This is a genomic window from Psychrobacter sp. ER1 (genome assembly GCF_048631835.1).
Taxonomy (GTDB): domain Bacteria; phylum Pseudomonadota; class Gammaproteobacteria; order Pseudomonadales; family Moraxellaceae; genus Psychrobacter.
On the sequence record NZ_CP184640.1, the window covers coordinates 1,441,785 to 1,498,828 of the forward strand.

Sequence of the window (57,044 nt, forward strand, 5' to 3'; positions counted from 1 at the left end):
ATCCTTATGGTCTATCCTAGCTTTCTTGATACACCTATCGAGAACCACGCGCTCGGCCGTGATGGCAGTATCGCAAAGCATCCACGCTCAATGATCGGTAATATGCGTAGTGCTGAGTGGATGGCCGAACGGATCGATCAAGGTTTGCAGCGGCGCAAACGTTGGATATTGCCGGACCCTCTCTCGCGCTTTGGCAGTTTACTGTGGCGTATTGCGCCAGCTTTATACTTGCGTCAGGTGCGTAAACGTTTTGGAAATGAGTTACGATAGACTGCGTTAGGTGAGAACCTAGAAGAGAGGCTAGCAGTTCATGCAAATTGTCGATAGTGCTATGCTAAAAATACTATGCTGGAGAGCGCTATATTAAAAAACACTATGTTAAAAGTCTCTATGTTAAGAGGTGCTTTATTAGAAAATACTATGCTAGAAACAATAATCTAGCATAGTATTTTAACTCATAGCGTTTTAGCTTTACTAACTAGTTCAATATCACCTAATTCAGTATTACCTTACTGAGCATTACCTTTCTCGGTACTAATGATTTCTAATTGGTTTACCAAGCTCTACGGTCTCTTCAGTCTCAATGACGGTAGGATTTTTCGCTTCCTGACGCTTATCCCACCAAGCGAAGATATTGGCCAATATAGAGCCAGAAACAGAGTGCCAAATGCAAGCAACGGCGGCAGCGATGGCGGACTCTGCATTGCCAGGGAAAAACTTAGTGCTTAAGCCCGTGGCCAACCCTGCATTTTGTACGCCAACCTCGATAGATATGGTGCGCTTTTTGGGTTTGCTCATACCAAATAAGGCACCTGAGTAGTAACCCAATATATAGCCGACGATATTGTGTACCGCAATGGCTAAAATAACAACTAGCCCTGACTGCAAGAACTGATCGCCAAATACAGCGGCAACACCACCGACGATAGCGGCAAAGGCTAATACAGCTACGCCTGGCATCACCGCACGTACATCATTAAACCAGTGCTTGTTTTGAAATAGTATGTTTAACATAGAGCCGATAGCGACTGGCAACAATGTCACTAATAGCATAAAGCGGAACATACCCCAGCCATCCATCTCTACAGATTGACCAACCAAATAATTGAGCCAAAGCGGCGTCACTAACGGTGCAATGATGGTCGATACGGTGGTCATACCTACCGAAAATGCCACATCACCTTTTGCAAGGTAGCTCATAATATTTGAAGACACACCACCAGGACAAGTACCAACCAATACTAGACCCAGTGTTAACCCAGGCGATAAATCAAACAATCTGGCCACGCTAATCGCTAAAATCGGCATAATGGTATATTGGATAATTGAACCGATAAAAATATCAAGCGGGCGCTGGGCCAACACCTTATAGTCTTCTTTACCTAGTGTCATACCCATTGCGAGCATAATGACACCCAGAACGATGACTTGGGCATCACCTGTCACCCAAGAAAAAGTCGCAGGCTCTATAAATGTCACTGCGGCCGCTAAAATAATAACCAATGCCGTAAATCGACTCAACTGCTGACTTATCACCCTCAAAAACTGCATTTCTCAAATCCTTCTAAGTCTGGAAAATAGTCAAGTATAAGTTCAAAACCACTGTATTTCCAATGGGTTTAGGCAGTTTTTAGCAAACAATAAGTTGCTATTATGACAACTTTAACTATGATTATATTGCCAAAGTTTTTTGAAATGTTTATTCAATAGTCAAATGAGGTACTAGGTGTTGCAAACTCCATCAAATTTAAATCGATTCAAGCACCTAGGTCTTGCGTTATCGATATTTTATTTGCTCTATAATTTGACGACTGTTTATAGCGTCTCTTTACATACACTCTACCCATCGCAAATTCATAATCTTACCACGCCATTTGACAGTATGATTCCTTTCATTCCCGCTATGATTGTTCCTTATAGCTGGTCGTTGATTTTATTTGTGGCTAGTTTTTTCTTAGTGCGGACGTCTACACAATTATCTTTATTGAGCTATCGCTTGATTCTGACGACCATCTTTGCCTGTTTAATTTTCTATCTCTATCCCGCTCGTTTCTCATTCAATCGATCGATACCTGATGATTGGACGCAGTTTGGTTATCAGTTTTTGCAGTTGGTGGACAAGCCATTTAATCAGTTGCCATCATTGCATGTCAGCTATGCCATCTTGCTTGGCGTATCCTTATGGGATGTTGTAGCGTCTAAAAAGAGATGGATTTCAGCGGCTTATCGATTGTTGCTGACTGGCATATGTACATTGATTGCCCTGTCGACAGTGTTGACGTATCAACATCATTTGCTAGATATGTTCGGCGGGGTAGTATTGGCAGTGTTGGTGCTGATACTCTCAAATCGAATCCGTAATGCACTGGTAATCAAGTATTTGGCAGTGGGTAGTATCGGGTTTTTGTTGATAGCGATTGCAGGGTTTTGCTTTGCTAATATGAGTATGATAGCGTTTGAGTCTATAGAAACCTTAGCTATCATCATTGCTTCATATTGGTTAATCAGCTTTACGATGTTGGCTGGTGTCTATCAACAGGTCAAGCCAATACGAGATATACGCTGGTTTCAAAAGTCGAATAGTGGAAGATTCACCATATATACTTGGATGAAGTTTGGGCCAATCATTATCATTTATAATGGTATGTCGTTTTTGGGACAGTGGTATTTTAAAGTTTTTTCAAAAGGTCAAAGACATCTGCTCACACCATATGCTATTAATGATAGGGTCAAAGTTGTGGCTTCCCCTCGATTGAGGCAGGCTGATTTGCATAGCCACTTAACGTATTGGTTGTTTGGCTCCAGCTCATTAGAATGGTCAAGTCCGTTAGAAAGTAAGCGGCCTGCAGTTCGCTATCAGATAATCGTTGTTGATTTGGCCGCTGAGATATCTAGCCACGCTCATAATCTTAGAATAGCTGCTAATAGCAGCGTGAGTACGACAGTTCATTACTTGTATTTGCCTTTGTTAGATTTGCAGCCATTAAATGATGTATTGCTCCAAGACTATATTGATTTATTTAAACAAATTGACGCTTTAATACGATCAGCAGAGACACAAGCGATAACCGCTAATAATGAGAGTTGGGTAGAGGGTAATCAGGTAGAAGATAATCAGGTAAAAGATAGCCTCATCACACTTATCAATTTCCATTGCGTAATGGGTCTGTCACGTAGCATCGGTGTACAGGTTTTATATTTATTATATTGTGGTACGCTAACCACCTATAACTATCAGTCGTGGATTGAGCAGCATTATCCGAACGCGCACCTAAAAGATGCTTATTTGCCAAAGTCATTAGTAGAAACTATGGCCAATTATAAGTTTGTCACCTATTCAATAGCGCCTTAATAACTATCGATGTCAGTAGGTTTGCGTCTGCTAATTTTTCTTTATTTGCTTTGTACCTCTTGCTTAATTCCTATTCAACTATGGAGGAATCTATGAACACCTCGTTGCCTCGCTTGTACTCTTTTCGTCGCTGTCCTTATGCTATGCGCGCTCGTCTCGGTCTAATATTCGCCGAGCTGTCCGTAGAGCTGCGAGAAATCACGTTAAAAAATAAGCCAGATCAGATGCTAGCGATTAGTCCAAAAGGCACGGTGCCAGTTTTACAGTTAGCGGATGGGACCGTCATTGAAGAGAGTGCAGAAATCATGATGTGGGCGCTTGAGCAAAACGATCCTCAGGGACTGCTCAATGAAAAGATTTCATCTGAAGCTAATGCACTGATAGCAAAAAACGACAATGAGTTTAAGCAGTGGCTCGATCGCTACAAGTATGCTGATCGTCACCCTGAAATGACTCAGACAGAGTACCGGCAACAGGGTGAGATTTTTCTGCAGGATTTAGAAGCGCTATTGACTAAGAATACGTATCTACTAGGTAATAACGTGACGGTTGCTGATATTGGTATCATGCCGTTTGTTCGCCAGTTTGCCCATGTAGATCGTGATGTCTTTTATGAATTGCCTTATCCCAAGCTACAGCTGTGGCTACAACATTGGTTGGAACACCCGTTATTTGTACAAGCCATGACTAAGTTTCAGCCATGGCAGGAGGGAGATGCGGCAGTGGTTTTCCCTATTTAATAGCTGTAGGCGTTACTTAGCTATTTTTTCTGTTCTGTTCAACCTTGCTATCTTTGTATTTTGTTTTACTACCGTGCTGAGCTTTTTGCTTAGCCTTTAATGCTGCTTTCTGCTGAGCTGCTTTTTGTTTAGCCTTTAGTGCTGCTTGTTGTTTTGCTTTGAGTTCGGCGTTATGTTTTGCTTTTTGCTTAGCTTCTATCGTATTTTTTTGTTTTTGCGTTAAATGATGTGTGTCTGGTTGAGGAGCAGCATTCGCTGAACCAATCGCAGCAAAACAAGTAGATAAAGCAATTAGTGAGCTGATGGCGATATTTTTCAAGTTGATGTTTTTCATAATAGGGTCCTTTTAAGCTCATTATAATTATGAGTATTTATTAAGTGATTAAAAATATATAAATAGAACGTCGCTCTATTGCATAAGTAGATAATAGCGGGTTGCAGTGTTACGTACTTTTATGAAAGTTAAAGAAAGGTGACTTTTTCTAGCAGATACTGAACCATTAATACAATCTTAGGAGCTTTTTGCTAAGGGACGGCAGGCTAGCAACACTCTAGAGATAATACTTACTCAACTTCATCTGAAGTCATAGCTATAAAATGAGAGGAATAGGAGTTTTTGCGTGGACTCGAAAGGGTCTAAACGACTAAAAGTGATGAGACATAAAAGGGGCGACTTAAGATAAGTCGCCCCTTTTGAGCCCATCCCAGATTCTGTGTAACTGCCCTTTAGATTAAATGCTTGCTGATACGATCATCAAACATAATCATAAAACGATTCAGAGCAGACGTCCAGTTACGGATCGGCATCGACCACTTTTTGGATGCTTGTTGGGTGGCTAAGTACACCACCTTGAATGCTGCCTGATCAGATGGGAATACCTTGCGCTTATTCACCGCTGTCCGAATCACACTGTTCAGTGATTCTATCGCATTGGTGGTATAGATGGCTTTTCTGATGTCTTTAGGGTAGCCAAAGAACACCGTTAAGCCCTCCCAGTTATTGCGCCAAGACTTGATGACATGCGGATACTCCTTGCCCCAAGTCTCATCAAAGTGCTCAAGATTAGCCTCTGCTATCTCAAGCGTATCAGCGCCGTAGATGGCCTTTAAATCAGCCGCTACGGCCTTTTTGTCCGTCCATGGTACAAACTTCATTGAATAGCGCACCATGTGTACGATACACAGTTGAACCTGTGCCTTTGGATAGACGGTGTTAATGGCATCAGGGAAGCCCTTTAGACCGTCAACACAAGCGATTAAGATGTCTTGTACGCCACGGTTTTGAAGCTCGGTAAGAACACCTAGCCAGAACTTAGCGCCTTCATTCTCTGAGAGCCACATACCAAGCAGCTCTTTTTACCGCTAAGATTGATGCCTAGGGCTAAGTAAATGGCTTTGTTGATGATCTGCTTGTCTTGACGTATCTTCACGACGATGCAGTCCAAATAGACGATAGGATAAACACTGCTTAACGGCCGGTTCTGCCAAGCGGTGATGTCCTCTAATATGTTATCGGTGACTCTAGAAACCAAGCTGCTTGAGATGTCGACGTCATAGAGCTCTTTAATGCTCTCTACAATCTCGGTGGTGGTTTGACCCTTGGCGTAAAGGAATATGATCTTGTCATCGAGACCTGAGATACGGGTTTGATGCTTACTAACGAGTACAGGCTCAAAGCTGCTATCACGGTCTCTTGGGGTAGAGATTTCAAGATCGCCTGTATCACTGCGGACGGTCTTTTTAGTGTGTCCGTTGCGCTTGTTTGGTTTATCTGCTTTCTCATGCTTGGGGTAGCCGAGATGGTCTTCCATCTCAGCCTCTAAGGCAGTATCGATAAAGGATTGCATGAGCTGCTTTTGGAAGTCTTTGATGTTATCAAAGCTTTTCATGCTACCAGCCATTTGCTCGGCCAGTTTTTTAATGTCAGATTGAGTAGTCATTGCTTATTCTCCTGTTAATGGATTATAAGCAGTTACACAGTTTTTAGGAAAGGCTCAACACTTCAGCTGTATGAATATTTACTTCTATTCAGGTTATGCGAAACAGCATAACCTGACGTTTTAACGCCTTCTAAATTAGGAGATGCTCGTTAAGAATTCTATTTGGCTTGCCCAAGATCCTCTAAAATAGCGCAATCTGAATTATCATCGCCTGCACAATGATCAAAAGAATTCTGTAGTGAGTCGACCATCTCCTGCAATTGCGCAATTTTTTGATTCAGTGTCTCGATGTGTTCTTGTGTCAGTTGCTTAACATCTGCACTCTGACGGTTGGCATTTTTGCGCAAATACAGTAACTCTTTCATCTGCTTAGATGAGAATCCTAAGTCACGAGAATGTCTTAAAAAGCATAAGTCGTCTATATCGTCTTTAGAATACAAGCGATAACCTGAATTTGAGCGATTTACGGTTTCTAGCAAGCCAATCTGCTCATAGTAACGAATCATTTTGGTAGAGATACCTGATTGCTTTGATGCTTGACCAATATTCATATTTTTCCTCCTAACCTAGAAAGGGCTTAAGCATTAATGTTTAAACCCTATATGGATATCCTTTACGATTCTATATTCACTCTGTAATGACAGTTGCTTTGAAATACTTTAGGCGTAACGCATTACCCAATACGAAAACAGAAGACAGTGCCATTGCGCCTGCCGCAAAAATGGGTGAGAGCAGGATACCAAAGGCGGGATACAAGACACCTGCAGCAATCGGAATCAAAGCAACATTATAAATAAATGCCCAAGCCAGATTTTGTCTTATATTACTGATAGTTGCTTTACTCAAGGCAATTGCAGTAGGTACGCCTTGCAGACTTCCTGACATTAGCACCACTTCAGCCGCCTCAATCGCCACGTCTGTGCCTGTACCAATGGCCAAGCCAACATCGGATTGAGCCAATGCAGGGGCATCATTGATACCGTCACCAACAAATGCCACTCGGCCATATTGCTCTTGCAACTGGCGTACTGCATCCACTTTGCCTTCGGGTAATACTTCTGCTACTACCTGATCAATATTTAATGTTGCGGCAATCGCTTGGGCTGTATGGCGATTATCGCCTGTAATCATGGCTACTTTTAAGCCCAACTGATGTAGTGCGGCGATGGCGGCATGAGTCGTCTCTTTGATAGGATCTGCAACGGCAATGATAGCGGCCAACTGCTGGTCAATAGAGACATAGAGTGGGGTTTTACCTTCTTGCCCCAAACATAGCGCATCTTGTGCAAAAGGCGCGACATCAAGCCCTAATTGTTGCATATAACGATCCGCGCCAATATGAATCACTTGGCCTGCCACGTTTGCTTGAATACCCAAACCTGTCATCGCCTCAAAGTCAGTGATAGGTAGCAGTTGAATATTCTGTTGTTCTGCGGCTTGTACAATGGCTAAGGCAATGGGATGCTCAGACTTTGCTTCAACCGATGCCATCACACGTAAGACCTGTTCTTTCTCAAACCCTTGTTGGACTTGGAAATCCGTTAGGGTAGGTTTGCCTTCAGTCAATGTGCCTGTTTTATCAACGGCAACCACGCTCACATCCTGAAGCATTTGTAGCGCTTCACCTTTACGGAATAGCACACCCAATTCTGCACCACGACCCGTACCGACCATAATAGAGGTGGGAGTGGCCAATCCCATTGCACAAGGGCAGGCTACAATGAGCACGGCAACCGCATTGATTAAACCAAAGGTTAAAGCAGGGTCAGGGCCAAAAATCAACCAAACTATAAAGGTTAATGCTGATAAAAACATCACCGCTGGTACAAACCACATGGTGACTTTATCCACCAATGCTTGAATCGGTAATTTAGAGCCTTGGGCTTGTTCTACCATACGAATGATTTGCGCTAATACAGAATCTTCACCAATGGCCGTTGCTCGAATATTCACGGTACCGTTTTGATTGATAGTACCGCCGACCACTTGATCGCCGGCTTGTTTTTTCACAGGAACAGGTTCACCAGTAATCATAGATTCGTCAATATAACTATGGCCGTCAACGACTTCGCCATCGATAGGTACACGCTCGCCTGGACGAATCTCAACGATCATTTGTGCAGTGACGTCTTCTACAGGGACTTCACTGACTTTGCCATCTTGCTGTATACGGGCCGTCTTTGCCTGCATGCCTACTAAATGCTGAATGGCCCCAGAAGTACGACCTTTGGCTTTTGCTTCAAAATAACGACCTAATAATATCAAGCTCACAATCATGGCAGCGGCTTCGTAATAGACATGCACCGTGCCTTCAGGTAACGCTTGCGGGATAAAGGTCGCTATGAGGGAAAAGCCATACGCTGCGATAGTACCAATCGCCACTAGCGAATTCATATCTGGCGCAAAACGCAATAAGGCTGGCACGCCTTTTTGATAAAAGCGTCGGCCTGGAAAGAGTAGTACCAATGTGGTCAAAACAAACTGTATTAGCCAACTTTGCTGGGTGCCGAGGTTATTCACCACCCACATATGAAAGGCGGGAATCATATGCGAGCCCATTGCTAGAATGAATACGGGCAGTGACAACAGCGCAGAAAGCCCTAAATCTCGTTTAAGCTGATTTTGCTCTGAGGCTTTTTTATCTTGTCGATCACTTTGATCTTGTTCTACCAGTTTGGCCTCGTAGCCCGCTTTTTTAACGGCCTCAATTAAGTCGCTCGTTTGTATTTGAGCATCGCCTTTAATCCAAGCGCGTTCAGTCGCAAGGTTTACAGTAGCTTGTTGCACGCCAGCGACTTTTGCCAAGGATTTTTCTACTCGTCCAACGCAAGAGGCACAGCTCATGCCTTCTATAGATAGCTCGATAGGCTTGGTTTCAGTCACCTTATAACCTGCGCGCTCTACCGCTTTGTTTAACTGGGCTACATCTAAAGGCTGAGATGAGTAAACAGTCGCCTGTTCAGTGGCAAGGTTTACCTCGGCATTTTCAACATGCTCAATATTTTTTAATTGTTTTTCGATACGCCCAACACAAGACGCGCAACTCATGCCTTCAATGCTCAGTACTTCATGATAAGTAGGGGCTTTAGTATTTTTTGTTTTCATAACAACCTCTGTCGTTTTTAATTCTGTTTTTAATCTTATTTTCAAATCTACAGTGACAGCATATAGGTTGACATCATGGTAAGGTCAAGCGTATTTCTTTGAATATTTTTAAACCCGTTTATAGTAGCGTCTTATATTCGTTGTTAAGCTTAAAATAGCTCGATTATGGTTTATTGTTGAAGGTGTGGCGGCATTAATTCTAAAATAGGGCAGGATAAATGACTAATAATAAGATAAACTGCCCAGCGAGCGCTGATAGGGTTCGATAGCTCTCGATCAATTCACTGTATTTGGCTGCTAGCGAATAAAACACCAATAATAAACACGGCTAGCAATGACAGAGTACGCTGTCAACAGCAGGTGATATCAGCACCGTTAACATAAAACATTTATACAAGACCATTGATATTAAGGCACATCACTATGGAAGAAGTACCAAATACGATAGAGCAAAGACCCGTATTCATGCCCAAAGTCAACAGTGACAATTTGGTAAAAACGGATATGGTTATGTTTGAGCGACATGTGGGATTTGCGAGCAGACAAAAGAAAAAATCCATCAATGACCTACAACAAGTCATTCGTAAAAAGTATGGATTTAAGCACGTACTCGAGCTGTCTAGTAAATCTGGTAATAAGCTAAGTTTTCCGCTAAGCCCTTTCAGCTTACAGATTACGGATGAGCATGATGGCAATCCATATAGTGTCGAAAATGCTTTTCAAGCCAGTATGGTTTTTGAAGATGGTGGTCCTTATACAGATTTGCTAACAGTAGCGCCAAGACAAGCCAGAAAAGATGAGCGATTGATGACCTCGGGCGAGCTCATTGGTTACAACTACTTTGGTATGGAATGGGGCGTAGAGCCGTTAACGACATTTTATGATTGGCTGTACGTGAATGCGCTCAAGCAAAACCCTCAGCTGCATGAGGAAGTGATTCAATATCAAGGGTTTACTGATATTACCTTTAATCCTAAAAAATCTATCCATAGTGCAGCGTATGCGTTGGCGCTGTTTGTGGCACTGCATAAAAGAGAGTTGCTCGATAATGTTGAAGACCCAATGGCATTCTATGACTTATGCAATAATTTTAAAATCAGCAATACTGAGCACCTATTAGAAGAAGGTTGGATCTGATTATTAAATCAGTGCTTGCTTAAGTTTGCTTGAACCGAAAGCCACGATACATAATGTGTCGTGGCTTTTTTATGTCTCTATGTTTAAAGCTATATATTCTCATCCCAATACGGCGGCGTGCCATAGTAGTTGATCATAAAGTCGATAAAGCATCTGACTTTGTGAGGTAGTAGTTTTCTATGGGCATAGACAGCATACAAGCCTAAAGGGCTAGGTTCATATTCTGGCAATACTACGACCAACTTGCCCGTACTCAACGCTTCGCTAGCAATGAAAGTCGGCTGTAGTATCAATCCTCCACCTGCAATAGCTGCTTCAACGAGTACGTCGCCATTATTACTATGAAAAACGCTACGTTCTTTGAGTTGTTTGGTCTTTAGGTATTTGTAGATTTGACCCTTAGTTTCTACATTCATATAGCTATAATGCAAATAGCGATGCGACTCTAAATCCTCAAGTTGCTTGGGGGTGCCATGATTTTTGAGGTACTCGGGCGAGGCGCATAATACCACGCGAATCGGAGCAATCTGCTTGGCGATAAGTGACGAGCTTTGGAGCTGTCCGATACGCAGGGCAATATCAAAGCCTTCTTCAACGATATCCACTTTTCGATCACTCAACTGTAGATCAACGGTAACTGACGGATAGCGCTCCTGAAAATCAGTGATGAGTTTTGCCATATGCTTTAAGGCAAAGGACACGGGCGCACTGATGCGCAAGACGCCTTTGGGATGCTGTTGTAAGCCGCCTAACTGCGATGCCATCTCATCAATACTCAATAAAATCTGCTGTGCATGCGTAAAATATTGACTGCCAGCTTCTGTCAGACTGACTTTGCGTGTAGTGCGGTTGAGCAGGCGAGTATGCAGTTCCTCCTCTAGCTTTGCCACATATTTGCTTACTAGCTGCGGCGAGAGCTGCATCGTAATAGCCGCTTTACTAAAGCTACCTTCTGTCACTACCGCGACAAAAGCGCGCATGGCATCGATTCTATCCATATCTGTCCCTATAATTCTCTCGATATCAAATCCATTATAAACAGTATATTGATAATTATTCAATATAACTGAGCTTACTCTTTTATAGCGTTGATAGTAAAGTGTGCTTATATCATTTTCGACACTATTTATTTTAATCATACGTTATGGAGTGAGCATCAATGAAATCATCACTATTAGATACTATTTTGACATCAAAAGCCGGAGCAGCGGCCTTGGTGCTTCGTGTACCAGTTGGCCTAATTCTGGCAGCCCATGGCGCCCAAAAATTATTTGGCTGGTTTGGTGGTAATGGGCTAGCAGGTACGGCTCAATGGTTAAGCAGTATGGGTATGGAGCCGGGTTACTTGATGGCGATACTAGCAGGCGGTGCTGAGTTCTTTGGTGGTCTGGCTCTGGTATTAGGTTTGCTAACCAGACCAGCTGCTTTAGCCGCAGCCTTTACCATGTTAGTGGCTATTTTTTCTGTCCATATTAGCAATGGGCTATTTGCTGATAATGGCGGTTATGAATACGCGCTAACATTGATGGTGGCTTCGCTTGCTCTAGCCATCCAAGGTGGCGGTTCCTTCAGTATGGATAAGGTATTGTCAGAAAAATTAGGATAGGTTTTATAGTTGTAAATAGCTTTATTCAATTTTACTGAATAAAGCTATTTAATAAGAGCCATTTAAGAAAAGCAACAAGGGGAAAGCCATGATAACACTTCTATCTAATGAGTCAGTTAGCCAGCCTGTATTGTTTATACCGCATGGTGCAGGGCCGTGCTTTTTCATGGATTGGCAACCAGCGGATACGTGGTATGAGATGGCAACGTTTTTAAAGAGCATTTCTGCTCGTTTGCCTGAGCGACCAAAGGCTATCTTAATCATTAGTGCGCATTGGCAGACAGCTGAATTTAGTATCACCGCTAGTAAGCAACCTGATCTCATTTATGATTATTATGGCTTTCCTGAACATACTTACAGTTTGACTTATCCAGCCTCAGGCGCACCAGCATTGGCGGAGCAAGTCAGTAGTCTATTGACAGAGGCAGGAGTAGGTAATAAACAAGATGCGGAGCGTGGGTTTGATCATGGCGTATTTATACCGCTTAAGCTAATGTTCCCTGAGGCGGATATTCCAGTGGTACAGCTATCCTTGCGTCATGATTTAGACCCACAAGCGCATATAGCTGCTGGTCAAGCACTGGCGTCACTGCGTACAGAAGGGGTACTAATCGTCGGTAGCGGCATGAGCTTTCATAATATGCGCGGTTATGGCGATACCAGCTTTACTGAACCATCAGAGCGTTTTGATGAATGGCTAACGAATACTGTGGAATTAGCAGATTCGGATAAACGACTTGCGGCATTGGTCAATTGGAAAAATGCTCCTCACGCGCTTGACTCACATCCTTTAGGGGCAGAGGAGCATTTGTTACCGCTTATGATAGCGGTGGGTGCAGCAGGATGTGACAAAGGGCACAAGATTTACTCCCAGCAAGTGCTAAAAACACAGTTGTCAGCTTTTCAGTTTGGTTAGGTGTGTTGAAAAATTTAATGCATGGTGTTTCAGCGTGGTTGTCAAAAATAAAATATCCTTTGAATCTCAGACTCAAAGGATGTTTTAGATTAATACAGCAATTATTAATGGCATATCAAAATAAGAGATAATGTCTCTTATTATTCATACTTTGCCACTACATTATTTCCGTCAAGTTCAAGTTTAAAAATGTTCGATGTCGTTTCAAAGTTGGCTATAGCTAAGTTAATTATTATAGATTTCTCAACTGCTCAATCAACCAACGATGTATGCCGCTGTCGTTGGTACGTGGATGCCATGCCGCGATGACTTTAAAAGTGGGGGCAACGCTTCAACCTTAAGCTCTTTGACCTTGCTGCTCGGCAACAATCGCGAAGGATAAAACGCAATCATGTCAGTGGTGTGCAAAATATCTGGTACAGCCGAAAAGCTAGGAACCGACATCACAATATTTCGTTTTAGACCTTTTTCTGCAAACCATTGATCATGAGAGCCACGTAAATTGGCACGCGAGGGTGACACGACTAGCTGCGCGTGTGCAGCCACTTGCGCCAGCGTTAATGGCTCTGTGGCAAAGGTATTTTCACAACCTGTCACGCATAAATGCTGCTCTTCAAATAAAGTCACATACGATAAGTTATCTGGGATAAATTCAGGAAAGGTAATCAACAAATCAAGCTCACCTGCTGCTATCAGCTGATTGATATTGTCCGAGGCAAAGTCGCGCACGATTAACTTCAAATCTGGTGCGTTGCGTCGCGTTATGTTAAACAACTGCGGTAATAAGGCTTGCGTCGCATAGTCAGTCGCACTAATCGTAAATATGCCTTTGTATGTGTGCGGCATAAAAATCTCTGGCTCTAACAAATCTTCCAACTGCTTTAATATATGGTCAATAGGTTGCTGCATCGATAGCGCTTTTGGTGTTGCCACCATGCTATTGCCTTGACGAATAAACAAACGATCATCAAACACCTCACGCAACTTACGCAGCTGCTCACTGATGGCTTGTTGGGTCAGCCCCATTTTACGTGCAACTTGTGAGAGGTTTTTCAGATCAAGCAGCGCCTGCAATACTCTAAGTTGCTTGATATCGAGCCGATTCATACCATTCATAATTTCATACCATTAATAATTGTATCTTAAACAAGAAACGGTTGTTTCTAATTGTACCTGCAAAACGCTATGCTGACCAACATTGCTTAAGTAGCCACTAAATGAGCTATTAAGCATTAAAACAGGCTCAATACATTCAATAATAAGCCATCAGCTGCTTTAAAAGAGACACTTATGACACAAACTATTCCAGATACAAAGACATTATTTTCCTCTGTAGCACTTGGGCCTTATACGCTCAAAAACCGCATCGTCATGCCGCCATTGACACGCTCTCGTAGCACGCAACCTGACAATATCCCTAATGACTTAATGGCCAGCTATTATGCACAGCGTGCGACAGCAGGCTTTATGGTGACGGAAGGTACGCAGATTGAGCCAAGAGGTCAAGGTTATGCTTGGACGCCAGGTATTCATTCACCAGCCCAAGTTGAAGGTTGGAAAAAAGTCACGCAAGCAGTACATGACAAAGGCGGTATTATTTTTGCTCAGCTTTGGCACGTAGGCCGTGTGTCGCACACCAGCTTGCAGCCTAATGGTGCTCAGCCGGTAGGGCCGTCTGATATTACTGCTGATAACGTCAAAGTATTTATTGAAACAGGTCCGGGTGAAGGTGCATTGGCCGATCCAGGCGCGCCGCGTGCCCTAAGTACCGATGAAGTTGGTGAACTGGTAAGTATGTATGCGGCCGCTGCGCGCAATGCATTGGAGGCGGGTTTTGATGGGGTAGAGCTGCATTGTGCTAACGGTTATTTGGTCAATCAGTTTATCTCTGAGCACACCAATCACCGTGATGATCAATATGGTGGGTCGTTGACCAATCGTTTGCGCTTCTTAAAAGAAATCGTCGCTGCTGTCAGTGATGTGGTGGGTGCTGATCGTTTAGGCGTACGCTTTGCGCCATTATTTGCGAGTACGGATGAGACGCGCGTGTATTTAGGCTTGGTAGAGTCAGATCCCCATCATACGTATATTGAAGCGATTAAAGTCCTTGAGCAAGCGGGCATCGCTTATTTGTCCATTGCAGAAGCTGATTGGGACAATGCGCCTGATTTACCAGACACTTTTTATCAAGCAGTCAGAGAAGAATTTTCAGGCCGTATTATTTATGCTGGCAAGTACACGGTACAAAAAGCTGTGAACATTTTAGAAAAAGGCTACGGTGATTTATTCGCGTTTGGTCGTCCTTTTATCGCCAATCCTGATCTGCCAGAGCGTATTGCCAATCATTGGCCACTCAATGAAGTAGATCCTACCACGATGTATGGTGGTACCGATGTTGGCTATAGTGATTATCCTTACTATCAAGAATAGCAAAGTACATAAACAGTGACTGAGATAAGGCCATTAATACTAATGGCCTTATTTTCATTTATAAATTTGTGACTTGTTGGATATTCACAGACAGTCAATCTTTAAGCGACAATTATTGTTTTTGTCGCTTAAAGGTTTTTCTTTTATCGTTTTATCAATAGGTAGTAGGCAATGAATCAGAATTCCAAAGACAGACTTATACGCATATTGATAGGATATGTCGGACTTTATCCAACGCTCCTAATCGTATTGACGTTATTGAAGCCTGTGACCCAAGGATTAAGCCTGCCAGTGGTGGTATTAATTGAAACGATAATACTTGTTCCACTGACACAGTTGGTGTCTTTCCCACTAGCAGGCTGGGTCATTGAGCGTCTGAGCAGAAAAAAGTGATCGCTTTTCGCAGCGTTCACTGGTACACCATTCTCTTATTCAAGCTCATCAATCAACTGCTTCATCTCAGCGATTTCACGCTTTTGTGCTTTTATAATATCATCAGCAAGCTTTTGTACACGCGGATCTTCAATATCAGCGCGGCTACTGGTGAGAATGGCAATCGAGTGATGCGGTATCATCGCCTGCATCCAATCGACTTGGTCGACCGTTGCTTGAGATCTAACGCCCCAGATACCAACTGCAAACATCAATACACTTAGACCATAGATCATTAAATTGACCTTGGTCTTTTTATACATATTGGTCATAAATGCCAACATGACGACTGCCATACCGGCACCCATGTATAGCGCCATATAAGCTCGGGTTTCACTAAAGTAAATGTGATCCCACTGGTAGGTATTGAAGTACATCATGATATACATGATGACAGTCGATGTCAGAATCATTAAGGTAAATTTTACATAAGGGTTCATATTTTTTTGCTTAGCAGCTTCCATGATATGACCTCCATTGTTTTGTTAAATTAAAATGGGTAGACAGTTAAAACCAGAATTTAACCCCGCAGTCAAACTATTGCTATCAACTGATTCATTTTCTTGACGTCGTTGGCCACGAGCCTTGCCAAGCGCTGTCTCATAACTAACCCCCACATAAGGGGCTAGCTGGCGATTGAACGTTTCGTAAGTCAGCCTGACCTCAGTTTCCATCTCATTAAAGCCCTTGGTAATACCATTATCATGGTCATCTTTACTAAAGGCTGTCAGTCCAACCTCCGGTATGACAACCCAATGTTGATCCAAACGCCATTCGTACTCTGCGCCCAAATCAAGACGAAGTTGACCATCGGTATATAAGTAGGCTCTCGCATCCGTTTCGATAAAATAAGGCGCGGTACCGACAATACCTGCCATTATGGCAGCGTTATCGTTTTCAGTATCGTAAGCGACACCAGCTTCACCATTCCAGAAAATGCTTAGTGGTTTCCAATAAGCAAGCGAGCTCAAGCTATCGATTTCTTTATCATCTTTAGTCTGAGCACTACCTTCGGTACGTAGTCTTAAGCGATTGCTATCAGTACCGTACCAACCCGTCGACTCGAAGTTGATTTGGTCTTCATCAAACTGATAACCCAAATCGTCTACTGAGACTCCCCATAATGGCATGCTGCCCATCATCATGGGCTTACCATACTGCCCGTAAGGAACCCCATTTGAATAGTCTGGACTGCGAGCATCGGCTGGTGGCTGCCCACCTTGCATGCCCGACATATCCATGCCGCTATGGTCCATATCAGACATATCACCTGACATGTCCATGCCGCTATGATCCATACCAGACATATCGCCTGACATGTCCATGCCGCTGTGGTCCATATCAGACATATCGCCCGACATATCCATGCCACTGTGGTCCATATCAGACATATCCATGCCACTATGATCCATACTCGACATCTCAGCAGCTGTTGCAAAAGAGGATGTGAGTAAGACTAGCGATGACAAACCAATGAATGACAGATTTTTCTTAGATATTTTCATAATAAGCCTCATATTCGAAGGTTTGTTAAACGACGGCAACTTCTCTGAACATACCGGCTTCCATGTGATACAGCAGATGACAGTGCCATGCCCATCGTCCAACTTCTCCCGTCACATCGAAGCTAATCTTTTGCGCTGGCTGCACTACAATCGTATGTTTACGTACTTGAAAGTCTCCAGATGGCGTGCGCAAGTCGCTCCACATACCATGCAGGTGCATCGGATGGTTCATCATCGTGTCATTGACTAAGGTAATACGCACACGCTCGTTTGGCTTAATATTGACAGGCGTTGCATCCTTAAACATGACACCATCCAACGCCCAAATATAGCGTTCCATGTTACCCGTTAAATGTAGCTCGATCTCTCGGGTAGGCTTACGCTGCTCTGCAAATATGGCCTCATCGACAGAGTGCAGCTGACTATAATTCAGCACCTCTCGATTGATATTGCGCAGATTAATACCGGGATCATCGAGGTTCATACGTGGACTATCGACACGCATATCAGATTTGAAGTCATACTCGGTCTTAGCATGCTTTGCTTTATAGCCTTTATCACCCATCGCACCCATCATATCGGCCATGGTCAACCATTCGATCTTATCCATAGCAGGTATTGCAGCACGAGCGCCTTTTTTGGTTGCAAGCGTGGTCGCGACATAGCCTGAACGATCAATGTTTTGGGCAAATATGGTATGTGCATCTTGAGTAGGCGTGACAATGACGTCATAAGTCTCAGCCACGCCAATGCGGAAATCATCAATCGCAACGGGTGCGACGTCAATACCATCTGTTGCTACCACAGTCATCTTGAGACCCGGTATACGCACATCAAATATCGTCTGTGCTGAGGCGTTGATAAAGCGTAGTTTGACGGGCTGTCCCGCTTTCACTAGCTGTGTCCAATTGGCGGCTGTGGTCTTACCGTTCATCAGATACGTAAAAGTCTTCTCACCAGATAGATCGGTGAAATCCGTCGGCATCATGCGCATCTGATTCCACATTTTGCGCTTATCAAACGCAGTTTTCATATCTGTTGCGGCAATATCAGACAATAGTTTTTTGAAATCCGGCAAATGATAGTTATCAAAATCAGCGCGCTGTTTGAGCAACTTCAAGAGATTGTGCGGATCGCGGTGCGTCCAATCACTCAGCACGATTACATGGTCTTCCTCGATTGGATGACGCTCACGGCCTTTGGGTTCAATGACGATAGCACCAAGCATACCGGTTTGCTCTTGGAAACCACTGTGTGAGTGATACCAATAGGTGCCTGATTGTTTAAGTTTGAATTTATAGGTAAAGGTGCTATTTGCAGGAATACCATCGAAACTGATACCTGGTACGCCATCCATCTCAAAAGGTACGAGCAAGCCATGCCAATGGATAGAGGTTGACTCATTCATCTGGTTATGAACACGAATGGTTACTGTATCGCCTTCACGCATCTTTAGCGTTGGCGCTGGCAGCGAGTCATTAATCAGCGTCGCCATACTCGACTTGCCATTAACAGTAACGAGCTTCTTGCTGACATACAGCTCAAACTCATTACCGGTTAGGATAGGTACGATATGGTCAGATTTATCACTGTTGACGGCTACATTCTGCTGGCCTTTACCGAGCGCACTATTGGCAATAGACGGTAGGGTGGACAGCATGGATGCCCCTAACAAGGTAGAAGATCCTGTCAAAAAACGCCTGCGGTTAAGCATAGTTTTGTTCATAATAATTCACCTGATTTATATCCATAAAGTGAGAGTTGAGTCTGTATTTATCAGCTAAGTCTATGACTTTGGTCACTTATTAATAGAGCTGGATAAGCGATTTAAACGACAACCAAGCTAGATTTGCTGCTGCGGTGTGTCAATAGTTGCATAAATAGCTGTTGAGCCATCTTTATTAAGCTGCATCACTTTATATGGCATAAATTTATCTTGGTATTCCATACCTGGGCTACCGACTGGCATGCTCGGTACGGCAAGACCGATCGCATCACTTGGCGGGTTTTTAGGAACTGCGCCATATACTTAGCAGGGACATGACCTTCAAATACGTAGCCATCAGTAGTGACGGTGGTATGGCAAGAGCGCATTTGCTGCGGTACGCTGTATCGCTCTTTAAACAAGGACACGTCTTCGACATTCTGTGCGGTTGCGTTTAGGCCATGACCTTCGGCATAACCGACCCATTCTTTACAGCAGCCACAATTGGCATCTTTATAGACGGTGGCTGAGATGTTTTTTAGGATAGTTGATTGGGTATCTGAAGGAGCGCTGACTGGCATTATTTCAGCTGTTGGTTGCTCCGTGTGCGTAGCAACAGTTGGCTCAGTCGCTGGTGTTGAGTCAGCAGCAGCGGAGTTAGGTTGACTACAAGCGGCAATCGTTAACGATAACGGCAATACCACGATCGCCGAGAGCACACGGCCAGATATCAGATTATGTTCATTAATAAATCTATTCATAAAACCACTCCCGAGCGTCTGTCTGACGATTAAATATTATAAAAATTAGAGCCACATCACTGGATAAAATAGCACTGGACAAAATAGTGCTAGCAAAGCTTAAAATTCAAATCGCAAAAAGCAGCACTATTGAGCACTGCATTTTGTACAAAAAATCAATGTTGCATGCCGGATCCATCACCTGACATATCCATCTCACCATCAAATGACATATCCAACATACTATCGTCTAACCGAGTCGTTAGCATGGTGTACTGGTTTTCATTTAAGTCAGGTAACGATCTAATAAAAGCAACCATCGCCCATATTCTGTCATCATCGTGAGTAGCGCCCCAAGCGGGCATGCCAGACGCCATAATGCCATGTTTAATCGCCCAAAAGCTTTGTCTGGCACCAGCCTCGTTTTGATAGCGCTTAACGATATCCGCCTCAGTAAAGTTAGGAGGCTTTGGGTACATACCGCTATTTAAATCTGTGCTGTTGACGCCAGGAGACAAATGACAGCCAGCACACATATCTTTGTAATCTGCACCGCCCGAGCTGATCATTTCTGCCTTCTTTAAATTGGGAACCAAAATATTCTTACTGGCATGTTCAATTGAGCGTGTGCGGGCAGTTTCTAAAAAATCGTAAACCAGCGGACTATGAGCTCGATCAGCACCGATATTTATCATGCCGCTAGTCACCGTAATAAAAATGCCCACAATAGCGACAAAGACAGTAAAAAGTATTCCTAACAAAAACTTCATAGGTTTGTCCTAAAAATCCATTTTATTTAATATCCCATTACTGCTTGATCAGCTTCTCTGACAATATAGTCAAGTCTATATAAATCCGCTACAGCGTCATCCTCGCTAAGCATACTAATGTATAACTTGCACTCGGTTTCCTTGTATCGAAATTATATTGAACTGACTATAGTATTGAACTTATAAATTGATATTTAAGAATCGCTATCGCTGCTCACACAGTGCTTTTGGTACATCGCTTTCATTTTGCTCATGTTAGCCATCATGGCTTTCATAGCAGGATCATTCATATCCATTTTGCTATGATCCATTTTTTGCATCATCTGCATATGCTTTTGCATTTCCTCACAGTTCATTTGGTCTTTTTCAGCGTGCATTTTGGGATCGTGTGCCAACGCAGAGGTTGAAACAACTAAGGCTATAGCAGTTGCTACGATTGATTTAGAAAGTGGCATTGATTTGAGCAGTGGCATTGGTTTGAATAATGACATGGTAAATCCTTATTTAAATTGGTATGTAGTCGAAAAGACTTTAAGATATTAAGTTACTTTAAAGCATACTTTAGTGATTCTGACAGAGAGATGACGGTAAGATTACAATTCTGTCATCTTGAGATTTTTTGATGTTCAAAGTGGGGTTATGCTTTACTATGCTAGGTAAGCGTGAAAGGTATATGGGAAGCTATTATGAAAGTGCTGCTGGTAGAAGATGAATTGAAGCTTGGCGAGTACATAAAAAAGGCTTAACGGAAGCTGGGTTTATTGTGGATCATCACATAACAGGTTTAGATGGCTATCATGCATTGATGACGGAAGAATTTAGCGTGATACTGATGGATGTCATGCTACCTGATGTTAGTGGCTTTGAGCTAGTGCGCAATTACCGAGCGGCAGGCAAGCATACGCCTGTGCTCTTTCTAACGGCAAAAGATGACTTAAGTGACAAAATAAAAGGGATTGAAATTGGAGGCGATGATTATTTAACCAAGCCTTTTGCGTTTGCAGAATTGATCGTCAGAATCAAAAGCTTATTACGACGTGCCAATCAAGCCGATTATCAAAGTACGATTATGCAAATAGCAGATCTTAAAATGGACATTGCTAAGCGCACTGTGCATAGAAAAGACAAGGCTATTAAGCTCACGGCAAAAGAGTTCTCATTATTACAGTTTCTATTAGAGCGCCGAGGTGAGGTGCTACCTCGCTCAGTCATCGCCTCTCAAGTATGGGATATGAATTTTGAAAATGATACCAATGTGATTGATGTGGCGATAAGGCGTCTTCGTATAAAAATAGACGATGATCATGACGCAAAGCTGATTCATACAGTGCGCGGGATGGGCTATCGGTTAGAAGCTGTCGATACGGCGCTTGATAGTAAACCATCTCACGAAGATGGTAATGTCTAATATGAAATATAAGTTTGATAATCGGCGTTTGCCACTATTATGGCGTACTGTGCTATTGCTCACGATATTTGTTGTTATATCACAGGTTATCATTTATATATGGATACAGCGTTCTGTTAAAGGCCATTTCGAGCAAATGGACGCTGAAATTATGACTCATGCGGCTTTTAATCTACGTAAACGAGTGATAGAACCTAGTAGCCCTATAACTTCCCAAACCCTACCAAGCTCTCAATATCCATTGAATAGTCAACAGCCGCTAAGAGCGGCACCTGACGTAATGCCTGATGGAGATACTTCTACCGCAGCGATATCAGATGAAACTGATCATCAGCATTCTTCTTGGCTAGATTACGATCTAAAAACCATTATCGCTAATAAAGAAGGGCAGATACTGTCTAGTACCCCCAATAACTTTGCTCAAGAGCTAGGAGAGGGGTTTAATCTGTCATCACTGAAACAAGATAATGATAAGCAACAGTTTGTGATGAATATCAATAGCCGATACTATCGAGCAATGGTCATTGAAGACGACAAAATGCTCGCGCTTATCGCATTGCCTATAGATGTGCATCATCAGTATTTATTACAGTTCAATCGTCAGCTTAGTATGATTTTGTTCGCGATTACCTTGTTGCTCGTATCAGTAGCGGCGCTGGGTGTGTATTGGGGTTTTGCCCCTTTGGCGACCATCGTCCAAAAAATGAAAACAATGAATCCTGACAGATTGGATGACAGAGTCACGGTCAGTGATATGCCGTTAGAGCTGCGACCATTAGCAGAATCTTACAACTCAATGATGGCCAAGCTTGAAAGTAACTTTGAATCATTGTCACGGTTTTCAGACAATATCGCCCATGAGCTGCGCACTCCAATAGCGACACTCAGCACGCAAACGCAAGTCATGTTAAATAAACCGAGAGCTGGTGATGAATACATTGAGCAGCTACATCATCAGCATGACACGTTAGAGCAGCTGTCGGCCATGATAAATAATATGTTGCTGCTGGCAAAAACCCAAAAAGGATTGAGTGACTCGCAAATCAGTCACGTGGATACGGACAATTTAATCACCAAGCTCATTGATTACTACGAAATGATTGCAGAAGACAGAGGTATCGCTATTGAGACCAAAGGTGAGTTTAGCGCTGTCTTAGGAGACAAAAGTTTATTACAAAGGCTCTTTGCTAATCTGATATCGAATGCGATTTATTATGCTGCTCAAGATAGCGTTATAACCATTAGGGCAGATAGAATAAACTCAGATGAGATAGTGGACACAACGATAACCAGTTTTCAACAATCCAAACAAGCTGTTTTACGAATGACCATCACCAACCAATTAGATGAGCCATTAGCACAAAGTGAGGCAGATAAGTTGTTTGAGCGCTTCTATCGACATCACAAAACAATAGATCGCCATACAGGAACAGGTTTGGGTCTATCCATCGTACAGTCTATCGTTGGGGCGCATAACGGTAACGTCAGTATTACTATAAAGGACGATGATTACTTTCAAGTGAGTGTCGAGTTATTGGCGGACGTTTAATCTTTTAGCAGTCAAATATAGATATTCAATCCGAATAGATATATTTGATAGATGATTGCCTTGAAAACGAGCTGGTAATGACCAAGTAAATGTATGTCGAATGCCCCATACAAAGCTAGAGATTATTAAAAGGCAATAGGTAAAATAGTAAGTCGATAACGAACATAATACTTAAAACACAATCATAAAAATCAATTAGGGAATGACTATGCATATCACAGCTAATTTTGATGCAGGCAACATTGACATTATTAATGCAGACAACAAAAAAGACATTCAATTAGCGATTCGTCCAGATGTTGGCGGCGAGTTTTTTCAGTGGTTTAACTTTCGTTTGTCAGGTCAAATAGGGGAGCAGTATGTTCTCAATATTCTGAATGCAGGAGAGGCGTCTTATCTAGAAGGGTGGGAGAACTACCAAGCGGTGGCTTCTTATGATCGTCAGCATTGGTTCCGTTTGCCAACGTCTTACAAAGATGGCAAATTGACCATCGTGGCAGAGTTAGAATGCGAAACCATTCAGATTGCGTATTTTGCGCCTTATAGCTATGAGCGTCATCAAGATTTATTGTCCGCCGTGCAAGTGCATCCGCTAGTGACGTTAGAGCATCTAGGCGAAACGCTTGATAAACGTGACTTGACCCTAGTCAAAATAGGTGACGGTGCTGCCCACAAGCGCAATATATGGATTACTGCACGTCAGCATCCAGGTGAAACGATGGCTGAATGGCTGATCGAGGGCTTGTTGTATAGCTTGTTAGATAGCGATAATGCGACTGGCAAACAGTTATTAGACAAGGCAAACTTTTATATTGTCCCTAATATGAACCCTGATGGCAGTGTACGTGGTCACTTGCGTACTAACGCTGCCGGAACCAACTTAAATCGTGAATGGCAAAGTCCAAGCTTAGACAAAAGCCCTGAAGTATTTCATGTGATTAATAAAATGGAAGCGACAGGCGTGGATCTATTTTATGATGTGCATGGTGATGAAGCATTGCCGTACGTATTCCTCGCTGGTTCACAAGGGACGCCAAGCTACAGTGACCGTCTTGCTGGACTACGTGATAAGTTTTCAGACGTATTAAAGTTAGCCAGTGCTGATTTTCAGTCTGAGATTGGCTATGAGATCGATGCACCAGGTGCTGCCAATATGACCGTTGCTACCAATTGGGTAGCAGAGCGTTTTGATTGTCTTGCTAATACGTTAGAGATGCCATTTAAAGACAATGATAATCTGCCCGATGAAGAGATGGGTTGGTCACCCGAGCGTTCTATCAAGTTAGGGGAAGCATCACTGGTAGCAATGCTAGCTGTGGTGGATGACTTACGATAACTATAGAAAAAAGCTGCAGAAAATAGAAAGCTGCTAATGATGGCTGAGTGTTTTAGTGGTCATCGTTAGCAGCTTTTTTTAATTTTTATTTTCACATTCGCCAATAACAGTCCTGACAAAATCAACATCATGGCCAGCATCTTCCACCACGTCACTACTTCTCCTGTGAGTAGTACTGAGGTCACCATACCGAATACGGGTACCAATAGTGCAAACGGCATAACCTTGGAGGCGGTATTTTGACTGAGTAAGTGTGCCCATAGACCAAAGCCAATTAAGGTTGAGATATAGACGATAAATCCAAGTGAGAGCCAAGACTTGAGTGATGCTTCAGTAAACGTCGCCATCTGCCATGCATCAGTCTCAAATGTAAGAGAAGATATCGTCAACATCACGCAAGCAATGAGACCGCCCCAGACTACCAGCGCTAGCGCAGACAGAGCAGAGGCTTTATTCTTTCCAGTGCTAGATGTGGCAACAGATCCCCTTGTTCCTTGCTGCATCGCCTTTAGAGCCATTTGCTCTGATGCTTTTTCTAACACTTTTTCTGAAGCCTGTTTTGATGCTTGCTTGGATGCAATATTACCAAAGCTCCAACCGATGGCCGCAATCAAAATACAGATGAACCCTGCCAAAGGCATATCACCGCCAAGGTTTAACGCAATCACGCTGAGTCCTAGTACACCAACCAACATACCGACGATTTGCATACGGCTGACTGCTTCGCCCAATATAAAGTACGCTAGCAAAACCGTGATAAAAATCTGAATTTGTAGCAGTAGTGCCGTCAGCCCCGGGGATGAACCCAGATGCATCGCTGTAAATACAAAGGCGTACTGCATGACAAATGTACCGATGGCATAGATAAACAAGGTACGGTTGAATTTAGGTGGCTTTAGAAATAAAACCAGAGGCACAGCAGTAAAGAAAAAACGCAGAGCAGTAAGCATCAATGGCGGAAAGCTCTCAAGACCCCACGCAATAAAAGTAAAATTCACGCCCCAGATAAAAGTAACCAGTACAGCCAATGCAATATATATAGGGGACATATGAGCTATCCTAGAGAGTTATTATCCGTTGTCGGGAGTGGTTAGATTTGCTTGTGTTCGGCTTGTGTTCGGCTGATATTTAGGCTTAGAATTATAGTCGAAAGGTCACTATATAATAGGACGGTACTAGCACTATAGTCGATTCAATTTAAAAGTAGTACAAGGCAACCGAGTGTAGATGTACATGTGATACTTCAAGCGAGGTTAACGCTGTCATACTTTTATAGTGGAATGACTATATAAGTCTCTGATTGGTTAGTCTAACGATTGAGCCAATACCTCGAAAACTTTTGAATGACTCATCTGCGCCACATTGAACCGCATAAAGTTCTCAGCATTGTCTGATTGGCTAAAAACGTTGCCCGGCGCCAATACCACACCTTTGGATAAACAGCGATTGGCCAATTCGGTCGCATTATTATTCTCAGGTAATCGGCACCATAGGAACATACCTGCTTGTGGGAGCAGCCACGGTACGATGCCTAATTTAGCCAATCGTGGTAGCGTATGAGTACGTGCGCTTGCCAGCCGAGTATGGATATCATTCATATGCTTACGGTAGCCGCTATCAGTCAAGGCGGAGAACACAACAGCTGCTGCTAACTGACTGCCACCAAAGCCAGTGGCTATCTTTAAATCTACCAAACTCTCGATCCATTCCATAGGCGCGGCAATATAACCACAGCGTAGGGATGCGGATAACGTTTTAGAAAAGCTGCCGATATAGAATACTCGTGATAAACCATCTAAAGCCGCCAATCTCGCTGCAGGCTTAACTTCAAAGTCTGCAAAAATATCGTCTTCGATAATGTACAAACCAGCCGCTTGAGCCAATTGTAATACACGGTATGCCGTAGCAGGTGATAACGTTGCGCCCGTAGGATTGTGAATGGCAGCATTGGTGATGTACAGGCGCGGCTTATGCTCATATAAAATCGCTGCAAAGGCCTCTACATCTGGCCCGTTTGGCGTATAAGGGACACCAACCACTTTGACTCGATGGGCTAGCAGCTGTGCTCGAAAGTTAAAATAACAAGGGTCATCGACGACGACCGTATCACCTGGTGTCAGCAAAAATCGAAAAATTAAATCTATCGCTTGAGTGCCCGAATCCGTCAGTATTATCTGTGACGGTTCTGCATTGATACTCAATCCTGCCATACGCCACGTGAGTAATTGGCGCAATGCTAACAGTCCTAGCGGCGTTGCATACTCACTGATAATAGACGCGTCAGCTTTTGCTACATTTCGCAGACCACGGCGTATACCTGCCTCAAATAGCCAGTCCGCTGGTAACCAGCCGCAGCCTGGCTTTAGCGCACCATCGGGTGGCTCCAGCGACTGCCGCGATACCCACAATGGATCTACCACTCGATCAATTTTTGGTGCTATATCTGTCAATGATAGCGGCGCTGTCGTCTCTGCTACATAGAACCCTGCACCCGGACGTGAGTAGATGATTCCCTCAGTTTGTAGGCGTTCATAGGCTTCAACCACGGTCGATGGTGAGAACCCATAATCTTTGGCAGCGGCACGGACAGAGGGTAGTCGCGACTCTGGCATGTAGATAACGGTCGCTATTTTCTCTTTTACGTCAGCCATGACAACTTCGATGCGTGTTAGCTTCTGATTCATATTTTTTACAATTTTTGGTAGGGCGGATTTTGTGAAGGTTTTATCTTAAGGGTACAGCTAGGACAATATATTGATTTGATATCCGAACTGTATGGGTTCTATAGTCCAAACAGTTCTGTCTAATTGTACTGGATTGTATATAGATAACCTACTGCGCTTTTGTTTTAATCATTGAACGTAAACGATGTAGAGGTAGGTGTCATTCTATTGTGAATCGCACTAACCCTAGCTAATTCAATGATCATTCTTCAAAAAGCAGCGATATATGACCACTAAAAAATATAACAAATATCTAGCCTTTGCCTTATGCGTGATAACGACAAGTGTCAATATCCAAGGCCCACTTTATGCCGTCTATGCACACAATGATGGCTATGGTGTACTAGCAACTACGATAGCGTTTTCCTTTTATGTATTAGGCGTCATACCTGTATTATTAGCTTTCGGTGGGTTGTCGGATCGGATCGGACGACGTAAGGTGATTTTAATCTCTTTGGCACTATCGGTAGCAGCAACGGCTCTTATGTTGTTTTATCCGTACACGCGAGCGCTAGCAGTAGCGCGATTCATACTGGGTGTGGGAACAGCTCTAATGGCTGCGACGGCGACTGCCTATATGATTGAGCTGCTTGGTTCATCTATGATTGAGCTGCTTGGTTCATCAGATACGATGCGTGCGACAGCGTGGGTGACGGCCAGTACAACGATAGGTTTTGGTCTTGGCCCTGTATTGACGACAGTTTCTTTGATGTTTTATGAAACCGATCAGCCAGCCAGTTTTTTCTTACTGCTAGCGAGTGGGCTGTTCGCTATGTTTTTGTTATATCAATTACCAGAGACAGCACCTAAACGCACTAATTTGCCCACCTCTATGCTACAGCTACCTTATTTTAACCGTGAGGTCATTTGGTATGGCAGCGGTATTTTGATTTGTTGGGCGACGACAGGATTGGTATTATCAGTTATTCCCTCAGTGCTGGCCACGCATGGACTGGCTAAGTATGCAGGGGTATCCTCTATGTTAGCCATCAGTTGTGGGTTGATCGTTCAGCCAATCGCCCGAAAACTTGACCCTCAAGTTTCAAGCAAGCTCGGTCTTCTGATCTTACTACCAGCTTATGCTTTATTGGCTTGGGGACGTTGAATGCCAATCTACCAGTCATTCTTTTGGCGGCATTTTTGGCCAGTACGAGTTGCTATGGCTTTGTCTACTTGGGCGGTATGCTAGGAGTCGCAAAATCTGCTGGAAATGAGCAGGCACGTGCAAGTGCAGGCTATTTTCTGATGGCATATATAGGGCTTAGTGTACCCGTCATCTTTACTGGTTTGATTGTGGATAGGTATGGTGCTGCTACTGCGTTCTACGCCTTTGGTGTGTTTTCATTAGTTAGTGTGATTGTCTTATTTGCTAGCCAGCCTATATTGAGAACTGGACGTCATTCGAACGCCAATTTGCATAGCGTGTCTTAAAATAATATTGATAATGCAGTTTTCTATCCATTATCGTTTCATTTAATATTTTTTAATTCAATACCTTTTAATTTAATACCTCTGCATGCAATGTCTATGCTCTAAAATAATGCTCTTTTTTGCTGGGGCACCACGATAAAGCAAACAATTGTATCAATATAGTGCTTTGATCCCTAACTTTAGTAGAAAACACCGTTTTGCACATGGCATAGAACTTGCCCTTTATACAGGTATGACAGTATTGTCATGCTTTAACTAAAGAGGGTATGTTCTATGTTTAAAAAACCATTCTTTCACTGTTTATTCTAAGCGCGTTTGGTATATCAGTATCCCAAGCAGAAGACTTTACGGTTCTTAAGCAAATAGCAGATAAACCTACTCAGTTGAGTAGTGGTGAATACAAAGGCAATTACTATGTACCTTCTACTTTAGACACCATAACATGGGGATATTTGCCCAACAGAGACGCCAGCCCCGTTATGTCTGTTACCTCTGGTAGTGTGGTGACTTTTGATACCGTCTCACACGAAGGTTTGCTCGAAGATCAGGGCCGTGATGCAGCAAAATACTTTAAGTCAAAAGGGGTCAAAGACGACTTTATTTTAGATGAAGCAAAAACAATAACAAAATCAAAATTAAAACATGACTTTGATAAAGATGGTCCACATATCGTGACAGGCCCTATCGAAATCAAAGGGGCGCAACCAGGCGATATCCTAAAAGTAGAAGTCATCAACGTTGAGCCGCGCGTGCCGTATGGTGTCATCTCTAACCGCCATGGCAAAGGCGCATTGGCAGGCGAGTTTCCCAAAAAGCAAAACAAGACAACGCGTCTGCCGCTCACCCTGAGCGCTACGGCAATGTCTCCGTATTTACGCCTATCGAAAAAATGCCAAAGGTGAATACGAAGGTATCCTAAAAACAGATTCTGGTAAGTCTATACGTTTTCCACTCAGGCCCTTTATGGGTCTAATGGGTGTCGCAGCAAACACCTCAGAGCGAGTACATTCAGTTCCACCTGCTATGTATGGTGGCAATATTGATATCAATGAGTTGGGTGCAGGGGCGACGGTTTATTATCCGGTACAAGTGGCAGGTGCACTGTTTTATACAGGTGACAGCCACTTTGCCCAAGGCGATGGCGAGGTTGCATTGACTGCCCTTGAAGCATCTGCTCGCGCCACTTTTAAATTTACATTGCTAAAAGCAGGTAAGGATAAGATTCCGGGTAAAGAAATTGTGCAACCTTTGGCAGAGAATGCTGAATTTTGGATCACGCCAGGGCTAGATGAAGATTTGGATGAGGCGATGAAGAAGTCTACTCGTGAAGCGATTCGTTTCTTAAATCAAGAGTATGGTATTGATGAGGCAATCGCTTATGCTTACCTAAGTGCAGCAACAGATTTTGAAGTATCGCAAGTCGTGGATAAGACCAAAGGTATTCATGCCAAAATTCGTAAAGCAGATTTTAAAGAGTTTGAAAAATAGTATAAATTAACACTCTCAATTTTAGAAAAAAGTCCTTTATATTGATATAAAGGACTTTTTACATTCATTATATTGGTTTAAAAAGGTGGATATCACTAGAGACACAGCAACGTTCTATTTTCTTCTACTTCAATTAGCCATCGCACTTTGCAGGATGGTGTAAGCCGCTTTGACCCTCTCTGCGTTGGGGTAGTTCTTATTTGCCAAAATGACAATGCCAGATTTTTTGCGGGAATATAAGCGATATATCCACCGAACCCATTGGTAGCGCCTGTCTTGTTCACCCATACATCGTTTAAAACAGGTGTCGGCTGATTGTTTGCTGTAATGGGCTGTGGCTTGAGTACCACATCCGTTGAATTACCTTCAAGCAGTGTGTCTAGGTGAGTGGGGAATGGATACATCTCCCAGGCCAATCCCTGTGTAAAAGTGCTTGCTTGATAGTATCCCTTTCTAGTGTTTTGCAATGACTGTTGAATATCTTTATCCAAAGGGATTAACCCCATGTTAACCGCCATATAATGGGTCATATCCGCGCTGGTTGATTTAATACCATAGGCTTCGGCGTCCAAAATCCCAGGGTTAACTCTTATTGGCTCTCCAGCAGCGTTATAACCAAACGCATAATCGTCCATCTTGTCATTAGGAACATTGACAAAGGTACTAGGCATATTGAGTAAGGGCAGTATTTTATCTTCCATCACCTGTGTGTAATCAGCGCCCATACTCAAGGCTGATATACGGCCGAACAGTCCTATACTGGCGTTAGAGTATAGACGTTTTGAGTTAATAGGGAAGGCAGGTTGCCACGACTTATAGTAGCGGAGCAATTCCTTATTGTTTTTGACATCGTTAGGTACTTGAAGTGGTAGACCACCAGCCGAATAGGTGGCTAGGTTGATAAGCTTGGTATTACCAATGGCGCTGTCTTGTAGATAAGGAATGTATTTATGAGCGGTATCCTCCAAGTCGAGTGTGCCATTGAGTTCGGAGTAACTGGCCAAAGTCGCGGCAAAGGTCTTACTGATAGAGCCCAACTCAAAGATAGTGTTTTCTGAAACAGCCTTGCCAGATTGTTTGTCAGCCAAACCGTAGTTATAAAAAGACGACTTTCCATCGATAGTAATGCCAAACGCCATACCTGGAATATCATGTGCTTTCATTAGCGACTTGGCTTGTGCATCGACTGTGCTTTTCAGATGACTGTCGCTGTCTGCTGCTTGCACTTGTCCAGATATCAATGAGGCAGCAATGACAGCAGTCAGACCAACTCGGCTAAAAAGTGTTTACACTGATTTTTTCATGATTATATTACTTGTCCTTTTTGTTATATGAATTTTTTAGTTCATTTATTATATCTGAAAGGCATGAGTGGTTCTTTGATGTCATTCATAAAGCTCATGTATCTGAATATCTACTACTGCCCAATCCATTCCTTCAAAATCTGGATTATCTTTATGTCTAGTACTATCGGTAGGTAGAGGAATGGCTTCGCCATCTTCTATCAATCCTTTTAGATGGAGCATAATCGCTTCTTTAGCATTATTAAAGATATCTACACGTTCATCGCTGGCTGAATAGCAACCCACTATGTCTGGGATAAATATGCCATAAGCTGTTGTTTTATTACTTGGTGTAATTGCTATGGGATACTGCATTTAACATTCCTCATGAAGTTTGAACCTAAGTATAACTGCAAATTGCTTAGATAAGGCTCTACATAACCCCTTAAATAAAACTCACTTTCAAAATTATATTGAAAGTATTTTAGGTGATGGCTACTGTTTGACCCACAACACTTTCATTACAATGGGCGCTATCACGATGGATAAAATAGGACAGGTATCCAAAACTGAAACAATAATTCAAACAATAAGGGCGGTTTATGACTCTGAATATCACTAAAACAATTTTAATTACTGGCAGCACAGATGGCATTGGCAAATTGGCAGCGCTAAAACTGGCAGAAGCTGGGCACCAAGTGTACTTGCATGGCCGCGATGCTGACAAACTTGCTAGCGTCATTGCAGAAGTTCGAGCAGTCGCGACAGGTGCAGCAGTAGATAATATTAATGGGTTTGTGGCTGATTTTTCTGATCTAACGGATGTGCTAAAGATGGCAGCAGACGTCAATGAAAAACTGCCAAAGCTTGATGTGCTCATAAATAACGCAGGGATTTATACCACGGCATCAGCAATGACGAAAGACGGTTTGGATGTACGTTTCGTAGTCAATTACCTAGCACCTTATGAGCTGACCAATGCTTTATTACCTTTGCTAAAGCAGTCTGATAAAGCGCGTATCGTGAACTTAAGCTCAGCTGCGCAAGCGTCAATATCTTATCAAGCACTTGCAGGCCAGACTCGCCTTGATGATAAGGATGCTTATGCCCAAAGTAAGTTGGCACTCACGATGTGGAGTATGGCATTAGCTGACACCGTCGCTACCAACGATATCAATGTCATCGCCGTCAATCCAGGCTCGCTACTGAACACAAAAATGGTCGATGAGGCGTATGGTCAATATTGGTCATCAGCAGACAAGGGCGCAAATATCCTAACGGAGTTGGCCATCTCGGATGAGTTCGCTAACGATACTGGTAAATACTTTGATAACGATATAAAAGACGGCGCACATGGTGATGCAAGAGGGGCGTTTGGTCGACCACATGCTGATGCTCTAAACCAAGCAGCCATTGCAGAGCTTGAGCAGCAGACTCAGACAGTATTGCAGTCAATTTTTGCATAAGATGCATAAGATTTATATTTTGCAGCATCAATGAATTTCAAACAATTAAACCATTACTAGGGCGTATCTTCATTTCAAAAATGGTGATAAAAATGAGGTAAATTGCCGTCAAACGAGGAAAATAGTGCAGATAATATCGGGATATTAACCAGCGATTTGACGCTGTTTTGCAAGGTTTAGCCATTTTTAACCCATTTAGATGACTATTGATTGAATTGAGGACGCGCCCTAACTATATTTTCAAATTTTATTATTAAAAAATTTTTCATTAAAAACAGGATACAATATTATGCAAACTATCAAAGCCATTGGTTATCAAAACAATCTACCTATCGATAACGAACAATCGCTACAAGACATTACCCTTGATAAGCCAGTTGCTTCAGGCCGCGATATTCTCGTAGAAGTGAAAGCCATATCAGTCAATCCAGTAGATTACAAAATCCGTGAAGGGCGTCCTGCCGCAGAGGGTGAGTATGCTGTTATTGGTTGGGATGCTGCTGGTACTGTGACGGCTGTCGGTGAAGACGTCAGTTTATTCTCAGTAGGCGACAACGTCTATTATGCTGGAGATTTGACCCGTTCAGGCAGCAATGCTGAATATCAGTTGGTCGACGAGCGTATCGTTGGACACATGCCAGCCTCTTTGTCTTTCGCTGAGGCAGCGGCATTACCACTGACGACGATTACGGCTTGGGAGATGTTATTTGACCGTTTACAAGTGCCTGTCTCTGATAGCGCAGCGAATGACAGCGGTAGTAGCGAGAATGCTAATAACGTCTCAGTATTGGTCATTGGCGCAGCGGGCGGCGTTGGATCTATCTTAACTCAGTTATTAAAAACAAGAACATCTGCCACGATTATCGGTACGGCTTCGAGAGATGAGAGCGTGCAGTGGCTCAAAGATTTGGGTGCTGATCATGTTATCAATCATCGTAACCCATTGTCTGATGAACTACAAAAAACAGGTATTGCTGAAGTAGACTACGTGGTGAGTCTCAATAACACTGAAGATCATTATGAAGAAATCATTAAATGCTTAAAGCCGCAGGGTAAGCTTGGACTGATTGATGATCCAAAATCATTAGATGCCAACCCTCTTAAAACCAAAAGCTTAAGTCTGCATTGGGAATTTATGTTTGCACGTTCAATGTTCAATACGCCAGACATGATTGAACAGCATCATTTATTAAATGCGGTGGCAAAATTGATTGATGCAGGCGAGATCAAAACCACGGTCGCTCACAATCTTGGGGCTATCACCGCTGAACATCTACGTAGTGCGCACCAAATGCTAGAAAAACAGCAAGCGCATGGCAAGATTGTATTAGAAGGCTGGTCTGCATAACGCATAACCCCATTTAGATTAATAGGTCCAATGTGACGCTTTTAGCAGACACGTTGGACCTATTTAAATCAATGATAATAATAAACATAGGATAAATAGATGAGCACGCAAGCAAACAAACCACTTACCATCGTCGCCACTATCAAAGCCAAACCTGAGCACGTTGAACAAGTCAAAACTGAGCTGCTTAAACTGACAGCAGCATCACAAGATGATCAAGGTTGTATCCAATATGACTTACATCAAAAAATGCAAATAGTAACGGTTTCGTGGTTTATGAGATTTGGGAAAACAACGAGTGTCTTCAGCAACATGTACAAAGCCCGCATTTCCAAAACTATGTACAAGTAACAGATGGGATGGTCGATGAATTTGTCGTCACTGAAATGACAGTTATCTCATAGGTTTGATCTATACTCTTCTACTATATTAAATACTCACTTCATCATTACCGATCCATTTGGGTCCTATCTCAACCTCAATATCACGTGCGGTAACGGCTTCAGCGCACTCGGAGCACACTGTCACAGGATGCATAATGTGACCACATGCCTTGTGTCTATGCAACAGCGGTGCCCCGCGTTCATCAGCCATGTATTTATCACCCCAACTGACCAATGCCAGTACGACAGAGTGCAAATCTAATCCGCACTCTGTCAGTCTATATTCCTCACGTAGCGGCCGCTGCTGATAGGCGACTTTTTTAAGATATCGTATTCAACCAATTTACGAAGACGGTCAGATAGGACATGACGTGTAATGCCTAAGCGTTGCTCAAATACGTCGAATCGTCTAACTCCCAAAAAACAATCACGTAAAATAATGAGCGTCCAACGATCACCAATGACTGCTAAAGTGCGAGCTACCGAGCAAGACTGTTGGTCCAGTTCATCCCAGCGCATAGGTTATCTCCTTTATCTTTAAGCTATAGGTTAGCTTGACAGGGTCCAAAAATAAAGCTATATTTTTGTTAGTTCTAAAAAGGAACCTATAAGGAAATAGACATGAACAGAGCACCCGTAGCAGTTGTAATCGGCGCAGGCGATGCCACTGGCAGCGCTGTTGCCAGACGTTTTGCGCGAGAAGGTTTTACTTTGTGCGTGACCAGAAGGACTGTTGAGAAGCTAGAGACATTAGTCAGTGATATCGAAGCGGCTGGAGGGGTGGTCAAGCCATTTGGTTGTGATGCGCGTATCGAGCAAGAGATGGTTGAGCTGTTTGCTCATATTGAAAAAGACATTGGGCCGATTGAAGTCGTGGTGTTTAACATCGGGGCAAACGTTCATTTCTCCATCTTAGATACGACAGAGAGGGTCTATCGAAAAGTGTGGGAGATGGGTGCCTTGGCTGGATTTTTGACAGGTAGAGAAGCGGCAAAAGTCATGATTCCACGTGAGAGGGGGACAATTATTTTTACGGGTGCAACAGCGTCTTTACGCGGTAGTAAAGGTTTTTCGGCTTTTGCTAGCGCTAAGTTTGCTCTTCGGGCACTGGCACAAAGCATGGCGCGAGAGTTGGGGCCAAAGGGCATCCATGTCGCACACCCTATCATTGACGGCGCCATTGACACTGATTTTATTCGTGACAACTTTCCCGAGCGTTATGAGCTAAAAGACCAAGACGGTATTTTAAATCCAGAACATATCGCTGAGCAGTATTGGCAGTTGCACTGTCAGCCAAGAGATAGCTGGACACATGAGCTGGATTTACGCCCATGGATGGAAACTTTTTAATCCTATCTGGTTAGTAATCGTCAAATTTTAATGGATTTTTAATATATTGCAAGGAAGGCAAAGATGAGTAAACAAGTAGAGTTTTTCTTTGATGTGGGTAGCCCAGCCAGTTACTTGGCATGGACTCAATTAGCAAGTATCGCGCAGCGCCACAATGCCGAGATCGTTTGGCGACCTATGTTACTTGGCGCAGTGTTTCAAGCCGTTGGTAATACCTCACCAGCTGCCGTACCTGCTAAAGGCGCTTATATGCTCAAAGACCTTAAGCGTTTTTCAGCCATCTATGACGTGCCTTTCCGCTTCAATCCATTTTTCCCAGTCAATACGATGCAGCTTATGCGCGGTGTTATCGCTTATTTGGGGACACCCAAATTTGAGAGTTATTTATCCGCTGTCTTTAATGGGCTATGGGCTGAAAAGTTAAATATGGAATCACCAGAAGTCGTGGCTGAAGTTCTGTCGAAAGTAGGCATTGAGGCGACTGATTTTATGGCGCGTATTAGTGAGCCTGAGGTCAAGGCGCGTTTAAAATCTAGTACCGAAGAAGCAGTAGCACGAGGCGTATTTGGGGCACCAAGTTTCTTCGTAAATGGTGAGATGTTTTTTGGTCAAGACCGGTTGAGCTTTGTTGAAGATGCTTTGAGAGACTGAGAATAGTAAGTCATAGGATATATAGATTGCGCTGTACTAGCTCAACGATAGTCCATTGGCTTTCAATCCACCAGACATCAGCCGCGATAAGTAACCGTGATTTTTCTTCACTGTGGTTTCTCCAGAAAATAACCTTGCCACTCAGTTTAATGATTAAGCTCTATGGTTACATTAAGACAAGTTTATATATTGATAGTTTTGTTTAGACTGCTCTAGTTCCTCTAAATCTATATCTACTGTTACTATATCTGGCGACGAACCAAGTTTTTTGATAATTCGTCCTGTAGGAGAGACGATTAGGCTCTCTCCTACAAACTGACCGCCATGACCGACGCCGACACCATTGCAGGTAATCACAAAACATTGGTTCTCTATAGCCCGAGCTTGAGTCAATACATAGTGGGTATTTGCATAGGGAACCATGTTGCCATTTGGCATAAATATGATCTGTGCGCCTTTTTTGCCAGTGCTCTTGAGCCTTCTGGAAACTCTAGCTCAAAACAAATCTGAGCACCGCAAACCACATCATTAATGCTAACCACTGACAGGTCTTCTCCGCTGGTAAATACCCCAACATCATCAAGCCAAAGCTTTGACTTTCGGTGTTTATGAATGATTTTGCCGTTTTTTATAAAAGAACATGCGTTATAGAAAAGTTGATCCTGTTTGTCAATATGTCCAATAATGATGGTTGAATCTGTATTTTTGCTTGCTTCCAATATGCTGTGAAAGTGCTCTGTTGATTGATGATACAACGCTTCAATATTGTCTAGCGTCGGAAACCCAGTCAAAGCAAGTTCTGGAAAAATCATAAAGCCATCGCAGGCTTGATGATTATGGATTGATTTTAATATCGCAGCAGCATTTACTGATACTTGATAATCGGTAATATCCATTTGATTGAGGATTATTTGCATAGGTCTTGCTCTTTATCGTAGGGGGGTGATACTTTCACAGTGCTTATTGGTCGCAATGATAGGTAATATTCGTTAATGACGGTCTTTAGAAACACTTATTTAAAATGCTATTTAAAACACTTTTAAAGACATTGTGACTCTAACCAACGACTCAATTTAATGATGTCTGGTTGATTTGACTTTAAGTCATTATAAAAGAAATAGAAACTGTCGCCAGTGAGTAATTCATGCATTGGGATTTTGACAAGATTTTGCTGATGTGTTTGTTCTAGCATCATATAGTTGTCGGTAAGCGTAATACCTAAGTTATAACGTGCAGCCTGTGCGGCAAGCAGTACATGGCTAAATTGATTAATCTTTACCTCGCTTGGCAGCTCAAACCCGCCTGCTTTACACCATTTTAGCCAATCATTAGCCGTACCTTCACTTTTGTCAGAATATTTTACGGACAGTATAGGGTGTTGCCATAACGCCTCAGGCAATGGCTGATCCTTTATTTCCGCCCAAAGCTTTTGGCCACAGACAGGAAATAGCTTCTCAGCGAATAAAAGCTTGCTGACTACATTGCGTTTCGGTGGATTGACGGTAATAAAGCAATCCGAACATTGCTCATTATAGTTGTCTTGGTCTGTCACCATATTTAAGGTCAGCTCAATCTCTGGGTGCTGTTCGCGGAAGTTTTCTAACCGAGGAATCAACCAATTGACAGCCACTGAACTATACAGCGCTAGGCGAATATGGCCAGGCTTATCATGGCGAATGGCCTGACTGGTATTGGATAGAGTAGTCAGCGATTGATTTACTTCTGTGAAATAGCGAGCACCTATATCTGTTAAAGAAAGGGTTCGGCCCTGCCTATAAAATAGCGCTTCACCAAGATACTCTTCAAGCATTCGAACCTGATGACTCACGGCACTTTGCGTCACGTTGAGGCTTTCTGCTGCCTTAGAAAAACTATTAAGCCTTGCTACAGATTCAAAGCATTGTATGGCACGTAATGGAGGAAGTTTCATTATGAGTTCAACTAATACTAAACGTTTTTATATCATTATACGTCATGAGTATACGTGAATATACTATTTATCTGACCATTAGATTAAATGGCTTAATTTAAAATTTTATGTATTTTGAGATAGGTATAAGCATGATAATGCCGAAGATGAGTGTTGGATTTGCAATGATACTGTTGGTTGCAGGAAACATGATTGCAGTCCTTTCAGATGCGCTGATAAAAGAGTTGCCAGATGGCGCAGCGGTCTATCAGTTTGTGCTATTGCGTCAGCTAACAGCTATCTTGATGCTGCTACCGTTTTGTTTATTTAACCAAAAAGCCAAGCTACTTAGTAACGTAAAATGGCATTTTGTACGTGGGCATATTTGGTTGTTTGGCGCGGTATTCATGGTGTTGTCTATCCAAGCGTTACCGCTGGCAACGGTGAATGCGATTTTTTATACTGCACCTTTACTGATGTTGCCGTTAGGATTCCTGTTTTATAAAGACAGACTTACAGCACCAAGCATCATTGTGGCAATACTAGGCTTTATAGGTATTCTTGTCGTGGTAAAACCGACACAAATTAATATGGGTGCTATATTTGCGTTGATCGTGGCCTTAACCATGGCGACAAACAATCTATTGGTTCGTAAATTGCCTTCGAATCATACCGTTGCTCAGACCTTGTTTTTGACCAATTTAGTCGGAATACCGTTGGGGCTTGGTTTGGCTATTTGGGAAAATGCCCCTTTGAGTTGGTACGCGCTATGGATAGCAGCAGGCTCAAATTTGTTTATTTTGATCTATGCGGGTATCTGCGTACTGGTCTACCGAGCGGTTGAAGCACATAAAATATCTAGTGCAGAATATACCGGTCTGTTAGGAGCAGTGGTTATCGGCATCGTATGGTTTGATGAAATACCAGATATCAGTCTTTTGATAGGTTCGGCTCTGATTGTCTTACCTTTGATTTGGCTCGCCACGCTTGAGTCCATTAAATATAAAAGAACAGCCTTATAGCGTTTTGAAACATAGAGAGCGGATAAAAAAAGCGTCATAATATTAGCATGACTTTATGTCATGAATTCGTGTGTTTAAATCGTTTTTTCATACTCATTTTTGTGGCAAATTACTATAGACACAACCATTCAGGCAAGGCTCTAGTCTTCAAGGGCGCTCTTGTTTGTTGAAGTTATTACTATGAGGTAGGCCAAATAATGAGCAATATAACCACATTCTCAGTCACATCTTCAAATCGAAAAATCGACCCTTCACGGCGTCGAGGTGGCGCGTTTAAAGCTGATGGCTCTCTTAACGACAATGACCGTGTCGAGATAGGTCCAACAGATCTTGCATTCAATGAGTGGGCTGAGCTAGGGCTGACACCTCATAACCTTACACGAATGCGCGAATACCGCATCCAAAGAATCGTAAAAGAACTACAGAAAAGAGATCTTGGAGGCATCTTATTGTTTGATCCTCTTAACATTCGCTATGCGACTGACTCCACAAATATGCAGGTATGGGTGACCCACAATCACTCTAGAGCCTGTTTTGTATCTGCATCAGGACATCTTATTTTATGGGATTTTCACAATTGTGAGCATTTATCAGCACACCTTCCTTTGATCAAAGAAGTCAGAGGAGGCGCTTCTTTCTTCTACTTTGAAACCGGTGATAGAACTGACGAACATGCCTCTAGGTTTGCTTCAGAAATTCAATCTATTTTACAGGAGCATGCTGGAGACAATAAAAGATTGGCTATCGATAAAATTGAAATTGCTGGTTTCAATAAGATAAAACAGTTAGGAATCGATGTTTTTGATGGTCAGGAAGTGATGGAGTTTGCTCGATCTATTAAGAACGAAGATGAAATTAATGCCATGCGATGTTCAATTGCCTCAACAGAGGTTGCGATGAAGTGCATGCAAGAAGCAACAGTACCCGGTATCACTGAGAATGACATATGGTCTATTCTTCATGCGGAAAATATTCGTCGAGGTGGTGAGTGGATAGAATGTCGAATTCTTTCTTCAGGGCCGAGAACCAATCCTTGGTTTCAAGAAAGTGGCCTTCGAATTATGAAGGAGGGTGAGTTACTTGCATTCGATACAGATCTGATCGGCCCTTATGGAATGTGTGCAGATTTGTCTCGAACTTGGATGATTGGGGAGTGCCTGCCAAGTGCAGAGCAAAAGCATCTCTATCAAGTAGCTTATGAACACATCCAACACAACATGACTATATTAAAATCAGGAATGACATTTGAAGAGGTGACAAAATCTGGTTTATTGCTGCCTGAAGAATATAGAGCGCAAAGATATGGTGTGATGATGCATGGCGTTGGTCTTTGTGATGAATACCCGTCTATTCGTTACCCCGAAGACCTTGAATGCCATGGCTATAGTGGTGTACTGGAGCCGGGTATGGCACTCTGCGTTGAAGCGTATGTAGGTCGAGTTGGTGGTAAAAATGGTGTCAAACTTGAAGATCAAATCATTATTACAGACACTGGGTTTGAAAACCTTACTAACTATCCATTCGAAGCTGCTTTATTGGCTAATTAAAGATAGTCTATACAAGCTTGTTAAGATAAAGATTTGACATAGGTATAGTGCATTATCTGCGGGTTTAGATGGTTGGGATACTCATCAACATGCTGATAGCCATTATTATCATAGTACTGATAAGTGCACAGGGTGTCTGTATGTAGTGCATACGTGTCTGCACCCTGTGCCACGAGATAAGTCTCAAATGCTTGAATCAACATCGCTCCAATACGGTGGCGACGATAGTTTGGATCTACACAGAAAAACTGTAGCTCGCTATCAAAATTGACTGTCTTTCGTTTTGCACCAGCCATTTCTTTTTCTGTAAATCAATTAATACCTGTCGACCTTGATCAGATAGACGCAGCTTGTTTTCTATCTTATCATCGAATGACAAAGCTTTATGTGGATCTTGTCTAGTGATCCCTATCACCACACCACAAATGATGTCATCATATTCTGCAACTTGTATAAAAGTAGCATGATGACAGTCTTTAGCTAGAAATAGGGTAGCCAGTTGCTTTAGAACCTGCTTATCTGTTGCAGTAGTAAATACACTCAAATTCATATTGACGATAAAAAGCTCAACAATGGCTGCAAAGTCTTCAGGCGTAGCACGACGATACTGTATTGTCATAAGTTGCTCTCTTTTATCATTAAAAGTACTGGCGTACGCTGATTGACCAAGCATTAATACGCCAGCATTTTGCTACTAATATCTGGTTAGTGGGTTTAGTAAAGTATTAGTGTTTTTTACTTAATAGTTGCCCTGTATTTACCACTCTATCTCACCTGTATTGACTTGACTGCTCAACTCTAAATCACTTCCTCCGGGCAACGCTGGATAAGCCGATTTCATAATTGAAATTACTTTTTCTGATTGCTTAGAATCTTGTTTTTTTGCCTCGCCCAGTGCTTGCTCAAAAGTTTTTAGATAACTGAGAGTGAAATCATGAACCGCCCGACTATATCGGAGGCTAATCTACTTGAGTCAGGCAGCTTTATCTGACTCACTAAGACTATCATGGTATCGTCTCTCAAACTAAAAAGGCGACACATAACCAATTTTACTATGCAAACGGGTTTTGTTGAACCAATCGACCCATTCAAGGGTTGCCAGTTCAACATCGTTAACGCCAGTCCAGTTTTGCTTTAAATAATGAATCACCTCGGTTTTATACAGCCCGTTAACCGTTTCAGCCAACGCATTGTCGTATGAATCACCTTTGGTACCAACAGAGGCAATGACGCCAGAATCCGTCATCCTAGAAGTATAGCGAATGGATAAGTACTGAACGCCGCGATCACTATGATGAATGACATCTTTGGGATTGTTTCTATCTGTTATGGCTTGATTTAATGCCGCCATCACCATATCGGTGTTCATACGATTAGATACCTTCCAACCAACGATAGCACGGGCAAACACATCAATAATAAAAGCGGTATATACCCAGCCACTCAATGTTTTAACGTAAGTAAAGTCAGCAACCCACAGCTGGTTAGGACGATGCGCATTAAAGTTACGATTGACTAAGTCATCAGCGCGCTTTTGGTCGTCACGGCTGTTGGTGGTAATCTTGCCTTTGCCACGCCAGATGCCTTGTAGGCCATACTGCTTCATTAATCGCTCTACGGTACACCGAGCAACCTTTAACTCGTCAGCTTTCATCTGCTGCCAGACTTTACGCACACCATAACGGAATTTACTGTCCTGCCAAATACGTTTAATCTCGCTGAGATAATAGTCGTCATGTTGACTGCGTAGTGAGCGCTTCTCAGGGCAATACTCTAGGTTTTTAGCACGGTAGTAGGTTGATGGGGCAATCGGTAGTACTCGGCAGATTGGCTCGATCCCATAATTTTTTTATGATCATCAATAAAGTCGACCATTACTTGGGTGGACGGCCCTTCTCCGCCTGGACTTCAAGACCAGCAGCTTTCTTGATGATCTCATTGGCTTGCTTGAGCTCTTTATTCTCGCGTTCAAGCTCTTTAATACGTTGCTCTTGGCTTTGGGCTTGCACATTTGCAGGAATGGTTTGATCGATGTGCTTCTTATGCCACGAGCGTAGGGTCTCAGGCGTGCAACCTATCTTTGGCGCTATGGCTTTGATGGCTGACCAGATGGAGGGATAGTCGTTTGCTGCTTCGATCAGCATACGGACGGCGCGTTCTTTAATCTCAGGAGTGTAGTTTCGTGTTTTCATTGTCGTATTCTCTTGGAGCGTTGAGCCTTCGACAATACCGGGGCGGTTCATCAACAGCATAGTCTTTTTTGAGTAGGTTGCCTGAATAGTGACCTGGTATCACAAGGTTTGGCTTTAATTGCTTCATGTGTTCCAATGATTGCATCCACTCGCTACGAGCTTCTTTAGTTTGGGTATCAGCAGTCCACACATGCATACCTGATGTTACCGACACACCGCCGAAAACGGTTTTTGACTCTGGTACCCACATATATGCTTGATGGGTTCCCATCTCTTTGATTTCGATTTTGTGACCTTCTAGGGTCAGTGTAGACTGATCAAGTGTTTGCGGTACTGTGATCTTGGTAGGCGCATGTTTACCAAGGATTGGGCCCCAATGCTTTAATTTTGCATCTTTAGTGGCCTCAATGTGTTTAATAATAGAAGGGCTAGACATAACCTTTACATCAGGGAAGGCTTTGACTAAAGGCTGAAGACCGAAATAGTAATCTGGATCGCCTGCCGTGATATAAATCATTTTTAGGTCTTTATTGCTCTTTTTGATCATATCAACCAATGCCTCACCGTCTTTGACACTAAACTGTGCATCGAACAAGATAGCATCTTTCTCGCCACTTGCCAGCACAGAGGTCACTGGGAAAATAGCATTTTGATCAGGTTTATATGCTTGCAGTTTTAGATCGGCTGCGTTTACTTGGGTTGCGAGCAGTAGCACACTGGCCGCCATAGAAGCTGTCATTAATTTTTTCATAATCTACCTGTATTTTCATTTGAGTAAATAGACCGCGTTAATGGCGGTATTCGTTATTAGCGGCTATTCTATTCGATTGTATTTCGTTTAAATACGCTATAATTCGGTATTTACTGTTTCATTTTTCGCGCAAATAAGGATGGAGAGATGGATAGGCTGACCGCGTTGCAGGTGTTTGTTACGATCGTTGAACAAGGTAGCTTAAGCCGTGCCGCGGACAATTTAGACATGTCTAGAGCTAAGGTAACGCGCTATCTGACAGAGCTTGAGAGCTGGATGGATATGCGCTTATTACATCGCACAACTCGAAGTCTGAGCCTCACTGCACCTGGTGAGCAGACTCTTGAGGTGGCGTACCAGTTGCTTGGATTGACTGACTCGTTGGATCAGATACGCAATCAAAATACTTTGGAGCTAAAAGGTCAGCTGCGAATCACTGCCAGCTTTTCGCTGATTGATAGCCTTTTGATGGATGTGGTTGGTCGCTTTGTTTCTCACTGGCCCCGAACAGCAATTGATATTCTTACCACTGATGATTCGGTCAATTTAGTTGATGCCCGTATTGACTTGGCGATTCGTATCACCAATGACTTGGAGCCAAATGTCGTTGCCAGACGTATCGGTGAGTGCCACTCTATCGTATGCGCTGCACCTGAGTATTTACAAAGGCGTGGCAGACCTACAGATGTACAGTCGCTTGTACATCACAACTGTCTATCATTTGCGTATTTTGGACGGTCGGCATGGGTGTTTGACGGGCCAAATGGTCCAGAGTCTGTTCCTATCTCTGGCAATATTAGCGCCAATATCTCTGAAGTCTTGCTCTCTGCCACGTTGCGTGGACATGGGATTAGTTTACAGCCATCTGGCGCAGTCAAATCTTTGATTGCATCTGGACAACTTATTGAGTTATTGCCTGAATGGAAACCCAAAACCTTGGGTGTTTATGTGGTTTATGCCAATCGAAAGCAGGTGACACCACTACAAAGAAAGTTTATTGATTTTCTTGCTACCAATAAAGCGTTCGCCTTATTGGTAGCAAGAAACTCATAAACTAGGATATTAATAGATAGGAAATATCTTACGACGGCTCTAATGTTAACATTAGCCAATAGGTATTTATTACTACTATGATTAAGGATTAAAGGCGTAGATTATGCACAGTCTGATTACGCATAAAAGGGGTTGTCACCTCTCTATATATGAACTAATACATGGTTTGATGATTAGCAGAATCTTTAGGTATTTGTTGGATAGAATCCCAATGCTCGACAATTTTCCCACTATCATCAAATCGAAAGAAATCCATCGTCACGAATTCATCGATGGTTTTATCTTCGTTATGCCAGACTTGATGGGTATGCAATGAGACTAAGTCATCTTCAGCGATACAACGTACAAACTCAATTGACTTATTTGGATACTGTGCTTGCATCCGTTCAAAGTATTCAATAAATCCTGATTTACCATTGGCTACAGCGGGATTGTGTTGAATATAATCATCACCTACATAATCAGCGACGGCCTTTTGTGGATTACCCTCGTAAGCGGTCTTATAGAACGCGATAGCATTTTTTTATTGTTTGCCAAATTCATCGTCGGCTCCAGTTATTATTTATGTTTACTTTGAAAACAACATAGTAGATTAATAAGAAATATTATTAAAAAACGTCAGAAAATTTATAGCAGAAACTCAAACGGCCAATAGCAACGCTAAAATTATGCTTATTGACCATTTGATAATGTTTAGACCCTAATGATTGCTTAAGCCTTAATAAAAATAGTCTCTTCACTCAAGCGTGATTTAGGTATTTTGGCATTAAAGTCATCATCGCTGCGGTAGCCAAACGATACCACTGCCACAGCAGAATATCCTTTGCTACGTAAGTCGAACTCCGTATCAAGCGCCTGTAAATCAACGCCTTCCATAGGGACGGTATCAATACCCAAAAGCGCGCTGCCCAATAGTACTCCGCCCATGTTGAGATATACCTGTTTGGCAAGCCAATGTGGCTCATCTTTGGCATCGAAGCGATGCATATCTAAGAACAATTGGCGACCTTGATGCATCTGTGCTTTGAATTCTGGCTGAGCATAACGACCGTCTTGATCTTCTTTTTCTAACACCGCCTGCATGTATTCATCGTCGGCATGGATACGAGTACAGAAAACCACCACGTGTGAGGCATCTAGGACTTTAGGTGTATTAAAATGAAAGGCACCTTGCGTGCTTTTGGCAATGCGCGCTTTACCTGCATCATCATCTGCAATGACAAAGCTCCATGGTTGAATATTGGTGCTTGATGGACTCATTTGTAGCATGTCTTTAATCTGCTCAAAATATTCAGCAGATATCTTTTTATTGGCATCAAATACTTTGGTGCTGTAACGCCAGTTTAGTGCTTCATTAATGGTTTTCATGATTGTCCTTAAGTAAAGTAAGTTTCAGTTTTTTAGTCAGCTGGTAATACAAACGGATTTAACAAACGGTGCTACTCAATCCTTATTCGTGCATAGATAAGTTGAATGATTAGCCCGTCCTAGCGATGACTCATAATAGTAAAGTTCATACATTAGAACCACTAACTACAAGAGAAAACACTTTCAATATTATTTTGAGAATATGGCGTTTCTAATCTGTTTAAAGGTTATTTATTAGCTATATTAGGACGTATAATGAATGTACTTTATCAATTGATAAATTTATTAAACGCATAAACTGATCTTAAAACGGTGCGAAATTATCAGGCTGACTGTGCGTAGCAGTCCAACGTTGATTGGCATCAATATGACTATTAAGCCCAACTCCTCGTGGTATTTGCATATTATCGCCATACAGCCAAAGCACCATATTGGTACGTTTGCCACTAGTAATTGGATGTGCGGCGTGCGGCACCGAGCCTCTATGAATAATCGCCATGCCAGGTTTAAAGATGGCACGTTTGGTTTGCCCCAAATGGCGATCAACAAAGTCAACTTCTGATCCAGTAAAGTCTTCGCCTGGCAGATTTAGGTTAATATTCATAGTCACCGCTGAAGCATCAGTATGCAGTTGTAGCGATGTGTCGCCTGTCGGCTGGTATTGAATCGAGAACCCAAAGGTCTGAGTGTCATAGCCATAAACATTGGCAAATAATAGCCGAGCGATAGGACGCATATATTGATTCATGACTTTATGATAAAACGCCTGAAAATTAGGGGTGGCCAAATAGCCTGACGAGCGCGCATCTAGCATGGCCCCATTACTGTTCAATGCGATACCATAAGGAGGACGTATTGGGATATTAGCGTCTGCGATTGCTTGCAGATAACGGCGCAGCGTTGATAGTTGTGCTGGATCAAAGAGTTGTCCTTGGTATACGTCAGGTAGTATCTCTTGCCATAAATTTTTAACAGCCGTCTCCGTAGAAGGAGTGTGCCATGCTTGCGTCACTGCATCACGTAGAGTTGGATCAAATAATGAGTCATCGAGTACAGGCAAGTCATGCTCAGTGGTTTCCCACTCTGCCCATGCTTGCTCTAGTAACTGGCTGTTTTGATGCCAGAAATGCTCTACCGATGGTGCACGTCTAAGCATGTCTGATTTTGAAGGTAGTGGTAAGTTGCGTGCTTGCTGTAGTGCGCTTTGTTTATTATCTCTATCATGGTGGCTATGGTGTTGAGTAACCTGTGTGCTTGTAGGCCGTATTATAGTATCCATCGTGTATCTCCAAATGTGTGAGTAAATCTTATAGGTGCATACTACTATAATTAATGATTTTGATAATCAGCAGGTTTAGAGAAACAGTTTCAATAATTTTTATATAATGATGAGGCTAGCAGCAGCAAGCGATGGTGGTTGCTAAGTTAGACGCTAATTGAACGAAGGCATGACGATGAAAAATTTGCAGGATTTACGTATTTTTATTGAGACCGCTCGCTTAGGTAGCCTATCTGCCTGTGCTCGGCACTTAGATCTGTCGCCTGCCGTTGTGAGTGCAGCGGTCAAGCGATTAGAAGCCGAAATCGAGACGGTATTATTTGTTCGCTCTACTTGTAGGCTGCGTCTAACTAGCAAGGGTGAGCAATATTTGAAGCATTGCCGAGATGCGGTGGCTATCTTAGACAATGCTTACGCAGGACTACATGACAATGATGCTGAGCTGACCGGTACCATCCGACTGTCGGCATCATCAGATTTGGGACGAAACTTAATTTTGCCTTGGCTGGACGATTTTATAGACATTCACCCAAAAGTGACGGTGCAGCTACATATGTCAGACAGCTATGTGGACTTGTACGGTCAGCAGATTGATTTGGCACTACGTTATGGCGCACCCAAAGATTCATCACTGGTCGCATTACCCATAGTGTTGAATAATCGCCCTATACTGTGTGCGTCAAAGGAGTATTTGAGCAAAATTTATAAGGATATCGGTATCCCAAAAATGCCGGAAGATTTGTCGCAGCATAACTGCTTACGTTTGGGTCATGATGAAAAGTATTTGAGCGAGTGGACCTTTGAAAAAGAGGGCAAGACTAAACGTGTGGCAGTGGATGGGAATCGTAGAAGTAAAGACGGTGACGTTGTGCACCGCTGGGCAGTGGCGGGTAAAGGCATCGCATTAAAGTCTCAGTTAGATATAGCCGGCGATTTAAAGGCAGGGAGACTTGTCGAGGTGGAGTTGGACGGCTGGCAAGTGGCCAACTATCCACTATATTTGATTTGCCCAGAACGGCGATTAATCGATCCACTGTTTAATGCGGTCAAAGAATACTTGATTGAACGAGTAGAGCAAGTATTAAGGTAAAACGAAAACTAATTATTATCCTATTTAATCAGATGAGCAAAACAGCAGTCCCTATACGGTGATTGCTTGATGACTCTTTTAACTATTGCCATATCTTATCAAGCACCGTAAACCAGTTTTTTGACGTCACCTTTTCAATCAGTTGATTTGAGAAGTTACGTTGTTGCATCCGCTCAATCAACATGGAGATTTGACTGATATCAGATAGCTTATCAGGTAGTAGGCAACCATCAAAATCAGAGCCAAAACCAACATGATCTTCGCCTAGATGGTCAATTAAATAATCAAGATGATCGACAATCACATCAAGCGAAGTTTGCGTATTACGTTGCCCATCTGCACGAAGAAATGCCACATCGAAATTCACCCCAACCATACCGTCGCTTTGTTTAATAGCAGCCAGCTGCTGATCGGTTAAGTTCCGTGCTTGCTGACATAGAGCATGCGAATTGGAGTGTGTCGCAACAATAGGCTGGCAGGCAATCTCTAGCGTATCCCAAAAAGCGCGTTCATTCATATGCGACACGTCGATCAGCATCTGCTTTTCACTGCACTTAAGAATGAGGTCTTTACCTTGAGTCGTGAGCCCAGATCCTGTATCGGGAGAATGCGGAAAAGACGCATTTAAGCCATCACCGAAGAGGCTCTTTCTATTCCATAGTGGGCCAATGCTTCTGAGGCCTGCCTCATAAAACATATCAAGCAGGTCAGGCTGTATGGCTAAAAACTCAGCACCTTCCAAATGCAATACAATGGCCAGTTGCTTATTCTGTTGACAGGCTTGGATTTGTTTTAATGAGGTGCAAATCTGAATCTGACCGTCAGATCTTGCCTCTAGTTGCTGGGCTAGTTTCAATTGTGTGCAGCAGATATCGACGATTTCTTGCGGAGTAAAATCCGAATTTGAGGGGTCAGATAGTTTTTCAGGATGGTTGTTTTTCACATAAGCATAGGGCGGTAAAAATATAGAAAATAATCCGCCCATCCAGTTCGCGTCTTTGCAACGTTGTAAGTCCAAATGCCCTGGTAGCGTGCCATAAATAAAGTCATGTACCGGATCGGCAGCTGAACTTAGCCAAAGGCGGGTCAACAGATCGTTATGTCCATCAAATATCACAGGCTTAGTATTAGCATTCATATTTCACCTGTTACCATACGAGTAGGAATCAATTTGTCTTTATTCAGCTGCTTGTTACTCAGTGATTTAGAATTCTTTGGATTGCGAAAGCGCAGTTCTTCAAAAGGTACAGGCGTCTCGCTGTTGATACGTGCCTCTTCAATCAGGTAGTGATAAGGCGATTTGCCACAGACAGGATCGGCGTTTTTGGCATCCCCAGTTAGCATAAACGCTTGGCAACGGCAGCCGCCATAATCGCGTTCTTTATCTGGGCAGCTTTGGCATATATCGGGCATCCAGTCATCACCGCGAAACTGATTGAAGCTCGCAGACTCATACCATATATCCGACAGTGGTGTATGTCGTACATTAGGAAACTGTATTGGCATTTGTCTGGCAGCATGGCAAGGTAGGGCTGTACCGTCTGGTGCCACTGTTAAGAAAATCTTGCCCCAGCCATCCATACAGGGCTTTGGACGTTCTTCATAATAATCAGGCACCACAAAAATAAGTTTGCATTTGATACCACGTTCTTCAATCTGCTTACGGTATTCATTGGTAATGCGTTCAGCTCGGACCACTTGCGCTTTGGTTGGTAGCAAACCCTCTATGTTCTCAAACGCCCAACCATAAAACTGACAAATAGCCAGCTCAACCGTGTCGGCTTCCAGCTCTAAGCAGAGATCAATAATCTGATCAATCTCATCGATGTTTTGCCGATGAATGACAAAATTGAGCACCATCGGATAGTCGTATTGCTTAACCAGACGTGACATCTCATACTTTTGTTCAAAGGCATGTTTCGAGCCTGCCAAGGCATTGTTGACCGTTGGATCACTGGCTTGAAAGCTAATTTGAATATGCTGAAGACCTGCTTCTTTTAAACGCGCAATTCTAACCTCAGTAAGCCCCATACCCGACGTGATCAAGTTAGTATAAAAACCTTGATTGTGCGCATAAGCGACCAGTTCTTCTAGGTCTTGACGAACCAGTGGTTCACCGCCAGAAAAACCAAGCTGCACCGCGCCCATTTGCCGCGCCTGATCAAACACATCAAACCATTCCTCTGTCGTTAGCTCCTCTTTATACTGAGCGTAATCGATAGGGTTTGAGCAATAAGGGCATTGTAAGGGGCAGCGATAGGTCAGCTCAGCAAGCAGCCATAGCGGTAGCCCGACTGGCGTATTCATACTAAATCAATCCAATGTTCACGCTGGGCGACCAGCATATATTCAATGATGTCTTGTTCGATTTCAGGAATATCGCCAAACATAGCTTGCACCTTTTGGATAATATCAGCAATGGACGCTTGACCATCAATATGTTGCCCAATGATGCTGGCACTGTCATTGAGCTTAATCATACCCTCAGGGTAGAGCAAGACATAGGCATTTTGCGCTGGCTCAAATTGAAAGCGATAGCCGTGACGCCATACCGGTACGATGGATTGATCCAGCTCAGGTAAACTAGCAGGTATACTCATTTGAACAATCCTTTATGCCAGACATTGTCAGTGGTAACGCTTTGGTAAGGGGCTTGGTTATGCACATAGGCCAAGCTCAATGCATCCAAGATCGTCCATAAGATATCGAGCTTAAACTGCAATATCTCTAGCATTCGCTCTTGTTGCTCGGCTGTCTTAAACGAGTCGAGTGTGATAGTCAGACCATGCTCAACATCGCGGCGCGCTTGACTCAAGCGTGAGCGGAAATAGGTATAGCCTTGCTCCTTTATCCAAGGGTAATGCTTGGGCCAAGACTCTAAACGTGACTGGTGAATCTGAGGGGCAAACAGCTCAGTCAGTGAGCTACTGGCGGCTTCTCGCCATGAGGTGCGCCGCGCAAAGTTCACATAGGCATCCACGGCAAAACGCACACCCGGTAGGACTAGCTCTTCAGAAATCACCTGCTCACGAGTCAAACCAACTGCCTCTGCCAGACCCAACCATGCTTCACGGCCGCCGCCGTCAGGATAGACGCCATCTTGATCAATCATGCGCTGGATCCATTCTTGACGCACGCGCTGATCGGGACAGTTTGCCATAATGGCCGCGTCTTTCAATGGGATATTGATCTGATAATAAAAACGGTTGGCGACCCACGCTTGGATCTGCTGCTGGGTCGCTTTGCCTTCATGCATCATGATATGAAAGGGATGATAAATATGATAATACTGACCCTTAGCCATAATCGCTTGTTCAAACGCTTCTGGGCTTAGCGCTGTGTTTTCTTCTTGCATTGTTCTCACCTTACGATTGCTATTTTTGCCTTACCGTTTGTCTTAAAGCTCAATCTGCATACCATCAAATGCTACTTCAACATTATGTTGTTTTAATGTCGCGGCCTGTTCGGATTGTTCGTTCAATATCGGGTTGGTATTATTGATATGGATCAACACCTTACGAGCGTTATCGAGCTGGTCTAGATAATGCAATGAGCCATCTTCACCACTGATATGTAAATGCCCCATGTCTTGGCCGGTTTTCGTACCGACACCGCACTCTTGCATTTCATTGTCCGTCCATAGCGTACCGTCAATCATTACGCAATCAGAGCGTTTCATGATCTGCATCACTTGATCGTCAATCTTACCGAGACCTGGCGCATAAAAGAGTTGTTTTTGTGTTTTTAAGTCTTTTACAATCAGCGCAATATTATCGCCATCATGCGGATCATTACGATGCGGGGAGTAGGGCGGTGCTGAGCTTCTAATCACTAAAGGCGTCAATTCTAAATTGTCAAATCCTTCAATCTTAAACGTCTTTTTCTGGATCAATTTGATTGTATTGCAAGCCGCCATTCCAGTGCTTCAACATGTTAAAGAGAGGAAATCCTGTCGTTAGATCTTGATAGACCATGTCAGTACACCAAACAGGAATTGGACAACCTTCACGCAGGGTCAATAGCCCCGTCGTATGGTCAAGTTGACTGTCCATCAACACCACATTGGTGATGCCTGTATCTCTCAATTGACGTGCTGGCTGTGCTGCCTTGAACTCAAATAATTGTTGACGGATATCAGGGGATGCGTTGAATAAGATCCAATCCACACCATTTTCTGATATGGCAATCGAAGATTGGGTACGGGTCTTTGCCTGAATCGTGCCTTGACGCACGCCGTGGCAGTTATCGCAGTTACAGTTCCACTGCGGGAAACCACCACCAGCAGCTGAGCCTAAAACGTGAATATACATAAATCAATATTTCCAAAAAAATAAAAGCCCTAATCATCTAGGGCTTTTAATGGATTGAGTGCTAATGAGTTTTAACGGGCTTCGAAATACATAGTCACTTCGAAACCGATACGAATGTCTTGAAAAGCTGGTTTGGTCCACTGCATGGGATTACTCCGGAACGATCTTACTATTTAAGAAGTAAGATTAATAAAGTGAATGAGTGATAAAGGGTAGTATAAGCTGCCCCCGCTGTCAATTTCTTAGATGTTAGTAAAGCGTTAACGAGCATCGATTAAGCAGTCTTTTATAGCATAAATCAAAGCCGATTTATCATACCGAAAAGACAGTATATCGAGCATAAGATTAAAAATATCTTTGAATAGTTTGAGTATAAATTATAACTATAAAAAATCTGCTCGAAGTGAGTTAAGCGTATTTCGAGAACTTATGAGTTATACAGATATATTGCAAAAACCGAATTTATCTATAAAGTAATAGATTAACTTGATAGATATTGGAGCCTGAAGATGATTGCTGAATTACAAGGCAGTGAGTTAACCAAAGCAATCTTGGAAAATGTCTGCAACTATGTATGGTGTGCTGTCAGCAACGTTAGCGATGATTATGCTGTAGCAACCATAGATAATGGTTACTACGAATTATTGGTTCCTATTGTAGCTTTCAATAACGACCAGTTCGTTTGTGATAAAGGTGAGCTATGGGAACATGCTGTCTCAGTAAAGAGAGTGGCGCTTACTCAAGATGATGTGGAGCTATAACTTACTATTAATAGAATGACTGTTATACTCTGCATGCAGATTAGTTTTGCAGCCTATGCACGAAAATCTACCATCTGTCTACAACTTCTTGTTCTAGTTGACAATACATCTGTACTATCTATTTATAAGCTCATCTGTCTAGCCACTAATATTTTGCAACGATAGATAAAACAAGTTCGAAGATGCTCAAGTAATTGCTGTTATGAAGCCACTTGTTTAGCTTACTAATCATTGTCATTGAATAGGAGTAACAACATGGATACGGTAATTGTTGGAAGCGAACTAACTCGTTCAATGCTTGAGGACGGTCATCAAAGTATATGGTGTGCTGTAAGTGATGAGAGTGATGAGAATGCTCTAAAAGATCAGGTAGGTAATGACTTCACATCTCGCATTGTGGCTTTTGAAGATGGCCAGTTCTATTGTACGGGCGGTATGCCTTGGAAGTATGCAGTGCCAATTGAGATCGTTGCATTGACGCGATATGACTTTTCTTTTAGTGAACAAACATAACTTAGATAGGTTTGGATAGTCATCACCGAAAGTAAATCCTAATATTAAGATATTTAGTTAGATAAAATGCGCGACTGACAAGGCCATTCAAGCGATGCAATATACAGCTTGAATGGCCTTTTGTGTTTTGGAGCCAGTTTGAAAGCTATTTATTATTTTAAAAACTCAGGGCGCATAAAGGCTGGGTTTGGATACGTATAAAATCCTTCACCAGTCGCGAATCCTAGTTTGTTTTGATCGATTAATTGCTCTTTTAAATATTGAGCAGCTTTAAACCTCGCAGGATTTTGAGTTTTTTCAGCAGATAGTTTGGTGATGTTGTAGGCAGTGTGGATACCGATAGTGTCCAATATGGCAAAGGGACCTGACGGCGCGCCAGTTACTATCATCCACGTTTTATCTATCGTATGTGGATCGGCAACCTCTTTTGCAACCAATTGCAAAGCTGCATCTATAAAAGGCGCCAACAAACTGTTCATGATATAGCCGGGTTGCTCCTTATCCAGCGGCATTGCCACCATACCGATGGCAGTAGCAAAAGCAACAACCTCATCAAATACTTTAGGATCTGTCCCAGGATGTCCCATGATTTCGGCGACGTTATGCATCCAAATTTTATTGGCAAAGTGTAGCGCTAAAAACTGCGCAGGTCGTCCCGTTGATTCTGCAAACTGACTAGGAAGTAAGGTAGAGGTATTGGTCGCAAAGATGGTTTTCTCTGGCGCTAGTTTGGCAAGTTTTTCGTAAAATTCGATTTTAATTTCAGGAATCTCGGGAATGGCTTCAATCATTAGATCAGCATCTTTGACCGCTTCTGCTAAGTCTGAGGTGTAGCTGAGATTGTCAAAAGCCTTATCCAATTGCTCTTGAGTTGCCCTCAGATCCTTTCTAAAAGCCTTGCACATCAATTGAAATTTTGACTTTGCTTTTTCTAAAACCTCATCATTGATATCGTAGACACTGACATTAAAACCATGAAATGCGGCCTGAAAAGCAATTTGATAGCCTAGGATGCCGCTTCCAGCGACAGTTACATTTTTATACGTCATTGTATTAATTTCCTAAAAATAGTGGATATAAGTCGCTAGATAAATGTTTAGAACTTATAACCCTATTATTAGATTGTTTTACCTCATTATTCAACCTTCGTTTTTATAAAAACATTAAAGAGAACCCAAAAATCTCGCTATGCAAGCATCAGATTAGTTCATATCACTTGACTTATTATATTGTTAAATAATTCAATAACTTAAAAACAATATTGCTAGCTTCACACCTAATGATTTTACGATAACTGAAGGTTAGTTTAATATCATATTGACATTTTTAATGACTGTTGATGTCAAAATATTGTCGACGAGGTTGTAAAGGAGGACGTAAGCAGTGATGTAGGAATACTCAACAGATTCTAGGACGTTCTAAAAATATCAGTAGCCGCGACAACATCAACATTATGTTGCTGGAGTTGCTCAATATTAGGCTTGCGAGAAGGCAGTATGTTTAAGCGAAACGAGGCCACTTGTGCGCTAATTTTTTGCATTACCTATGTTAAGAACACCCCCACCTGATAATTATTTGCCAAAATTGTGTAATCAAAATGAGCTAAATTTGGCTCAAACTCTTGGATCTGCGTTAACTCATCGAGTCGAACCAGCAACGGCTAAAGTGATTGAGATTGCCTCTTTCAAACTTAAACCAAGTATCTCTTACGATGACTTTGCCGTTCTTGATCATAGCGTTGAGGTCAATCATGTGGCAAAACAAAAGGCTTTGTATCTCGTGAGTCAGCAATGGGTGAAAACGGCGAATGGGTGGTTGTGGTGCATTGGGAAACGTTAGCGGATGCGGATGTTTCCATGACAAGTTTTACTAAAACACCTATGGCAGCTGAATTTATGGGCAGTATAGATTTAAAGACGATGGCAATGAATCGCTATACTTTAGTAGATTAGTTTGAAATAAACAGCAATTTCAATCAGTTGCAAACCAGTAAGCCGATTAGGGTTAATAGATAAACCTTAATCGACTTTCATTCTAGTTAAGCGAATCAAAGAGGTGCACTATGAAAATCGCAGTTACAGCCGCCAATGGAAAACTAGGGTCTGCCATTATTGAGAATCTCCTACAGGCGCACGCCGCAAAAGACATAGTAGCGCTGGCACGCACTCCTGCCAAAGATGAGTTTTTGACTAAGCCGTATGGTATCGAGGTCAGAGCAGGTGATTATGATGATGTACAACAGCTTGAGAATTCATTACAAGGTATAGATAGCGTTTTACTGGTGTCTAGTATGGATGAGCCTGCTAAGCGTATTGATCAGCACCGCAATGTCATTGAGTCTGCGAAAAAAATGGTGTGAAAAAAATCGTGTATACCAGTATTCAGGGTTCTAGTACTCAAACTGCGTTTGCGCCGATTGTGAAGAGTAATCAGCAAACAGAACAAGATATCAAAG

At 42.7% G+C, this 57,044-nt stretch carries 54 protein-coding genes, 8 pseudogenes and 1 other annotated feature (2 of these 63 cut by a window edge); of the genes and pseudogenes, 28 read left to right on the top strand and 34 right to left on the bottom strand.

All coding sequences use genetic code 11. The features are described 5' to 3' along the window. Positions 1 to 270 carry the final stretch of an SDR family oxidoreductase gene (locus tag ACOBWA_RS06550; protein WP_420230563.1) on the top strand. The gene continues 525 nt to the left of window position 1, outside the view, so only the last 270 of its 795 coding nucleotides appear in the window; the start codon falls outside the window, past its left edge; the stop codon is at positions 268 to 270. Positions 271 to 534: 264 nt separating this feature from the next. Here ACOBWA_RS06550 and ACOBWA_RS06555 read toward each other — a convergent pair whose 3' ends face one another. Next, positions 535 to 1,551 carry a bile acid:sodium symporter family protein gene (locus tag ACOBWA_RS06555; RefSeq protein ID WP_420230564.1) on the bottom strand — a complete coding sequence of 339 codons (1,017 nt, stop codon included), beginning with the start codon at positions 1,549 to 1,551 and terminating at the stop codon, positions 535 to 537. A gap of 178 nt (positions 1,552 to 1,729) precedes the next feature. Here ACOBWA_RS06555 and ACOBWA_RS06560 point away from each other — a divergent pair, with 178 nt between their 5' ends. Both ACOBWA_RS06560 and ACOBWA_RS06565 read left to right on the top strand, forming a co-directional pair. Continuing rightward, on the top strand, positions 1,730 to 3,352 hold the full coding sequence (locus tag ACOBWA_RS06560; protein WP_420230565.1) for a phosphatase PAP2 family protein: 1,623 nt from the start codon (positions 1,730 to 1,732) through the stop codon (positions 3,350 to 3,352). A 92-nt stretch (positions 3,353 to 3,444) separates the two neighbouring features. After that, complete coding sequence (locus ACOBWA_RS06565) at positions 3,445 to 4,092, top strand: glutathione S-transferase (RefSeq protein WP_420230566.1); 648 nt, start codon at positions 3,445 to 3,447, stop codon at positions 4,090 to 4,092. 16 nt (positions 4,093 to 4,108) lie between these two features. Here the strand turns inward: ACOBWA_RS06565 and ACOBWA_RS06570 are convergent, their stop codons facing one another. From ACOBWA_RS06570 to ACOBWA_RS06585, 4 genes and pseudogenes are all read right to left on the bottom strand, one after another. Further along, on the bottom strand, positions 4,109 to 4,426 hold the full coding sequence (locus ACOBWA_RS06570) for a hypothetical protein (protein ID WP_420230567.1): 318 nt from the start codon (positions 4,424 to 4,426) through the stop codon (positions 4,109 to 4,111). Positions 4,427 to 4,818: 392 nt separating this feature from the next. Further along, a pseudogene (locus tag ACOBWA_RS06575) lies at positions 4,819 to 6,032 on the bottom strand (IS256 family transposase). Positions 6,033 to 6,190: 158 nt separating this feature from the next. Then, positions 6,191 to 6,583, bottom strand: coding sequence for a Cu(I)-responsive transcriptional regulator (cueR, locus tag ACOBWA_RS06580; protein WP_420230568.1), 393 nt, complete (start codon positions 6,581 to 6,583; stop codon positions 6,191 to 6,193). Positions 6,584 to 6,659: 76 nt separating this feature from the next. Beyond that, the gene (locus tag ACOBWA_RS06585; RefSeq protein WP_420230569.1) at positions 6,660 to 9,137 is read right to left on the bottom strand and encodes a heavy metal translocating P-type ATPase; all 2,478 of its coding nucleotides are present in this window, start codon (positions 9,135 to 9,137) and stop codon (positions 6,660 to 6,662) included. 423 nt (positions 9,138 to 9,560) lie between these two features. Here ACOBWA_RS06585 and ACOBWA_RS06590 point away from each other — a divergent pair, with 423 nt between their 5' ends. Beyond that, positions 9,561 to 10,274: a DarT1-associated NADAR antitoxin family protein gene (locus ACOBWA_RS06590; RefSeq protein WP_420230570.1), complete on the top strand. Its 714-nt coding sequence runs from the start codon at positions 9,561 to 9,563 to the stop codon at positions 10,272 to 10,274. An 89-nt stretch (positions 10,275 to 10,363) separates the two neighbouring features. Here the strand turns inward: ACOBWA_RS06590 and ACOBWA_RS06595 are convergent, their stop codons facing one another. Continuing rightward, positions 10,364 to 11,272 (bottom strand): LysR family transcriptional regulator, encoded by a 909-nt coding sequence (locus ACOBWA_RS06595; protein WP_420230571.1) that lies wholly within the window; start codon positions 11,270 to 11,272, stop codon positions 10,364 to 10,366. A gap of 161 nt (positions 11,273 to 11,433) precedes the next feature. Between ACOBWA_RS06595 and ACOBWA_RS06600 the strand changes: the two genes are divergently transcribed. Together ACOBWA_RS06600 and ACOBWA_RS06605 are read left to right on the top strand one after the other, a co-directional pair. After that, the gene (locus ACOBWA_RS06600; RefSeq protein ID WP_420230572.1) at positions 11,434 to 11,880 is read left to right on the top strand and encodes a DoxX family protein; all 447 of its coding nucleotides are present in this window, start codon (positions 11,434 to 11,436) and stop codon (positions 11,878 to 11,880) included. An 88-nt stretch (positions 11,881 to 11,968) separates the two neighbouring features. Then, positions 11,969 to 12,796: a DODA-type extradiol aromatic ring-opening family dioxygenase gene (locus tag ACOBWA_RS06605; protein ID WP_420230573.1), complete on the top strand. Its 828-nt coding sequence runs from the start codon at positions 11,969 to 11,971 to the stop codon at positions 12,794 to 12,796. 255 nt (positions 12,797 to 13,051) lie between these two features. On the opposite strand, the gene ACOBWA_RS06610 is transcribed toward ACOBWA_RS06605, so the two are convergent. Continuing rightward, on the bottom strand, positions 13,052 to 13,912 hold the full coding sequence (locus ACOBWA_RS06610; RefSeq protein ID WP_420230574.1) for a LysR family transcriptional regulator: 861 nt from the start codon (positions 13,910 to 13,912) through the stop codon (positions 13,052 to 13,054). Positions 13,913 to 14,098: 186 nt separating this feature from the next. On the opposite strand from ACOBWA_RS06610, the gene ACOBWA_RS06615 reads away from it, so the two are divergent. Both ACOBWA_RS06615 and ACOBWA_RS06620 read left to right on the top strand, forming a co-directional pair. Further along, positions 14,099 to 15,226: an alkene reductase gene (locus tag ACOBWA_RS06615; protein ID WP_420230736.1), complete on the top strand. Its 1,128-nt coding sequence runs from the start codon at positions 14,099 to 14,101 to the stop codon at positions 15,224 to 15,226. A 171-nt stretch (positions 15,227 to 15,397) separates the two neighbouring features. Continuing rightward, the gene (locus tag ACOBWA_RS06620; protein ID WP_057760053.1) at positions 15,398 to 15,619 is read left to right on the top strand and encodes a hypothetical protein; all 222 of its coding nucleotides are present in this window, start codon (positions 15,398 to 15,400) and stop codon (positions 15,617 to 15,619) included. A gap of 35 nt (positions 15,620 to 15,654) precedes the next feature. On the opposite strand, the gene ACOBWA_RS06625 is transcribed toward ACOBWA_RS06620, so the two are convergent. The 6 genes from ACOBWA_RS06625 to ACOBWA_RS06650 all read right to left on the bottom strand — a co-directional run bounded on the left by ACOBWA_RS06625 (position 15,655) and on the right by ACOBWA_RS06650 (position 20,869). Further along, positions 15,655 to 16,122, bottom strand: coding sequence for a DUF305 domain-containing protein (locus ACOBWA_RS06625; protein WP_420230575.1), 468 nt, complete (start codon positions 16,120 to 16,122; stop codon positions 15,655 to 15,657). Positions 16,123 to 16,143: 21 nt separating this feature from the next. Next, on the bottom strand, positions 16,144 to 17,163 hold the full coding sequence (locus ACOBWA_RS06630; protein WP_420230576.1) for a copper resistance protein B: 1,020 nt from the start codon (positions 17,161 to 17,163) through the stop codon (positions 16,144 to 16,146). A 25-nt stretch (positions 17,164 to 17,188) separates the two neighbouring features. Then, complete coding sequence (locus tag ACOBWA_RS06635; protein ID WP_420230577.1) at positions 17,189 to 18,889, bottom strand: copper resistance system multicopper oxidase; 1,701 nt, start codon at positions 18,887 to 18,889, stop codon at positions 17,189 to 17,191. A gap of 185 nt (positions 18,890 to 19,074) precedes the next feature. Then, a complete protein-coding gene (locus ACOBWA_RS06640; protein WP_420230578.1) occupies positions 19,075 to 19,629 on the bottom strand; it encodes a DUF411 domain-containing protein in 555 nt (184 codons plus the stop codon). Between the two features lie 155 nt (positions 19,630 to 19,784). After that, positions 19,785 to 20,378: a c-type cytochrome gene (locus ACOBWA_RS06645; protein ID WP_201579983.1), complete on the bottom strand. Its 594-nt coding sequence runs from the start codon at positions 20,376 to 20,378 to the stop codon at positions 19,785 to 19,787. Positions 20,379 to 20,572: 194 nt separating this feature from the next. After that, on the bottom strand, positions 20,573 to 20,869 hold the full coding sequence (locus ACOBWA_RS06650; RefSeq protein WP_420230579.1) for a hypothetical protein: 297 nt from the start codon (positions 20,867 to 20,869) through the stop codon (positions 20,573 to 20,575). Between the two features lie 195 nt (positions 20,870 to 21,064). Between ACOBWA_RS06650 and ACOBWA_RS06655 the strand changes: the two are divergent. The 3 genes and pseudogenes from ACOBWA_RS06655 (at position 21,065) to ACOBWA_RS06665 (ending at position 24,671) form a co-directional block, all read left to right on the top strand. Next, positions 21,065 to 21,786: pseudogene (locus ACOBWA_RS06655) on the top strand (heavy metal response regulator transcription factor). Between the two features lies 1 nt (position 21,787). After that, positions 21,788 to 23,335 (top strand): ATP-binding protein, encoded by a 1,548-nt coding sequence (locus tag ACOBWA_RS06660; RefSeq protein ID WP_420230580.1) that lies wholly within the window; start codon positions 21,788 to 21,790, stop codon positions 23,333 to 23,335. A 208-nt stretch (positions 23,336 to 23,543) separates the two neighbouring features. Then, on the top strand, positions 23,544 to 24,671 hold the full coding sequence (locus ACOBWA_RS06665; protein ID WP_420230581.1) for a M14 family metallopeptidase: 1,128 nt from the start codon (positions 23,544 to 23,546) through the stop codon (positions 24,669 to 24,671). A 65-nt stretch (positions 24,672 to 24,736) separates the two neighbouring features. Here the strand turns inward: ACOBWA_RS06665 and ACOBWA_RS06670 are convergent, their stop codons facing one another. Together ACOBWA_RS06670 and ACOBWA_RS06675 are read right to left on the bottom strand one after the other, a co-directional pair. Continuing rightward, positions 24,737 to 25,720, bottom strand: a complete 984-nt coding sequence (locus ACOBWA_RS06670; protein WP_420230582.1) for an EamA family transporter — start codon at positions 25,718 to 25,720, stop codon at positions 24,737 to 24,739. A 255-nt stretch (positions 25,721 to 25,975) separates the two neighbouring features. Next, positions 25,976 to 27,355, bottom strand: coding sequence for a PLP-dependent aminotransferase family protein (locus ACOBWA_RS06675; protein WP_420230583.1), 1,380 nt, complete (start codon positions 27,353 to 27,355; stop codon positions 25,976 to 25,978). A gap of 265 nt (positions 27,356 to 27,620) precedes the next feature. On the opposite strand from ACOBWA_RS06675, the gene ACOBWA_RS06680 reads away from it, so the two are divergent. From ACOBWA_RS06680 to ACOBWA_RS06690, 3 genes and pseudogenes are all read left to right on the top strand, one after another. After that, on the top strand, positions 27,621 to 28,499 hold the full coding sequence (locus ACOBWA_RS06680) for an MFS transporter (RefSeq protein WP_420230584.1): 879 nt from the start codon (positions 27,621 to 27,623) through the stop codon (positions 28,497 to 28,499). Next, a complete protein-coding gene (locus ACOBWA_RS06685; RefSeq protein WP_420230585.1) occupies positions 28,487 to 28,825 on the top strand; it encodes a hypothetical protein in 339 nt (112 codons plus the stop codon). Before ACOBWA_RS06680 ends, ACOBWA_RS06685 begins: the two co-directional genes overlap by 13 nt. A 287-nt stretch (positions 28,826 to 29,112) precedes the next feature. Then, positions 29,113 to 30,313: pseudogene (locus tag ACOBWA_RS06690) on the top strand (acetamidase/formamidase family protein). Positions 30,314 to 30,408: 95 nt separating this feature from the next. Here the strand turns inward: ACOBWA_RS06690 and ampC are convergent. After that, the gene (gene ampC / locus ACOBWA_RS06695) at positions 30,409 to 31,554 is read right to left on the bottom strand and encodes a class C beta-lactamase (protein WP_420230586.1); all 1,146 of its coding nucleotides are present in this window, start codon (positions 31,552 to 31,554) and stop codon (positions 30,409 to 30,411) included. A 144-nt stretch (positions 31,555 to 31,698) separates the two neighbouring features. Further along, positions 31,699 to 31,971, bottom strand: a complete 273-nt coding sequence (locus tag ACOBWA_RS06700; protein ID WP_420230587.1) for a type II toxin-antitoxin system HicB family antitoxin — start codon at positions 31,969 to 31,971, stop codon at positions 31,699 to 31,701. Between the two features lie 227 nt (positions 31,972 to 32,198). Between ACOBWA_RS06700 and ACOBWA_RS06705 the strand changes: the two genes are divergently transcribed. The 3 genes and pseudogenes from ACOBWA_RS06705 to ACOBWA_RS06715 all read left to right on the top strand — a co-directional run bounded on the left by ACOBWA_RS06705 (position 32,199) and on the right by ACOBWA_RS06715 (position 34,814). After that, positions 32,199 to 33,062: an SDR family NAD(P)-dependent oxidoreductase gene (locus tag ACOBWA_RS06705; protein WP_420230588.1), complete on the top strand. Its 864-nt coding sequence runs from the start codon at positions 32,199 to 32,201 to the stop codon at positions 33,060 to 33,062. Positions 33,063 to 33,360: 298 nt separating this feature from the next. Further along, the gene (locus ACOBWA_RS06710; RefSeq protein WP_298810964.1) at positions 33,361 to 34,410 is read left to right on the top strand and encodes a zinc-binding alcohol dehydrogenase family protein; all 1,050 of its coding nucleotides are present in this window, start codon (positions 33,361 to 33,363) and stop codon (positions 34,408 to 34,410) included. A gap of 99 nt (positions 34,411 to 34,509) precedes the next feature. Beyond that, positions 34,510 to 34,814 (top strand): annotated as a pseudogene (locus tag ACOBWA_RS06715) (putative quinol monooxygenase). 25 nt (positions 34,815 to 34,839) lie between these two features. On the opposite strand, the pseudogene ACOBWA_RS06720 reads toward ACOBWA_RS06715, so the two are convergent. Further along, a pseudogene (locus ACOBWA_RS06720) lies at positions 34,840 to 35,312 on the bottom strand (winged helix-turn-helix transcriptional regulator). Between the two features lie 102 nt (positions 35,313 to 35,414). Between ACOBWA_RS06720 and ACOBWA_RS06725 the strand changes: the two are divergent. Beyond that, positions 35,415 to 36,143, top strand: a complete 729-nt coding sequence (locus tag ACOBWA_RS06725) for an SDR family oxidoreductase (RefSeq protein WP_420230589.1) — start codon at positions 35,415 to 35,417, stop codon at positions 36,141 to 36,143. A gap of 63 nt (positions 36,144 to 36,206) precedes the next feature. Continuing rightward, a complete protein-coding gene (locus tag ACOBWA_RS06730) occupies positions 36,207 to 36,794 on the top strand; it encodes a 2-hydroxychromene-2-carboxylate isomerase (RefSeq protein WP_420230590.1) in 588 nt (195 codons plus the stop codon). A 171-nt stretch (positions 36,795 to 36,965) separates the two neighbouring features. Here ACOBWA_RS06730 and ACOBWA_RS06735 read toward each other — a convergent pair. Together ACOBWA_RS06735 and ACOBWA_RS06740 are read right to left on the bottom strand one after the other, a co-directional pair. Next, positions 36,966 to 37,711 (bottom strand): annotated as a pseudogene (locus tag ACOBWA_RS06735) (carbon-nitrogen hydrolase family protein). 122 nt (positions 37,712 to 37,833) lie between these two features. Further along, positions 37,834 to 38,724: a LysR substrate-binding domain-containing protein gene (locus ACOBWA_RS06740; RefSeq protein WP_420230591.1), complete on the bottom strand. Its 891-nt coding sequence runs from the start codon at positions 38,722 to 38,724 to the stop codon at positions 37,834 to 37,836. Positions 38,725 to 38,855: 131 nt separating this feature from the next. Here ACOBWA_RS06740 and ACOBWA_RS06745 point away from each other — a divergent pair, with 131 nt between their 5' ends. Together ACOBWA_RS06745 and dddP are read left to right on the top strand one after the other, a co-directional pair. Then, positions 38,856 to 39,725, top strand: a complete 870-nt coding sequence (locus tag ACOBWA_RS06745; RefSeq protein WP_420230592.1) for a DMT family transporter — start codon at positions 38,856 to 38,858, stop codon at positions 39,723 to 39,725. Between the two features lie 197 nt (positions 39,726 to 39,922). Beyond that, positions 39,923 to 41,272, top strand: a complete 1,350-nt coding sequence (gene dddP, locus ACOBWA_RS06750; protein ID WP_420230593.1) for a dimethylsulfonioproprionate lyase DddP — start codon at positions 39,923 to 39,925, stop codon at positions 41,270 to 41,272. A 20-nt stretch (positions 41,273 to 41,292) separates the two neighbouring features. On the opposite strand, the gene ACOBWA_RS06755 is transcribed toward dddP, so the two are convergent. The 4 genes and pseudogenes from ACOBWA_RS06755 to ACOBWA_RS06770 all read right to left on the bottom strand — a co-directional run bounded on the left by ACOBWA_RS06755 (position 41,293) and on the right by ACOBWA_RS06770 (position 44,215). After that, complete coding sequence (locus ACOBWA_RS06755; RefSeq protein WP_420230594.1) at positions 41,293 to 41,568, bottom strand: GNAT family N-acetyltransferase; 276 nt, start codon at positions 41,566 to 41,568, stop codon at positions 41,293 to 41,295. Then, on the bottom strand, positions 41,508 to 41,891 hold the full coding sequence (locus ACOBWA_RS06760) for a hypothetical protein (RefSeq protein WP_420230595.1): 384 nt from the start codon (positions 41,889 to 41,891) through the stop codon (positions 41,508 to 41,510). The genes ACOBWA_RS06755 and ACOBWA_RS06760 overlap by 61 nt, the downstream gene beginning before the upstream one ends. Positions 41,892 to 42,296: 405 nt before the next feature. Beyond that, positions 42,297 to 43,464: pseudogene (locus ACOBWA_RS06765) on the bottom strand (IS3 family transposase). Continuing rightward, positions 43,074 to 43,189, bottom strand: a sequence feature (AL1L pseudoknot). (Overlaps the previous pseudogene by 116 nt.) Beyond that, positions 43,439 to 44,215, bottom strand: coding sequence for an MBL fold metallo-hydrolase (locus tag ACOBWA_RS06770; protein WP_420230596.1), 777 nt, complete (start codon positions 44,213 to 44,215; stop codon positions 43,439 to 43,441). Before ACOBWA_RS06770 ends, ACOBWA_RS06765 begins: the two are co-directional and overlap by 26 nt. Before the next feature lie 147 nt (positions 44,216 to 44,362). On the opposite strand from ACOBWA_RS06770, the gene ACOBWA_RS06775 reads away from it, so the two are divergent. Next, complete coding sequence (locus ACOBWA_RS06775; protein ID WP_420230597.1) at positions 44,363 to 45,268, top strand: LysR family transcriptional regulator; 906 nt, start codon at positions 44,363 to 44,365, stop codon at positions 45,266 to 45,268. Between the two features lie 154 nt (positions 45,269 to 45,422). Here ACOBWA_RS06775 and ACOBWA_RS06780 read toward each other — a convergent pair whose 3' ends face one another. From ACOBWA_RS06780 to ACOBWA_RS06790, 3 genes are all read right to left on the bottom strand, one after another. Continuing rightward, positions 45,423 to 45,782, bottom strand: coding sequence for an ester cyclase (locus tag ACOBWA_RS06780; RefSeq protein ID WP_420230737.1), 360 nt, complete (start codon positions 45,780 to 45,782; stop codon positions 45,423 to 45,425). Between the two features lie 197 nt (positions 45,783 to 45,979). Further along, a complete protein-coding gene (gene nfsB / locus ACOBWA_RS06785) occupies positions 45,980 to 46,636 on the bottom strand; it encodes an oxygen-insensitive NAD(P)H nitroreductase (protein WP_420230598.1) in 657 nt (218 codons plus the stop codon). Between the two features lie 304 nt (positions 46,637 to 46,940). Further along, complete coding sequence (locus ACOBWA_RS06790; protein ID WP_420230599.1) at positions 46,941 to 47,915, bottom strand: hypothetical protein; 975 nt, start codon at positions 47,913 to 47,915, stop codon at positions 46,941 to 46,943. A 175-nt stretch (positions 47,916 to 48,090) separates the two neighbouring features. Here ACOBWA_RS06790 and ACOBWA_RS06795 point away from each other — a divergent pair, with 175 nt between their 5' ends. Beyond that, entirely contained in the window at positions 48,091 to 49,005 is a 915-nt protein-coding gene (locus tag ACOBWA_RS06795; protein ID WP_420230600.1) for a LysR family transcriptional regulator, read from the top strand. A gap of 82 nt (positions 49,006 to 49,087) precedes the next feature. Here ACOBWA_RS06795 and ACOBWA_RS06800 read toward each other — a convergent pair whose 3' ends face one another. The 6 genes and pseudogenes from ACOBWA_RS06800 to pqqA all read right to left on the bottom strand — a co-directional run bounded on the left by ACOBWA_RS06800 (position 49,088) and on the right by pqqA (position 53,461). Beyond that, the gene (locus ACOBWA_RS06800) at positions 49,088 to 50,143 is read right to left on the bottom strand and encodes a dipeptidase (RefSeq protein WP_420230601.1); all 1,056 of its coding nucleotides are present in this window, start codon (positions 50,141 to 50,143) and stop codon (positions 49,088 to 49,090) included. Beyond that, positions 50,140 to 51,312 carry a pyrroloquinoline quinone biosynthesis protein PqqE gene (pqqE, locus tag ACOBWA_RS06805; RefSeq protein WP_420230602.1) on the bottom strand — a complete coding sequence of 391 codons (1,173 nt, stop codon included), beginning with the start codon at positions 51,310 to 51,312 and terminating at the stop codon, positions 50,140 to 50,142. The genes ACOBWA_RS06800 and pqqE overlap by 4 nt, the downstream gene beginning before the upstream one ends. Beyond that, a complete protein-coding gene (pqqD, locus tag ACOBWA_RS06810; RefSeq protein ID WP_057760106.1) occupies positions 51,309 to 51,605 on the bottom strand; it encodes a pyrroloquinoline quinone biosynthesis peptide chaperone PqqD in 297 nt (98 codons plus the stop codon). Before pqqD ends, pqqE begins: the two co-directional genes overlap by 4 nt. Then, positions 51,602 to 52,360 (bottom strand): pyrroloquinoline-quinone synthase PqqC, encoded by a 759-nt coding sequence (gene pqqC / locus ACOBWA_RS06815; protein WP_102078380.1) that lies wholly within the window; start codon positions 52,358 to 52,360, stop codon positions 51,602 to 51,604. The genes pqqD and pqqC overlap by 4 nt, the downstream gene beginning before the upstream one ends. A gap of 42 nt (positions 52,361 to 52,402) precedes the next feature. Next, positions 52,403 to 53,315, bottom strand: a pseudogene (pqqB, locus tag ACOBWA_RS06820) (pyrroloquinoline quinone biosynthesis protein PqqB). A gap of 71 nt (positions 53,316 to 53,386) precedes the next feature. Beyond that, the gene (gene pqqA, locus ACOBWA_RS06825) at positions 53,387 to 53,461 is read right to left on the bottom strand and encodes a pyrroloquinoline quinone precursor peptide PqqA (protein ID WP_082894360.1); all 75 of its coding nucleotides are present in this window, start codon (positions 53,459 to 53,461) and stop codon (positions 53,387 to 53,389) included. Between the two features lie 363 nt (positions 53,462 to 53,824). Here pqqA and ACOBWA_RS06830 point away from each other — a divergent pair, with 363 nt between their 5' ends. Then, complete coding sequence (locus ACOBWA_RS06830; RefSeq protein WP_420230603.1) at positions 53,825 to 54,076, top strand: hypothetical protein; 252 nt, start codon at positions 53,825 to 53,827, stop codon at positions 54,074 to 54,076. Positions 54,077 to 54,331: 255 nt separating this feature from the next. Next, positions 54,332 to 54,589, top strand: coding sequence for a hypothetical protein (locus tag ACOBWA_RS06835; RefSeq protein ID WP_420230604.1), 258 nt, complete (start codon positions 54,332 to 54,334; stop codon positions 54,587 to 54,589). A 152-nt stretch (positions 54,590 to 54,741) separates the two neighbouring features. Here ACOBWA_RS06835 and ACOBWA_RS06840 read toward each other — a convergent pair whose 3' ends face one another. Beyond that, positions 54,742 to 55,638, bottom strand: a complete 897-nt coding sequence (locus tag ACOBWA_RS06840; protein ID WP_420230605.1) for a 3-hydroxyacyl-CoA dehydrogenase — start codon at positions 55,636 to 55,638, stop codon at positions 54,742 to 54,744. Positions 55,639 to 56,197: 559 nt separating this feature from the next. On the opposite strand from ACOBWA_RS06840, the gene ACOBWA_RS06845 reads away from it, so the two are divergent. The 3 genes from ACOBWA_RS06845 to ACOBWA_RS06855 all read left to right on the top strand — a co-directional run. After that, positions 56,198 to 56,428, top strand: a complete 231-nt coding sequence (locus ACOBWA_RS06845; protein ID WP_420230606.1) for a hypothetical protein — start codon at positions 56,198 to 56,200, stop codon at positions 56,426 to 56,428. Positions 56,429 to 56,651: 223 nt separating this feature from the next. Then, positions 56,652 to 56,948, top strand: a complete 297-nt coding sequence (locus ACOBWA_RS06850; RefSeq protein ID WP_420230607.1) for an NAD(P)H-binding protein — start codon at positions 56,652 to 56,654, stop codon at positions 56,946 to 56,948. Next, positions 56,945 to 57,044, top strand: partial view of a hypothetical protein gene (locus ACOBWA_RS06855; RefSeq protein ID WP_420230608.1) — the beginning only. Its footprint extends 455 nt past the window's final position; 100 of the gene's 555 nt are visible here — the first part of the coding sequence; its start codon is at positions 56,945 to 56,947; its stop codon lies off the right edge, out of view. Before ACOBWA_RS06850 ends, ACOBWA_RS06855 begins: the two co-directional genes overlap by 4 nt.

Excerpts from the sequence above, each read along its gene's own strand:
- ACOBWA_RS06800 (WP_420230601.1), bottom strand. The coding sequence starts at position 50,143 with ATGAATGCTAATACTAAGCCTGTGATATTTGATGGACATAACGATCTG.
- ACOBWA_RS06640 (WP_420230578.1), bottom strand. The coding sequence starts at position 19,629 with ATGAATAGATTTATTAATGAACATAATCTGATATCTGGCCGTGTGCTC.
- ACOBWA_RS06850 (WP_420230607.1), top strand. The coding sequence starts at position 56,652 with ATGAAAATCGCAGTTACAGCCGCCAATGGAAAACTAGGGTCTGCCATT.
- ACOBWA_RS06595 (WP_420230571.1), bottom strand. The coding sequence starts at position 11,272 with ATGGATAGAATCGATGCCATGCGCGCTTTTGTCGCGGTAGTGACAGAA.
- ACOBWA_RS06745 (WP_420230592.1), top strand. The coding sequence starts at position 38,856 with ATGATAATGCCGAAGATGAGTGTTGGATTTGCAATGATACTGTTGGTT.
- ACOBWA_RS06675 (WP_420230583.1), bottom strand. The coding sequence starts at position 27,355 with ATGAATCAGAAGCTAACACGCATCGAAGTTGTCATGGCTGACGTAAAA.
- ACOBWA_RS06770 (WP_420230596.1), bottom strand. The coding sequence starts at position 44,215 with ATGAAAAAATTAATGACAGCTTCTATGGCGGCCAGTGTGCTACTGCTC.
- ACOBWA_RS06610 (WP_420230574.1), bottom strand. The coding sequence starts at position 13,912 with ATGAATGGTATGAATCGGCTCGATATCAAGCAACTTAGAGTATTGCAG.
- ACOBWA_RS06725 (WP_420230589.1), top strand. The coding sequence starts at position 35,415 with ATGAACAGAGCACCCGTAGCAGTTGTAATCGGCGCAGGCGATGCCACT.
- ACOBWA_RS06670 (WP_420230582.1), bottom strand. The coding sequence starts at position 25,720 with ATGTCCCCTATATATATTGCATTGGCTGTACTGGTTACTTTTATCTGG.
- ACOBWA_RS06605 (WP_420230573.1), top strand. The coding sequence starts at position 11,969 with ATGATAACACTTCTATCTAATGAGTCAGTTAGCCAGCCTGTATTGTTT.
- pqqD (WP_057760106.1), bottom strand. The coding sequence starts at position 51,605 with ATGAGTATACCTGCTAGTTTACCTGAGCTGGATCAATCCATCGTACCG.
- ACOBWA_RS06645 (WP_201579983.1), bottom strand. The coding sequence starts at position 20,378 with ATGAAGTTTTTGTTAGGAATACTTTTTACTGTCTTTGTCGCTATTGTG.
- ACOBWA_RS06830 (WP_420230603.1), top strand. The coding sequence starts at position 53,825 with ATGATTGCTGAATTACAAGGCAGTGAGTTAACCAAAGCAATCTTGGAA.
- ACOBWA_RS06755 (WP_420230594.1), bottom strand. The coding sequence starts at position 41,568 with ATGGCTGGTGCAAAACGAAAGACAGTCAATTTTGATAGCGAGCTACAG.
- ACOBWA_RS06565 (WP_420230566.1), top strand. The coding sequence starts at position 3,445 with ATGAACACCTCGTTGCCTCGCTTGTACTCTTTTCGTCGCTGTCCTTAT.
- ACOBWA_RS06585 (WP_420230569.1), bottom strand. The coding sequence starts at position 9,137 with ATGAAAACAAAAAATACTAAAGCCCCTACTTATCATGAAGTACTGAGC.
- ACOBWA_RS06740 (WP_420230591.1), bottom strand. The coding sequence starts at position 38,724 with ATGAAACTTCCTCCATTACGTGCCATACAATGCTTTGAATCTGTAGCA.
- ACOBWA_RS06680 (WP_420230584.1), top strand. The coding sequence starts at position 27,621 with ATGACCACTAAAAAATATAACAAATATCTAGCCTTTGCCTTATGCGTG.
- ACOBWA_RS06650 (WP_420230579.1), bottom strand. The coding sequence starts at position 20,869 with ATGTCATTATTCAAACCAATGCCACTGCTCAAATCAATGCCACTTTCT.
- ACOBWA_RS06835 (WP_420230604.1), top strand. The coding sequence starts at position 54,332 with ATGGATACGGTAATTGTTGGAAGCGAACTAACTCGTTCAATGCTTGAG.
- dddP (WP_420230593.1), top strand. The coding sequence starts at position 39,923 with ATGAGCAATATAACCACATTCTCAGTCACATCTTCAAATCGAAAAATC.
- ACOBWA_RS06600 (WP_420230572.1), top strand. The coding sequence starts at position 11,434 with ATGAAATCATCACTATTAGATACTATTTTGACATCAAAAGCCGGAGCA.
- ACOBWA_RS06840 (WP_420230605.1), bottom strand. The coding sequence starts at position 55,638 with ATGACGTATAAAAATGTAACTGTCGCTGGAAGCGGCATCCTAGGCTAT.
- ACOBWA_RS06630 (WP_420230576.1), bottom strand. The coding sequence starts at position 17,163 with ATGAAAATATCTAAGAAAAATCTGTCATTCATTGGTTTGTCATCGCTA.
- cueR (WP_420230568.1), bottom strand. The coding sequence starts at position 6,583 with ATGAATATTGGTCAAGCATCAAAGCAATCAGGTATCTCTACCAAAATG.
- ACOBWA_RS06700 (WP_420230587.1), bottom strand. The coding sequence starts at position 31,971 with ATGCAGTATCCCATAGCAATTACACCAAGTAATAAAACAACAGCTTAT.
- ACOBWA_RS06705 (WP_420230588.1), top strand. The coding sequence starts at position 32,199 with ATGACTCTGAATATCACTAAAACAATTTTAATTACTGGCAGCACAGAT.
- ACOBWA_RS06635 (WP_420230577.1), bottom strand. The coding sequence starts at position 18,889 with ATGAACAAAACTATGCTTAACCGCAGGCGTTTTTTGACAGGATCTTCT.
- ACOBWA_RS06760 (WP_420230595.1), bottom strand. The coding sequence starts at position 41,891 with ATGACAATACAGTATCGTCGTGCTACGCCTGAAGACTTTGCAGCCATT.
- pqqC (WP_102078380.1), bottom strand. The coding sequence starts at position 52,360 with ATGCAAGAAGAAAACACAGCGCTAAGCCCAGAAGCGTTTGAACAAGCG.
- ACOBWA_RS06590 (WP_420230570.1), top strand. The coding sequence starts at position 9,561 with ATGGAAGAAGTACCAAATACGATAGAGCAAAGACCCGTATTCATGCCC.
- ACOBWA_RS06620 (WP_057760053.1), top strand. The coding sequence starts at position 15,398 with ATGAATCAGAATTCCAAAGACAGACTTATACGCATATTGATAGGATAT.
- ACOBWA_RS06795 (WP_420230600.1), top strand. The coding sequence starts at position 48,091 with ATGAAAAATTTGCAGGATTTACGTATTTTTATTGAGACCGCTCGCTTA.
- ACOBWA_RS06660 (WP_420230580.1), top strand. The coding sequence starts at position 21,788 with ATGAAATATAAGTTTGATAATCGGCGTTTGCCACTATTATGGCGTACT.
- ACOBWA_RS06730 (WP_420230590.1), top strand. The coding sequence starts at position 36,207 with ATGAGTAAACAAGTAGAGTTTTTCTTTGATGTGGGTAGCCCAGCCAGT.
- pqqE (WP_420230602.1), bottom strand. The coding sequence starts at position 51,312 with ATGAATACGCCAGTCGGGCTACCGCTATGGCTGCTTGCTGAGCTGACC.
- ACOBWA_RS06665 (WP_420230581.1), top strand. The coding sequence starts at position 23,544 with ATGCATATCACAGCTAATTTTGATGCAGGCAACATTGACATTATTAAT.
- ACOBWA_RS06775 (WP_420230597.1), top strand. The coding sequence starts at position 44,363 with ATGGATAGGCTGACCGCGTTGCAGGTGTTTGTTACGATCGTTGAACAA.
- ACOBWA_RS06625 (WP_420230575.1), bottom strand. The coding sequence starts at position 16,122 with ATGGAAGCTGCTAAGCAAAAAAATATGAACCCTTATGTAAAATTTACC.
- nfsB (WP_420230598.1), bottom strand. The coding sequence starts at position 46,636 with ATGAAAACCATTAATGAAGCACTAAACTGGCGTTACAGCACCAAAGTA.
- ACOBWA_RS06790 (WP_420230599.1), bottom strand. The coding sequence starts at position 47,915 with ATGGATACTATAATACGGCCTACAAGCACACAGGTTACTCAACACCAT.
- ACOBWA_RS06555 (WP_420230564.1), bottom strand. The coding sequence starts at position 1,551 with ATGCAGTTTTTGAGGGTGATAAGTCAGCAGTTGAGTCGATTTACGGCA.
- ACOBWA_RS06570 (WP_420230567.1), bottom strand. The coding sequence starts at position 4,426 with ATGAAAAACATCAACTTGAAAAATATCGCCATCAGCTCACTAATTGCT.